This window comes from Bacillus sp. FMQ74 (assembly GCF_001875785.1).
GTDB lineage: Bacteria > Bacillota > Bacilli > Bacillales > Bacillaceae > Bacillus > Bacillus stercoris.
This window is the reverse complement of sequence record NZ_MOEO01000011.1, coordinates 1-57,671: the sequence shown is the minus strand read 5'-3', so window position 1 is coordinate 57,671 and position 57,671 is coordinate 1. Positions and strand designations below refer to the sequence as shown.

Genomic DNA, 57,671 nt, shown 5'->3' with positions numbered 1-57,671 from the left:
CGCGCTTTGGACGGGAAGAGCTCAGGCATGAGCACCCACACTACCGGACCCCATGTCGCCTGGTAAAAGACGATATAGACGCCGAGAAAGACTACTGTCATCCACGCTGTTGAAGCAGAAAGCCCCAGTGTCAGGAGCACGCCTGATAAAGCAGCAAGGCTCAGTGTGATGCCGACACTTCCCCAGATCAGAAGCTTTTTGCGTCCGACACGGTCAATTAAAATCATGGCAGTGATACACATGATGACGTTGAGGACGCCGATTCCCATTGTGCCGAGTGCGGAAGCTGACGTGCCAAGACCGGCCTTCGTAAAAATGGTCGGCGCGTAGTAGATGACCGTGTTAATGCCGACAGCCTGCTGGAAAATAGCTAGGCCGACGCCAATCAGAAGCATAGGGCGAATCCATTTGGCTTTTAGGACACTGAGTGTCGTTTCTTTTTTCTCTGCTTCTCCTTGCTTCATCTCTGCCAATTCCATTTCGATGTCTTTGGGATCATGAGTGATGTTCATGATTCGTCTCGCTTCTTCTTCACGGCCGCGCTTCACGAGCCATCTTGGCGATTCCGGCATGAACGCGATGCCGATTAACAAAAGCACGGCAGGCACTGCGGCAAGACCGACCATCCAGCGCCACGCTTCAAACGGTGTGAACAGGTAGTTCACGATATAAGCGAGCAAAATTCCTGTGACAATCATTAAGTTGTTCATTGTGCCGAGTGTACCGCGAATTTTTGTCGGTGCCATTTCGGAAAGATATACGGGCACAAGCGCCGTTGAACCGCCGACGGCCAACCCGAGTATCACCCTAGATGCAATCAGCATGCCGATTGTTTGAGAAAACGCGCAAGCGAGCGCACCGATAATGAAAATGATGGAAAGGACAAATACAACCTTTCTCCTGCCCCAGCGGTCTGAGCATGTGCCGCTCAAGGCCGAACCGAAAATCGCGCCAAGGAGCAGCATGCTGACAACCAATCCTTCTGTCAATGTCGTTAAAGGAATATCGTTATTGATAAACAGGAGTGCTCCGGAGATGACACCTGTATCGTAACCGTAAAGCAGTCCCCCTAAAGCGCCGAAAAAGTAGATCATATATTTCCTTGTGTCTTTCTTCACAAATGTCTCCTCCTCAGTTGTTGAGCCAATGAGTATCTAAAATGTGTAACAAAGTTAATAGATTAGTACCCATTTCCTATCTCATTTGAAACATTTGTTTTGAAAAAAAAGAAACAGTAAAGCCAAAAGAGATGATCACAGATCCGCTGGATTTAGGAAAAACGAAATAACTTCGAGATATGCTCAGAGAAACCATTAAAAAACCTTACTCACCCGGAGTAAGGTTTTGATTACGACACGTTTATTCTTCTCCCTCGTTAACGAAAACCAAGGCGGAGAAGCCTTTTTTCTTATCAAATTGCAATTCAACGACGGTTACGTCTGGATTGAAGTTGTGGTATTCCTCTAAGAACTGAATAATGCCTTCTGAAATGTCATCTGACATAAGCTGCTTGTGGTGCAGGCCAAATTTGGCTTCAGCGAAGAACCCTGTACGCTTATTGTAAGATAGCTCCCTTACTTCAACGTCTTCAGGGTAGATATCTTCTTCATTGGAAATATACACGCAAATTCCGTCTACAATTTCTTGCTCATTTAATATTAATCGCATTGCCTAAAATCTCCTTCTGTACGTCTTTGGTGCTTTAAATGCGCGAATCAATGCGATGACAATGATTAAAATAATGATCAAAGCGATGATATCAACGATCCAGGCAATGGGTGAAGCGCCATAAGAAACATAGCCTGGGCCTCCGACTGGATGATAGGTGTAACCCCATGGGTGCATCATGCTGATCATGAACATACCCATTGTAAATCCGCTATAATATCCAAACCATCCTGATGGCGCGAAACCTGCGTGATAGTAATGATTGACTGAAACATAACGTCCGCCAACATAAGCTTTAGACGTTTTTCCGCTGTATGTCTTTCCGCTTACTTTTGATGTAGCGCCGGAAAAGGTGCCTGACGATTTTTTAGAGCTTGATGAGCTTGCCTTTTCCGAAGGCTTCTTTTTAAGCGATATCGATGATGATGAATTGTCAGATGTCTTGGATTTTTTGCTAGAAGAGCTTGATCCTGAGCTGTAGCTTGATTTCGGGCTGGATTTATAGCTTCCGCTGTATGATGAGCTTGAGCTTCGGCTGCTGTAACTAGATGATGAGCGGCCGCTAAAGCTTTTTGCATGAGAAATCGTTGATGGCAGCAGTACACCTAAAGCAACGGTTACTGCAACTAAGGCTTTTACATATTTAAGTTTCATTCTGTTTCCTCCATAGACCGCCGAAACGGTCCGCTATTCTGAGCTGCGAATCAAAGAAGCTGGATCAGCTTTTTTGCTTGTTATGAGTCTATATTTCTAGGTGAGATTAACATTGCATGCTTTTACTTTTTCATCACTTTCTTTCTGAGATAAACTACCTTTATTTTATCGGATGTATGGCTCTTTTTGTAAGATTTTGCTTCTAGGAATTTATCGCACAAGAAAACAGCCTTCCCCAATGGAGAAGGCTGTTTTCTTCTTATGCGAACAGCTTATCAATAAACGAAATATCTTCTTGAGAAAGCGTCACGTCGGCTGTTTTGATGTTATCAATCAGCTGATCGGCACGTTTTGCTCCAGGGATTAAAATATCAATTTCCGGTCTTGCTAAATACCAAGCCAATACGACGTGAGGGATATCCACGTTGTGTTTCTCAGCAATCGGCGCAAGCTTGTTGACCTTTCTGATATTTTCTTTGAAACGCTCGCCCTTGAAGTGTTCCTGTTCGTTGCGCAGGTCGCCTTCAGGGAACGTTGTATCTTCTGTATACTTTCCTGCCAATAAACCAGATACGAGCGGGAAGTAAGGGATAAATGAAATGTTATGCTCCTTCGTATACGGGAAGAATGTGTTTTCCGCTTCACGGTTTAACAGGTTGTATTCACCTTGCAATACATCTACCAAACCGTCTCTGTTTGCTTCTTTCAATTGCTCTAAAGAGAAATTGGATACACCGATGGAGCGGATTTTTCCGGCTTTCTTCATCTCATTCAGCGCGTTAACGGCTTCATCCTTCGGAGTATGTTCGTCAGGGAAGTGAATGTAGAACAAATCGATATAATCGGTATTCAAGCGCTTCAGGCTTTCATCAACTGATTTTTTAAGAAATTCTGGTGAATTATCAAAGACAAAGTCATTGCCTTGTTTTCTGTGAGCGGCTTTTGTGGCGATGACAACATCTTCACGGTTGAATTCACGCAGCACTTCACCAATTAATTCTTCGGAACGGCCGATCCCGTAAATATAAGCGGTGTCTAACATTGTCACGCCATTACGAATCGCCTCGCGCACCAATTCTTTTCCGGTTTCTTCATTCAGGTTCGGGTAGAGGTTATGTCCTCCGACAGCATTTGTTCCTAATCCGATAGGGAATACCTGCAAGTCTGATTTTCCGAGCTTCGCTTTTTTCATGATCTGCCTCCTAGAATAAAATGGATGATAAACTCTCAACACTATTGTAAACGTTAGGCCAGATGAATGCCGATTTGATGCTCATTGCAGTACTGCGTGTACTCGTCGTCTAATGGCTGAGAGGTCACAATGCAATGCAGCCTGTCAAACGGCGCATATGTCAGAAGCGTTGATTTTCCAAATTTAGAATGGTCAGCTAATAGATACACTTCTTTTGCTTTTTCTGAAATCCTCTTTTTAATTTCATACTCCAGCAGATCCGAATTGGTCAATCCGTGTGTCAGCGTCGTTCCGGTAGCGGACATAAAGGCTTTGTTGATATTGTACTTATCAAGCATAGCCGGGTCGTCCATGCCGACAAAGGAGCGGGTTTTTCTCTTATAGTTGTTTCCGATAATGATTAAGTTGATATTCTTCAAAGCTGATGCCGCATTGATAATATCTAAACTGTTGGTTAAGATGGTGACATTTTTGGCAGGATCAAGCGTATCAAGAATAGACTTTGTCGTCGTTCCTGAATCAATAAAGACCAAATCATGATCTTCAATAAAACGGGAAGCATAATGAGCGATTTTTGTTTTTTCATCCTGGTGCTGAATGGTGCGATTTTCAAAAGGAACTAATGCGGTTTTTTCAATAGATGTTACGCCGCCGTATACTTTTTCAATCGCACCCTTTTCTGTTAGCTTGTTGATATCACGTCTGACTGTGTTTTTGGAGACATTGAACACCTGGCACAGCTCATCTAAGGAAACAGTGCCATGCGATAAAATGTACTCCTCCATTTCCTGAATCCGCATCAGTTTCATATAAAAAACTCCTTCTTGAATCTTTACGTAACATAAATATATAATAAAAACCAAAAGTTAATCAATAGTTGCTTAAAAAATGATAACATCGTTATATAACTTTCGCAAGATTCGACGGCCTTCTCTTACCTCTCTTAATTGATTGAAAGATTAATATAATAAAAATAATGAAAAAATTTAGTGTTTATGATTGACTTATGGGTATTATGCGATTAGAATATAACCAAGAAATGACCAAAAAGTAACCTGATGTGCATGAAATGGTTGCTTGTATGTAAATATGCATCCGCCATTTATTTTTTTGTTTTTTTTGAAAGCGTTTAATTCTTGGCTTGCTGAAAAGTGGATATTGATATGAATCTATCCTGAACCATCCATACAAGTGTATGTGTTTACTAATGAAGGAGGCAATAAGAATGGCAGAAATCAGAAAATTAAAAAACTACATCAACGGTGAATGGGTTGAAAGCAAAACAGATCAATATGAAGATGTCGTCAACCCGGCGACGAAAGAAGTACTGTGCCAAGTGCCGATTTCTACAAAAGAGGATATTGATTACGCAGCGCAAACGGCGGCTGAAGCATTTAAAACATGGTCAAAGGTGGCGGTTCCGCGCCGTGCCAGAATTCTATTTAACTTCCAGCAGCTGCTGTCCCAGCATAAAGAAGAACTTGCTCATCTGATTACCATTGAAAACGGAAAAAACACGAAAGAAGCTTTAGGTGAAGTGGGACGCGGGATTGAAAACGTAGAGTTCGCCGCTGGAGCACCTTCCCTGATGATGGGTGACTCGCTTGCTTCCATCGCAACGGACGTTGAAGCGGCGAACTACCGTTACCCAATCGGAGTTGTCGGCGGAATCGCGCCATTCAACTTCCCGATGATGGTTCCTTGCTGGATGTTCCCGATGGCGATCGCGCTCGGCAACACATTTATTTTAAAGCCATCTGAGCGGACTCCGCTGTTAACAGAGAAATTGGTTGAGCTTTTTGAAAAAGCGGGCCTTCCGAAAGGGGTATTCAACGTCGTATACGGTGCGCATGACGTTGTGAACGGCATCCTCGAGCATCCTGAAATTAAAGCGATTTCATTCGTAGGCTCCAAGCCGGTCGGCGAATACGTCTACAAAAAAGGAAGCGAACACTTAAAACGCGTTCAATCTCTGACCGGCGCGAAAAACCATACGATTGTCTTGAACGATGCGCATCTTGAAGACACGGTCACAAACATTGTCGGAGCTGCTTTCGGTTCTGCCGGTGAACGCTGCATGGCTTGTGCGGTTGTGACGGTTGAAGAAGGAATCGCCGATGAATTTATGGCGAATCTGCAGGAAAAAGTGGCGGACATTAAAATCGGTAACGGCCTTGATGACGGCGTGTTCTTAGGACCGGTGATTCGTGAAGACAACAAGAAGCGCACGCTCAGCTATATCGAAAAAGGCCTTGAAGAAGGTGCCAGACTCGTATGTGACGGACGTGAAAATGCGTCAGACGACGGCTACTTTGTCGGCCCGACGATCTTTGACAATGTCACAACAGAGATGACGATCTGGAAAGATGAAATTTTCGCTCCGGTCTTATCTGTCATCCGTGTGAAAAACCTGAAAGAAGCGATTGAAATCGCCAATAAGTCTGAGTTTGCGAACGGCGCCTGCTTGTTCACATCCAACTCAAACGCAATCCGCTACTTCCGTGAAAACATTGATGCGGGAATGCTAGGCATCAACCTTGGTGTCCCGGCTCCAATGGCGTTCTTCCCATTCTCAGGCTGGAAATCTTCATTCTTTGGAACGCTGCATGCGAACGGAAAAGACAGCGTCGACTTTTATACACGTAAAAAAGTAGTTACGGCAAGATATCCGGCACCTGATTTCAACTAAACGACGAAAAGCCGAACGGCGTCCATGTGCGCTGTTCGGACTCATTCTGCCAATAGAAAGAGGAGGGCTTCACTATGAGTTATTTGTTGCGTAAGCCGCAGTCGCATGAAGTGTCTAATGGGGTCAAACTCGTGCACGAAGTAACGAAATCCAACTCTGATCTCACTTATGTAGAGTTTAAAGTGTTAGATCTTGCTACAGGTTCAAGCTATACAGAAGAATTGAAAAAACAAGAAATCTGTATTGTGGCGGTAACGGGAAAAATTACAGTGACAGATCATGAGTCGACTTTTGAGAATATCGGCACGCGTGAAAGCGTATTTGAACGAAAACCGACAGACAGCGTTTATATATCAAATGACCGAGCATTTGAGATCACAGCGGTCAGCGACGCAAGAGTGGCGCTTTGCTATTCTCCATCGGAAAAGCAGCTTCCGACAAAGCTGATCAAAGCGGAAGACAACGGAATTGAGCATCGGGGGCAATTTTCAAACAAGCGTACTGTTCATAACATTCTTCCGGATTCAGACCCTTCAGCTAACAGCCTATTAGTAGTTGAAGTCTATACAGACAGCGGTAACTGGTCCAGCTACCCGCCTCATAAACATGATCAAGACAACTTGCCGGAAGAATCTTTCTTAGAAGAAACGTACTACCATGAGTTAGACCCGGGACAGGGCTTTGTGTTTCAGCGCGTATACACAGATGACCGTTCTATTGACGAGACAATGACTGTGGAAAATGAAAACGTTGTCATCGTTCCTGCGGGATACCACCCGGTAGGCGTTCCGGACGGATACACATCCTACTATTTAAATGTCATGGCAGGGCCGACGCGAAAATGGAAGTTTCATAATGATCCGGCGCATGAGTGGATTTTAGAACGTTAACAAGTGAGGAGTGGCTGTTTACGATGAAGTATACATTCAATGAAGAGAAGGCTTTTGATATTGTTGCCATCGGCCGGGCATGTATTGATCTGAACGCAGTCGAATACAACCGCCCAATGGAAGAAACGATGACATTTTCGAAATATGTCGGCGGTTCACCTGCGAATATCGCGATCGGCAGCGCGAAGCTTGGCTTAAAAGCGGGCTTCATCGGCAAAATTCCAGATGACCAGCATGGAAGATTCATAGAGTCCTATATGAGAAAGACCGGCGTTGATACAACACAGATGGTTGTTGATCAAGATGGACACAAAGCAGGCCTTGCATTTACAGAAATCCTCAGCCCTGAAGAATGCAGTATCTTAATGTATCGCGATGATGTGGCGGATCTTTATCTTGAGCCTTCAGAGGTAAGCGAGGACTATATCGCAAATGCGAAAATGCTGCTTGTTTCCGGGACAGCGCTCGCAAAAAGCCCGTCACGGGAAGCGGTATTAAAAGCTGTTCAATACGCGAAGAAGCATCAGGTTAAAGTGGTGTTCGAACTGGATTACCGCCCGTATACGTGGCAGTCATCAGATGAAACAGCCGTTTATTATTCTTTGGTTGCCGAGCAGTCTGATATCGTCATCGGCACACGCGATGAATTTGATGTGATGGAAAACCGCACAGGCGGAAGCAATGAAGAATCCGTCAATCATTTATTTGACCATTCAGCCGACCTCGTTGTCATCAAACACGGCGTCGAAGGCTCTTATGCATACAGCAAATCCGGCGAGGTATTCCGCGCCCAAGCGTACAAGACAAAAGTGCTGAAAACCTTTGGAGCCGGTGACTCCTATGCGTCAGCCTTTATCTATGGTCTTGTCACCGGAAAAGACATTGAAACGGCATTGAAATACGGCAGTGCTTCAGCTTCCATTGTGGTGAGCAAGCACAGTTCGTCAGAAGCGATGCCGACTGCGGATGAAATCGTACAGCTTATTGAAGCACAGTCATAATTGATTGAAAAAGATCGAGTAAAGGTGGGATCGTTTGTGGGAAAGAAAATTCGCTTAACAACAGCACAGGCGCTGATTAAATTCTTAAACCAGCAGTACATCCATGTTGATGGAAAGGAAGAGCCTTTTGTCGAAGGGATTTTCACAATTTTCGGTCATGGAAATGTATTAGGGATCGGGCAAGCGCTTGAGCAGGATGCAGGCCATTTGAAAGTCTATCAAGGGAAAAATGAACAAGGAATGGCGCATGCGGCCATGGCGTACAGCAAGCAAATGCTGAGAAGAAAAATATATGCGGTGTCTACATCCGTCGGACCTGGAGCGGCTAACTTGGTGGCGGCAGCCGGCACTGCATTGGCAAACAATATCCCAGTTCTCTTGATTCCGGCAGACACATTTGCGACAAGGCAGCCAGACCCTGTACTGCAGCAAATGGAGCAAGAATACAGTGCGGCGATTACGACAAACGATGCATTGAAGCCTGTATCGAGATACTGGGACCGCATTACGCGCCCTGAGCAGCTGATGAGCAGTTTGCTGCGCGCGTTTGAAGTCATGACTGATCCGGCAAAAGCAGGTCCGGCAACGATTTGTATTTCTCAGGATGTTGAAGGGGAAGCATACGATTTTGATGAAAGTTTCTTCGTCAAACGGGTTCACTATATTGATCGCATGCAGCCGAGCGAGCGCGAGCTTCAAGGAGCGGCGGAGCTGATTAAATCCAGCAAAAAACCTGTGATCCTCGTCGGCGGAGGCGCAAAATATTCCGGTGCGCGCGATGAATTGGTTGCCATTTCTGAAGCCTATAACATTCCGTTAGTTGAAACACAGGCAGGAAAGTCTACAGTTGAGGCTGATTTTGCGAACAACCTTGGCGGAATGGGCATCACAGGTACACTTGCGGCAAATAAAGCGGCCCGCCAAGCTGATTTGATTATCGGCATCGGCACAAGGTATACAGATTTTGCGACATCCTCTAAGACCGCTTTTGATTTTGATAAAGCGAAGTTTTTGAACATTAATGTCAGCAGAATGCAGGCGTATAAACTTGATGCATTCCAAGTGGTAGCGGATGCGAAAGTGACGCTTGGCAAACTGCACGGCTTGCTTGAAGGCTATGAGAGCGAGTTCGGCACAATGATCCGGGAGCTGAAGGACGAATGGCTCGCTGAACGCGAACGTCTCAGCAAAGTGACATTTAAGCGGGAAGCATTTGATCCAGAAATCAAACATCATTTCTCTCAAGAAGTTCTGAACGAATATGCTGACGCGTTGAATACTGAGCTTCCGCAAACAACGGCATTGCTGACAATCAACGAGACGATTCCTGAAGACAGCGTCATCATCTGTTCAGCAGGCTCACTCCCAGGAGATTTGCAGCGTCTGTGGCATTCTAATGTTCCGAATACGTATCACCTGGAGTATGGATATTCTTGCATGGGCTATGAAGTGTCAGGGACACTCGGTCTTAAACTGGCCCATCCTGACAGAGAAGTGTATTCAATCGTCGGGGACGGCAGCTTCCTGATGCTTCACTCTGAGCTGATTACGGCGATTCAGTACAACAAGAAAATCAATGTGCTGCTCTTTGACAACTCGGGATTCGGATGCATCAACAACCTGCAAATGGATCACGGCAGCGGCAGCTACTATTGCGAGTTCCGCACAGATGACAACCAAATCCTGAATGTCGATTATGCGAAAGTCGCTGAGGGATACGGCGCGAAAACCTACCGCGCAAACACAGTAGAAGAATTAAAAGCGGCGTTAGAGGATGCGAAGAAACAGGATGTATCAACATTAATTGAAATGAAGGTTCTGCCAAAAACAATGACGGACGGCTATGACAGCTGGTGGCATGTCGGGGTGGCAGAGGTATCTGAACAAGAAAGCGTACAGAAAGCATACGAAGCAAAAGAGAAAAAGCTGGAATCTGCGAAGCAGTATTAGAGGGGAGGCACCATAGATGGGCAAAAATGAAATCCTGTGGGGGATCGCTCCCATTGGGTGGCGGAATGATGACATGCCTGAAATTGGAGCGGGAAATACACTTCAGCATTTGTTAAGTGATATCGTTGTCGCGCGTTTTCAAGGCACGGAGGTCGGGGGCTTTTTCCCCGAACCTGCCATCCTGAACAAAGAGCTGAAGCTTCGGAACTTACGCATTGCAGGCAAATGGTTCAGCAGTTTTATTTTGCGTGACGGACTTGGTGAAGCGGCAAAGGCATTTACCCTGCATTGTGAGTATTTGCAGCAAGTAAACGCGGATGTCGCAGTTGTCTCTGAACAAACCTACAGCGTGCAAAGCTTGGAGAAAAACGTGTTCACAGAGAAGCCGCACTTCACGGATGATGAATGGGAACGGCTTTGCGAAGGGCTGAATCACCTTGGCGAAATTGCCGCTCAGCATGGCTTGAAGCTTGTCTATCATCATCATCTCGGCACTGGTGTCCAAACAGCGGAAGAAGTGGACCGCCTGATGGCAGGAACTGACCCTGCGCATGTACACCTCCTCTATGATACAGGCCATGCGTATATTTCTGACGGCGATTACATGGGGATGCTTGAGAAGCATATCGGCCGCATCAAGCATGTGCACTTTAAGGATGCCCGCCTGAATGTCATGGAACAATGCAGGCTCGAAGGACAATCGTTCCGGCAATCATTTTTAAAAGGCATGTTTACGGTTCCCGGTGACGGCTGCATTGACTTTAGAGAAGTATATCAGCTGCTGTTGAAGCACAGTTATTCCGGATGGATTGTCATTGAAGCTGAACAGGATCCCGATGTTGCCAACCCGCTTGAATATGCATTGATCGCGAGAAACTATATTGATCAGCAGTTGTTGGATTTGGCTTAATGGGGACTGAACATATGGGCAATACCAATGGAGATTCAGCCTTCAATAAACGGACAATCGCGGCAGCATTGGCCAACTATATTGATGCCGGTTCAATTGTGGCAGGCTCCGCCGGTTTATCGTTATGGGTCAGTTACCTTAAGCTGTCCGATACACAGATCGGGCTGCTCGGCGCGCTGAGCGCAAACGCGATTTCTGCTGCTGTCGGCGCGCTGCTCGGCGGGTTTCTGGCTGATAAAGTCGGACGGAAGGCTGTTTATACCAATAGTATGCTGGTTTATGCACTAGGGATTTGTTTGGTTTTATTTGGGGTTAATTTCCCCATGTTGTTAAGCGGTTACATGATTATCGGTTTATCGGTTGGAGCTGATATTACCGCATCATGGACCATTATTGCTGAAAATGCGCCAAAGAAGAATCGGGCCCGTCATTGTGGCGTGGCACAAGTCGCTTGGGCCGCGGGGGCAGTCGTTGTGCTGCTTCTCTCTGTACTGGTTGGTGATTTGGGCCTCTTGGGGAATAAAATCGTATTTGCCCATCTGCTTGTGATTGCGCTGATTACGTACATCCTGAGAATCAGGCTTCCGGAGTCAGATGCCTGGCAGTCAAAAAATCAGCCGGAGGATGGTCAAACAGAGAAGGCGGCTGTATTGAATAAGACATCGTATTTTGATTTGCTCAAGCCTATGTATCTCAAAAGCATCCTGTTTTTGATGGGTGTGTACTTGATTTGGAACTTAGCCGCCGGGGTCATGGGCTTCTTTATGCCATACATTTATCAGCAGGTCGGCGGTGTATCTGCCAGCACGGCAAACCTATTGCAAATGGGGCTGTTTATTTTCACAGGATTGGGGGTCGCCTTGATCTTCATGCCCTTTGCTGACAAACATAGAAAAACCGTATTTGGAATCGCCGCTTTTATGGCGGTGATCGGCTGGACACTGTTTCTGCTGCCGGTTGAAGGCCTGCCGATTCTGCTCTTGTTTATTGTCGTGATCGGCATTAATAACGGGGCCGGGCAGCAAGCGAACTATCAGTTATGGGCCAGCGAAATCTTTCCTACGCAATATCGTGCTTCCGCACAGGGACTGATGTTTTTCCTTGTCCGTATTTCAATAGGGATTTGGAGTCTGTTTGTCCCAATGATTATCACCAATTTTGGCATTGGAACGATGGCTGCAATTCTACTCGGATGTGTGACGGCCAGTATGATCATCGGGCTGCTCTTTGCGCCGAATACGTCTGGCAAGTCGCTTGAACAAATTCAAGAGGAACTCTACGGATCTCCTCGGAGCCAAGTAAAGCAAGAAACAGAAAGCAAAATCATGTAACCAATAGAAGGAGTGGCTGTCAATGAGTTTACGTATTGGCGTAATTGGAACTGGAGCAATCGGAAAAGAACATATTAACCGCATTACTAACAAGCTGTCCGGCGCGGAAATCGTAGCTGTAACGGATGTTAATCAAGAAGCTGCACAAAAGGTCGTTGAGCAATACCAATTAAACGCGACGGTGTATCCGAATGATGACAGCCTGCTTGCAGACGAAAATGTAGACGCTGTCTTAGTGACAAGCTGGGGGCCTGCGCATGAGTCAAGCGTGCTGAAAGCCATTAAAGCCCAGAAATATGTATTCTGTGAAAAACCGCTCGCGACAACGGCTGAAGGATGCATGCGCATCGTCGAAGAGGAAATCAAAGTGGGCAAACGCCTTGTTCAAGTCGGCTTCATGCGCCGTTATGACAGCGGTTACGTACAGCTGAAAGAAGCGCTCGATAACCATGTTATCGGCGAGCCGCTTATGATTCACTGCGCGCACCGCAACCCGACTGTAGGAGATAACTATACAACGGATATGGCTGTAGTCGACACGCTTGTTCATGAAATTGACGTGCTTCACTGGCTCGTCAATGATGACTACGAGTCCGTTCAAGTCATCTATCCAAAAAAATCGAAAAACGCGCTACCGCATTTAAAAGATCCGCAAATCGTCGTAATTGAAACGAAAGGCGGCATCGTCATCAACGCTGAAATCTATGTGAACTGTAAATACGGCTATGACATTCAATGCGAAATCGTCGGAGAAGACGGCATCATCAAGCTTCCCGAGCCATCAAGCATCAGCTTGAGGAAAGAAGGCAAATTCAGCACTGATATTTTGATGGATTGGCAGAGACGCTTTGTGGCTGCGTACGATGTGGAAATCCAAGACTTTATTGATTCAATTCAAAAGAAAGGCGAGGTCAGCGGACCGACGGCATGGGACGGCTACATTGCCGCTGTTACAACAGATGCTTGTGTGAAAGCCCAGGAATCCGGACAAAAAGAAAAGGTTGAATTGAAGGAAAAACCGGAATTCTATCAATCTTATACAACAGTTCAAAACTAAAAAACAGAGGAGTGAAAATATGAAGTTAGCATTAGATCCATCCATGTATCGTGATGATTTAACTTTGGAGGAAACGGTCTATAAAACGGCGGAGCTTGGCTATGAATATATCGAATTGTCTCCGCGTGAGGATTTTTGCCCGTTTTATAAATATCCGAAAGTCGATTCAGCAAAGATCAAACAATTAAAGCGCCTTTTAAGAGATACAGGTGTTAAGCTTTCATCACTCCTTCCGCTTTACCACTGGGCGGGTCCTGATGAAGACCGCCGGCAGGCAGCGGTGCGCAATTGGAAGCGGGCGATCGAAATTGCGGTTGAACTTGAAGTGGATTTGATGAACAGTGAATTCAGCGGATCAAAATATGATCCTTTAACAAGTGAAGAAAAATTTATCAAATCCATGGATGAGCTTCTCCCAGTCTTTGAAAAAGAAGGCATTAAACTCAATCTTCAAGCCCATCCATACGATTTTATCGAAACGCACAAAGGTGCGATGGATATGATCCGCGCGCTTGACAAGGATTGGCTCAATCTTGTCTACTCGACTGCGCATACGTTCTTCTATGATGACGGCAAAGGCGACATTGAGACCATGTTTGACGAAGCCGGGAACCGTCTCACACATGTTTTATTTGCAGATACCTATAATCATAAAGCGGCTCATGGCCTGCGCTACATCGTCAATCCGCCTGACGCGAAAGTAACGGTTCACCAGCATTTGGACATTGGCCAAGGCGAGGTTGATTTTGAGACGATTTTCAGAAAGCTGAGAGAGATGAAGTTCGACGGAATTGCGACGAATGCCGTTTTTGCTTGGGTCGGCGAAAGAGCGGATGAATCAAGCCGATTTATGCTTAAGAAAATGAAAGAAGAATTAGGGATGGCATAAGCTGAGCATGGAGTTCGGCGGGATATGGCGAACAGCCTTCCTGCCGAACTCCCTTCATATCTAACACGAAGATGGGGGAGTCTGACATGAAACTTTGTTTTAATGAAGCGACAACATTGGAAAACTCAAACCTTAAACAGGATTTAGAACTATGCGAAAAGCACGGCTATGATTATATTGAAATCCGCACAATGGATAAGCTGCCGGAGTACTTAGAAGACCATTCACTGGCTGAGCTTGCGGAGTACTTTCAAACTCATCACATCAAGCCGCTGGCCTTAAACGCGCTTGTTTTCTTCAACAACCGTGATGAAAAGGGCCACAACGAGATCATCACTGAATTTAAAGGCATGATGGAAACATGCAAAACCCTCGGTGTGAAGTATGTGGTGGCCGTTCCGCTTGTGACAGAACAGAAGATTGTAAAAGAAGAGATCAAAAAGAGCAGTGTAGAGGTGCTGACTGAGCTTTCAGATATCGCGGAGCCGTACGGCGTAAAAATCGCGCTTGAATTTGTCGGCCACCCGCAATGTACGGTCAATACGTTTGAACAAGCGTATGACATCATAAACACAGTCAACCGCGACAATGTCGGGCTTGTCCTTGACAGTTTTCACTTCCACGCCATGGGTTCAAACATTGAGAGCTTAAAGCAGGCGGACGGAAAGAAAATCTTCATCTATCACATTGATGATACCGAAGATTTCCCAATCGGCTTTTTAACGGATGAGGACCGTGTATGGCCGGGACAAGGGGCGATTGATTTAGATGCACACTTATCAGCACTGAAGGAAATCGGTTTTTCAGATGTTGTATCGGTTGAGCTCTTCCGCCCTGAATACTATAAGCTGAGTGCTGAGGAAGCCATTCAAACAGCGAAAAAAACAACAGTGGACGTCGTATCAAAATACTTCAATATCTAATGGAAAAAGGAGGGGTGGACATGGCTTTTGTATCGATGAAAGAGCTTCTTGAAGATGCAAAGCGGGAGCAGTATGCGATCGGCCAGTTTAATATCAACGGTTTGCAGTGGACGAAGGCGATTTTGCAGGCGGCGCAAAAGGAGCAATCACCGGTCATCGCCGCGGCTTCCGATCGCCTGGTCGACTATTTAGGCGGATTTAAAACGATTGCCGCCATGGTTGGCGCGTTAATGGAGGACATGGCGATTACCGTTCCCGTGGTGCTTCATCTTGATCACGGAAGCAGTGCGGCACGCTGCAGACAGGCCATTGACGCCGGATTCAGCTCAGTGATGATTGACGGCTCCCATCAGCCGATTGACGAGAATATCGCGATGACAAAAGAAGTCACCGATTATGCCGCAAAGCACGGCGTGTCAGTAGAAGCGGAAGTCGGCACGGTCGGCGGAATGGAAGACGGCCTGGTCGGCGGGGTCCGCTATGCCGATATCAAAGAATGTGAGCGGATCGTCAAAGAAACCAATATTGACGCGTTGGCCGCCGCCCTCGGCTCTGTACACGGCAAATATCAGGGTGAGCCAAATCTCGGATTTAAGGAAATGGAGGCTATCTCTCGCATGACTGATATTCCCCTCGTTCTTCACGGGGCATCCGGGATTCCGCAGAATCAGATCAAAAAAGCCATCACGCTTGGCCACGCGAAGATCAATATTAATACGGAATGTATGGTCGCCTGGACAGACGAAACACGCCGCATGTTCCGGGAAAACAGCGATTTGTACGAACCGCGCGGCTATATGACACCCGGCATTGAAGCCGTGGAAGAGACAGTGCGAAGCAAAATGAGAGAGTTCGGATCAGCCGGTAAAGCAGCTAAGCAGCAGGTCGGCTGAAGAGAACAGAAACCGCCGGGATGGCGGTTTTTTTGTGCGGTGTTGCGTCCGTACACCCGAAACGATTATGATGATGGCAGCAGCGTAAAAAAACGGGAGTGGTACAGTTTGAATAAAATCATGATTGTGGAAGACAGTGAAGACATTCGCGGACTATTGCAGAATTACCTTGAAAAATACGGATATCAAACAGTGGTCGCCGCGGATTTTACGGCTGTTCTTGATGTCTTTTTGCGGGAAAAGCCTGATCTGGTGCTGCTTGATATCAACCTGCCGTCCTATGACGGCTATTATTGGTGCCGCCAGATCCGCCAGCATTCCACAAGCCCAATCATTTTTATTTCAGCCAGAAGCGGGGAAATGGATCAGGTGATGGCGATTGAAAACGGGGGAGACGATTATATCGAAAAACCGTTTTCTTATGATATTGTGCTGGCGAAAATCAAAAGCCAGATCCGGAGGGCGTACGGGGAGTATGCCGCAAAGCAGGGGGAGAAAGTGGTTGAATATGCCGGCGTTCAGCTCTTTGTGGAACGGTTTGAACTGCGTTTTCAGGATGAAAAAAGTGAGCTTTCTAAAAAAGAAAGTAAGCTTTTGGAAGTGCTGCTTGAGCGGGGAGAAAAGGTGACGAGTCGGGACCGTCTCATGGAAAAGACGTGGGACACCGACATATTCGTCGATGATAATACACTTAACGTGTATATCACGCGGCTCAGAAAAAAACTGCGGGAGCTGAATGCGCCTGTTTCAATTGAATCGGTGCGGGGCGAAGGCTACCAGCTGAGGGCGCAGTCATGAAGCTGTTTCTCCGGTCTCATACAGTGCTGATCCTGCTTTTTCTCCTCCAAGGGCTGTTTGTCTTCTTTTATTACTGGTTTGCAGGTCTTCATTCTTTTTCTCATCTGTTTTACATATTGGGCGTCCAGCTTCTTATTTTGGCGGGTTATCTTGCCTATCGCTGGTACAAAGACCGCGGCGTGTATCATTGGCTCAGCTCGGAGCAGGAAGGGACAGACATCCCGTATCTCGGTTCTTCAGTGTTTTGTTCAGAGCTGTATGAAAAGCAGATGGAGCTGATCCGGCTGCAGCACCAGAAGCTCCATGAGACCGAAGCTAAGCTGGAAGCGCGGGTGACGTATATGAATCAATGGGTGCACCAAGTGAAGACGCCGCTGTCGGTCATTAATTTAATCATTCAGGAAGAGGATGAGCCCGTTTTTGAACAAATCAAAAAAGAGGTTCGGCAGATTGAATTCGGGCTGGAGACGCTTCTTTATTCATCAAGGCTCGACCTGTTTGAGCGGGATTTTAAAGTAGAAGCGGTTTCCTTATCAGAGCTTCTCCAATCAGTCATTCAAAGCTATAAACGATTTTTTATTCAATACCGTGTTTATCCGAAAATGGACATTCGCGATGACCATGAGATTTACACTGATGCAAAATGGCTCAAATTTGCGATTGGCCAAGTGGTTACAAATGCGGTCAAGTATTCGGCAGGCAAGAGTGACAGACTGGAGCTGAATGTCTTCCGCGATGAAGACAGGACGGTGCTTGAAGTCAAAGATTACGGTGTCGGAATTCCCTCGCAAGACATCAAGCGGGTATTTGATCCTTATTATACCGGCGAAAACGGGCGGCGTTACCAAGAATCTACGGGAATCGGCCTCCATCTCGTCAAAGAAATTACGGACAAGCTCAATCATACGGTGGACATCAGCTCGTCTCCCGGTGAAGGGACAACGGTTCGATTTTCATTTCTTACAAAAATGTAAGGCTGCGTTAAGAAAACAACATAGCTCGTTTTGTTTCCCCTTGATAACATGGATTTACGTCAAGGGGATTTTTATGTTAAATGCCCCGGCACTACATGAAAGCAGCCCAGACCAACAAGAATAAAACCATAAGGAGGATTTTCATGGCGAATATGCTTGAAGTCAAACATATAAATAAAACCTATAAAGGACAAGTATCTTATCAAGCCTTAAAGCAAATTTCATTTTCAATAGAAGAAGGCGGGTTCACGGCGGTGATGGGGCCATCCGGCTCCGGAAAAACAACGCTTTTGAATATCATTTCAACGATTGACCGTCCGGATTCAGGCGATATCCTGATTCACGGAGAAAACCCGCATCGCCTGAAGCGGACAAAGCTTGCTCATTTCCGCCGCAGGCAGCTCGGATTTGTGTTTCAGGATTTCAACCTCCTGGACACGCTGACGATCGGTGAAAATATCATGCTGCCGTTAACGCTTGAAAAAGAAGCGCCGTCTGTAATGGAAGAAAAACTGCACGGCATTGCGGCAAAGCTTGGAATCGAAGACCTGCTTAACAAGCGGACGTTTGAAGTATCCGGAGGCCAGCGCCAGCGGGCCGCCATCGCAAGAGCGGTCATTCATAAGCCGTCACTCATTCTGGCCGATGAACCGACGGGAAACCTTGATTCCAAAGCGTCAAAAGATGTCATGGAAACGATGCAGAGCCTGAATCAGGATGATCATGTCACGGCTTTGATGGTGACCCACGATCCGGTTGCGGCAAGCTACTGCCGCCGCGTCATCTTTATAAAAGACGGCGAATTGTTTAATGAGATTTACCGCGGGGAAAACCGCCAAGTTTTTTATGAACAAATTCTTGATGTGCTGTCTATGCTGGGGGGAAACGCAAATGACCTTTCTTCAGTTCGCTTATAAAAACGTCACGAGGAACAAAAGGGCCTATCTTGCATTCTTTTTAAGCAGCGCCTTTTCCGTTTTGATTTTCTTTACCTTTGCGATGTTCCTGTTTCATCCGGCATTAAAGGAAGGCTACCTGAATAACATTGCCAAAAAAGGCTTAACCGCCGCGGAATGGATGATCTTTGTTTTTTCTTTCTTATTTGTTCTGTATTCGGTTAATGCATTTTTGAAATCGAGAAATAAAGAATTCGGCATCCTGCTCATGCAGGGCATTACGCCGGTGCAGCTGAGAAAGCTCATTACGGCGGAAAACATGATCATTGGCGTCATGTCGATTGCAGCCGGGATTATCGGAGGATTCATTTTTTCAAAGACGTTCTTTACGGTCGGCGCTTATATTTTAGAAATGGACGCGCTGCCTCTGTATATGCCATGGAAAGCGCTCGGCATTACGGCTGGCGGGTTTCTGCTCTTATTTTTCCTTTTATCGCAGTTTACGATCCTTTTTGTCAGATCAAATACGGTTATCAAATTAATAAAGGGCACTGATAAGATTAAGCCGGAGCCTAAGCCGTCCGTGCTTCTGTCCTTATTCGGCATCGCCTGTCTGTGCGGCGGGTACGGCATGGTTCTGAAAGGCAATGTCCACGGGGCCGAGCCGTTTATCATTTTACTGCTCACCGTCATCGGTACGTATTTCTTTTTCAGCCAAAGCAGCATCTGGATTCTGCGCGCGCTGAAGAAGTGGAAAACCTTTTATCTGCGCGGGAAAAATGTCATTTGGGTTTCTGATCTTGTCTATCGTTTAAAAGACAACGCCCGCCTGTTCTTTATCGTCAGCATTATTTCCGCGGTTGCGTTTACAGCTACAGGCGTGCTCGCAATGTACAAATCGACCGTTGGGGCGGAAGAGTCCGCTTATGAGATGGAGTATATATCTTTCAGTAACAATCCAAAAGAACAGACTCATTTGAAAGATATTGACCATGAACTGAAAACACACGGCTTTACGTATAAGAAAGACAAAATAGATGTTTCTTATGTCCGCTATCAGGAAGGAGAAACTGTTCCCCCTGTTTACATGATCAGCGAGTCGGATGTGTCAAAATATTTCCATGTTAAGCTGAACGGCCTGAAAAATGATGAGGCTGTCTATTTCCCGGGCACGTATGACCGCAATTTCAAAAACGAAGCGCCGGATCAGCTGAAGCTGCTGAACCAAAAAGGCAAGCCGTCTGACCAAAAACTGTCGGTAAAAGAAGTCCAAAAACCGCTGATTTCATTGAATGCCATCATCGCGGTGAACGATCAAACCTTTGATCAGCTTAAATCACTCGGTGATAAAGCGTCATTATACGGCTATAGCTATGATCATTGGAAAGACAGTCTTGGGATCAGCCAATCTTTGAAAAATGAGATTTACGGCAACTATATCGACGTGCATTCTGATTTTATGGCAAAAGCCGGTACTTACTATGATACGGTGCAGCTGCCGAGCTTGAGTTTATTTATCGGGCTGTTTATCGCGATCGTCTTCTTTGTCGCGGCAGCAAGTTTCTTATATTTCAGGCTGTTCACCGATTTAGATGAAGATCGGGAGCGCTACCGTTCACTGGCCAAAATCGGCCTGAGTGAGCGTGAAATGTCACAAAGCGTGACGATACAATTGGCGATTCTCTTTTTCTTTCCATTTGTCATTGCCGTCATGCATACGCTGTTTGCCTTGAGAACATTGGCCGTCGAAGGCTATTCCGATGTAGCGGGGCCGCTCAGTCTCACTATCGGAGGGTTTTTCATTTTTCAGCTTTTGTTCTTCCTCGTGGTGCGATCAAACTATTTGAAAAAAATGAACAAGTAAGGGGAGTGCAAAGATGAAAAAAGCATTGGCGATCCTGGCCGTCTTGGCGGCTGCTGCCGTAATATGCGGTCTTCTCTTTTTTCATAATGATGTTACAGACAGATTTAATCCGTTTATTCACCAGCAAGATGTCTATGTGCAGATTGATCGAGATGGCAGACATCTTAGCCCGGGCGGTACTGAATATACATTAGACGGATACAATGCATCCGGAAAAAAAGAAGAAGTGACCTTTTTCGCCGGCAAAGAGCTTCGTAAGAACGCGTATTTGAAGGTGAAGGCGAAAGGAAAGTATGTCGAGACCTGGGAAGAAGTCAGGTTTGAAGATATGCCGGACTCCGTACAGTCAAAAATAAAGTGAATCAAAAAAACGGCACAGTGTCATGACTGTGCCGTTTTCTTTATTTTTTATTTTCTTCGGCCCGTTTGATCAGCATGTCGGTGATGATATCCACCTGTTTGCTGACAGAAATCGGATCGTACGGGTAGAACGTGTCAAAGTCATTGATAAACACGCGATTATGTTTAACAGCGTCAAGATTCTTCCAAATAGAGGAATTCTCCAGCTTGTCGAGTGTTTTGCTTTCGCCTTTCGGGTTGTAATCCGTAATGAACATATAATCTGCGGCATACTCAGGAATAACCTCTTGAGAGAGCTGTTTCATCTCTCCTTTTTTGATGACATCTTGCTCAATTTTTTCAGGCGCTTTTAATCCAAGTGCATTGTATACAGCTTGGCCGCCGCGTCCGCCATTGTCATTGAACACCCAGAATTCGCCCTTGTCTGTGTTTTCATAAATGCCGAAGGTCGCATCTTTGTCGACGACGCCGGCAATTTTCTTTTTAGCTGCTTCCGCTTTTTTGTTAAAGTCAGCCATAAATGAAGTAGCTTTGTCCTTTGCTCCTGCGATATCTCCGAACATGCTGACTGTGTCCTCTACGTTTTTCGCTGTGTTATAAGGTATGACAACAGTCGGAGCGATTTTCTTTAATTTATCAACATTCTCTTCATTCATGACAACAATTAAGTCAGGCTGAAGCTCCATCACTTTTTCAACGCTGATTGGATCACCGACATCCTTCACATTTTTTAGCTTTGTTTTTAAAAACGGATTATCAAATGACCACGAGCCTGAGCCGACTACATTGGCCCCGACAGACAGCAATTCACCAGCATAAAAATCAGTGACGATGCGTTTTGGATGTGCAGGAATGTTGACGTTCCCTTTTGGTGATTTGTATGTTCTCATTTCTGTTTTTTCGGAAGCAGAATCGCTTGAGCTCCCTTTAGAAGCCGTGCCGCTGCAAGCGCTGACAAACATGAGAAGCAGCACAAGCATGCCCACGAGCAATATGTTCTTTTTCATCAAAAACCCTCCCAATATGTATGTAAATATATTAGTAATGATTATCATTATCAATTAATAATATAGCAAGAAACCCGTTCTCCGTCTATCACTATTTTAAAGGGAGAACGTTTTTTCATTTATAGGTGACGCGGTATGCCTAATCGATTATTATAGGTAAATAGGAGGAGAAAAATATGGGAATTACAAAAAGAGGTGCCGCATGGGAATGGCTGCATAGCTGGTGGATGCTGTTTATTTTCATGCCTTTTGCCATTACCAGTTTTTTTGCCTTTTTATTTATTGGCATCAAGGTTAGAAATAGAAAGTGGATTATGTACGGAATCATTTATTTTTTCATTTTTGCGTTTGGTTTTGTTTTGCCCGATCTGCCCGGTGTTTTTATTGTAGTTCCGTTATGGGCGGTGACCATTATTCACGGCTTTAAAGTGCGCCCGCTGTATTTGATTCAGCTGGATGTCTACAAGGATCATGTGGAGGCACGCGCTTTTGCCGAGGCAAGAAGTGAAGCCGAAAGCAGATTTCATGCGCCGAAACAGTCTATTCAGGATATACATATTCGCAAAGAACAGTAAGAAAAAAGCTCAACACTCGCATTGTGTTGAGCTTTTTCTATCCTACTGCTGATAGGATTGCTGCTGGAATGGCGTATTTTGGCCGAATGGAAGTGTAGACACATTCGTATTCATCACGCTGGATTGTCCAGTAAGTTCCTGCTGCATTTGGTTGCACATGTTGACAACCTGCTGGCATTTTTGAATCGCCATGTCATGTCCGTGAAGCGCTTGTTGAATCGTATGTGCAGCTTGTTGTTCGTGGTTTAGAATCTGCTGCAGCATTTGGATGTTTTGCTGCTCCTGATGAAGCATTTGGCGGTATTGCTGGCTGCTTTGCTGTGTTTGCTGAATGAGCTGCTGTGCAGTTTGGCGGCATTGGTTCAGCTGCTGCAAGCCGTGTTGTGTATGATGCATAAATCATTCCTCCATGTGATCGATTGACGTGAGTCGGTATTATCATGCAACTGGTATGAAAAGAAATTCTGTAAATGAGGAACTACAATTATTTTCCTCGGACCCTCTGTCTTTGAATGAAAACGGTAAAGATTGTATACTGGGTACAAACCCTTTTTATGTAAATGTTCCGTTTTAAAAATATAAGAATGGCGGAAAACGAAACCCTGAAATGGGAGAATCGTATTCCGCTTTTTTTTCTTTGTTTGCTCAGAAACCGCCTTCTCCTGCAGTAAATGGGATATTCAGCCTGTTTTCTACTGTGCGGAGGCGCTGATTGAGCCGATTTAAGCGGCGTGTATGGCGTTCAACAGCCTGGCTTAGCTGATTGACCTGTTCGGCCATTCGTGCAATTTCGCGGTTTTGACGGCGGTCTTCGTTTGTCAGACGGGTTAGTTCTCTTGTCTGCTGTTCATTTTGCCGTTCAAGCGCGGCAATCCTTCTTTCCAGTGCAGGCTGTCTTTCCATTTGGTATGGCTCGTATACATCCTGCTGTGGATAAGGATTGTATTCATAGTGGCTATAGTAAGGTTCCTGCTGAGGCAGCTGTGGGCTGTAATATTGATAAGGGTTCATTATGATCAATCTCCTTGTGGGTGAATTCCTTATAACTTATGTAGTCATTGGCACAGTGCCACGGCATTCGCCTAAAAAGAGGAGGAAAGGATAGGGTTCTCCTTGAAAAACAAATATGGCATTTTGTTATTCATTGCTATATGCATTATGGTATCCGGCTGCCGGCAGCAAAAAGAAGAGACGCCGTTTTATTACGGAACGTGGGATGAGGGGCTTGCCCCCGGGCCAACGGACGGCGTGAAATCAGCAACAGTCACATTTACCAAAGACGAGGTTGTGGAAACGGAAGTGATGGAAGGAAAAGGAGAGGTACAGCTGCCTTTTATGGCATACAAGGTGATTTCCCAAAGCGCTGACGGGTCTATCGAGATTCAGTATCTCGGTCCTTATTATCCGCTCAAAAGCACGCTGAAAAGAGGCGAAAACGGGACATTGATATGGGAGCAAAATGGACAGACAAAAACGATGACAAGAATCGAATCAAAGACCGGCAGGGAGGAGAAAGATGAGAAATAAAAAAGCTGAAAGAATGGTGGCAGCGGGGCTTGTTTTACATATCATTCAGTGGATATTTATATTATGGGCTTTTCTCAAAGTCAAACATTTATTTAGTGACTATACGTTCTATAACCCTAATGTCATCAGCGGCTCCATGCAGTCTTTATCGTTTATACAAATGATGCGCGCTATGATGTACTCAGGGGCAATCGTGAATTATGTGTTGTTTTTTGCACTTGTATTGCTTATTTATGGCATCGTGCTTCATGCCATCCTGATCGTTCTGGAAATGGCGGCTTACGTTATGATCAGACGGAATCCTTCATCTTCCTGGGGGTTCTTTTTCATCGCGGCGGGTGTGAAGCTTGCCATCTTGAATATAACCGGCATTCCGTTTTTAGCTGCCGGCTTTATGCTGATGAAACAGAAAAAAGCAGAAAACGGCGTCAAGGCAGAAAGAAAGCGGAAACCGCGCTTACGTATCCGAAGACAAGAGCGGCGTCTAAATAGAATCCGGAGAAAACCATCTCTTCCGGTTGAATATCAAAAAGAAAAAACGATATGATGGGACTATAGCCTGAAAACGACATGAAGGAGATGCAGGATGTACAAACTAATTGCAATTGATATGGATGGAACACTTTTAAATGATCATCATGAAGTAACAGAGGAGGTCCGCGACGCCCTTCACGCGGCAAAAGCGGAAGGTGTCAAAATCGTGCTTTGCACCGGCCGGCCTATCGGGGGAGTGCGGAGATACTTAGATGAACTGAATTTAATTGAAGAAGGCGACTATGTCATCGCGTATAATGGGGCGCTTGTTCAAAATACGCATACAAATGAAGTGGTCTCAGAGCTGTCTCTCAGCTATGATGATTTGACTTCACTATATGACCTGAGCTTAGAGCTGAAGACGCCGATGCATTTCTTTGACTCATCTCATTTGTATACGCCTAACCGGGATATTAGCGAATTTACCGTATACGAATCCTATGTGACACAGGTGCCGCTTCATTTCCGCAAGATTGACGAGGTGCCAAAAGATATCCTCATCCCGAAAGTGATGTTTATTGATCAACCGGAGAACTTAAGCCGCGTCATTACATCGATTCCGAAAGACGTGAGAGAAAAATATACAATGGTCAGAAGCGCGCCTTTCTTTTATGAAATTCTGCACCCAGAAGCAAGCAAAGGAAATGCTGTACGCCAGCTGGCACAGCTGCTTGGAATTGAACAGGCGGAAGTCATGAGCATAGGCGACAACGGGAACGACCTGACAATGATCGAATGGGCGGGCTGCGGGGTGGCCATGGCAAACGCCATCCCAGAAGTATTAGAAGCCGCGAACTTTCAAACACGCTCCAATAATGAACATGGTGTTGCGCATGCGATTCACGAGCTTGTTTTGTCGAAATAATGAAATCCAGCCTCTTAGGCTGGATTTTTTGTTATTTTGTGCCCGGCCGGTCTGTAAGCGCCATGAGGCCTTTTTGCGGAATGGACGCTAAAACTTCTTTTCCTGCTGCCCCATCGATATTTAGAATATCAGCGATTGATCATGAAACTACAACATTTCTGATTGGCTCTGATACAGCAGGGGCTAGTAAATATAAAAACGAAGCTTTCACCATAAACATCAGCTTAGTACATTGAACGAATCTCCTCGCCTTAATGTTGGAAGGTGATGTCAATCTTTTGACGAATCTCTTTGTCTTTCGTTATGCTGATAAAACAAGTTGTTCACAAAATGTATGATTTTAGCCTGAATTGAAAGGGGACTGAATCAGATGTGCACAAGTCTTACATTGGAAACTGCTGACCGGAATCATTTATTAGCGAGAACAATGGATTTTGCATTTCAGCTGGGGACGGAGGTCATTCTCTATCCGCGCCGTTACAGCTGGAAGAGTGAGGCTGACGGAAAGGTGCATCAAACACAGTACGCGTTTATCGGTATGGGGAGAAAACTTGGAAATATATTATTTGCCGACGGTGTTAATGAAAGCGGTTTATCTTGTGCGGCGCTTTATTTTATGGGATATGCGGAGTACGAAAAAACGCTTCGGGAAGACGGCGTTCATATTGCCCCGCATGAATTTGTAACATGGGCGCTGTCAGTTTGTAAGTCTTTGGATGACGTAAAAGAAAAGATCCACTCTTTAACGATTGTGGAGAAGAAATTAGATCTATTGGATACAGTTTTACCGCTGCACTGGATATTGTCAGACCGGACGGGACGCAGCTTGACAATAGAACCGAGAGCAGACGGCATCAAAATCTATGACAATCAACCAGGTGTAATGACGAACAGCCCCGACTTTTTATGGCATGTGGCCAATCTTCGGCAATATATAGGAATAAGGCCGAAACAATTCGAGAGCAAGGAGATGGGCGGATTGATGCTGTCCGCTTTTGGCCAAGGCTCGGGTACAGTGGGTCTGCCGGGAGATTATACACCGCCTTCACGGTTTGTCAGAGCTTGTTATCTGAAAGAACATCTAGAGCCTGCGGCAGATGAAACGAAAGGTGTATCAGCAGCTTTTCAGCTTTTGGCAAACATGGCGATACCCAAGGGTGCTGTGATAACGGAAGAAGACGAAATTGATTATACGCAATATACTTCTGTGATGTGCAGCGACACGGGAAACTACTACTTTCATCACTACGACAATCGGCAAATCCAAAAAGTAAGTTTATTTCATGAAGACCTAGACCGCCTGGAGCCTAAAGTGTTTTCTGGTAAAGCAGAAGAAAGTATTCTAGAACTTAATTAAGATTCAATCAGCTGATTTCGGTATGAATCCGGGATCAGCTTATTTTTTTATGCAGCGTCCCAGCTTCTGAATGAGCGGCAAAATGGACTGTACTACGACGGCAATCACGCGCGTTTATTAGCAAAGAGTAAAAGCGGCGGCAAAATGCGTACGGTCGGAAGTGCAGATAAGATGCAAGCTGCATTTATATAAAACTTCGGCTCAAAGACTGTTTTGTGAGGATACAGGCTGCACAAATGCGTCCCATGATTCTGCGAGATTCTTTTCAGCTTAAAAAGAAAAATTTGATCTTAACTCATTGACAAACGTCCAAGACAAAGGTACATTTTGATTTATTCATATTAAACTACTAGGAATATAGGAGTTTATTTTTCGGATTATTCAGCCTAAAACATGATAAAAGGAGTATCGTCATGACAAGCAAAAAGAAACAAATCAAATTAGGGGTATTTTTAGCAGGTACAGGCCATCATGTTGCGTCTTGGCGGCACCCGAACGCGCCTTCAGATGCGAGCATGAATTTGGATTATTTTAAAGAGCTTGCGAAAACAGCGGAGCGAGGCAAGCTGGATATGCTGTTTTTAGCAGATAGCCTATCAATTGACAGCAAATCACATCCAAATGTATTAACAAGGTTTGAGCCATTCACCCTGCTCTCTGCCTTGGCGCAGGTCACATCAAAAATTGGACTGACAGCAACAGCCTCCACTACATACAGCGAGCCATTCCATATTGCCAGACAGTTTGCGTCATTGGATCATTTGTCTAACGGCCGTGCCGGATGGAACGTCGTCACTTCATCTATTGAATCAACAGCGCTGAATTTCAGCGGTGAAAAGCACCTTGAACACCATTTGCGCTATCAGCGGGCAGAGGAATTTGTCGAGGTTGTAAAGGGGCTTTGGGATTCATGGGAAGCGGACGCCTTTATCCGTAATAAAGAAACGGGTGAATTCTTTGACAAAGAAAAAATGCACGAGCTGAACCACAAAGGAGAATATTTCTCGGTTCGCGGACCTCTGAACGTTTCAAGAACGCCGCAGGGCCAGCCGGTCATTATCCAGGCAGGATCATCAGGAGACGGAAAAGCGCTGGCTGCCAGAACAGCAGAAGTGATCTTCACAGCGCAAAACCACCTGGAATCAGCCCAAGAATTTTATCAATCCATTAAAGAACAGGCTGCGGAATTCGGACGTGATCCAGAGAAAATCGCCATCATGCCGGGTATTTTCCCGATCATTGCTGATACCGAAGAAGCAGCGCAAGCAAAATACAAGGAGCTTCAAGATCTGATTATTCCATCCGTCGGTCTGCAAATTCTCCAAAATTACTTAGGCGGAATTGATTTGTCGGCATATCCGCTTGATGGGCCGCTGCCGAAGCTTGACGCGGATGCTTCCAATGCGGTGAAGAGCCGCTTCAAGCTTGTTCAGGAGATGGCTGAACGTGGCAATATGACGATACGCGAGCTTTACAAATACGTTGCAGGCTCCAGAGGCCACCATATCTTCGTCGGCACGCCGGAGCAGCTCGCCGACAAGATGCAGGAATGGGTGGATAAGAAAGCGTGTGACGGGTTTAACATCATGCCTCCGCTTCTTCCAGAAGGAATTGAAGTGTTTGTTGATCAAGTGGTTCCGATTTTACAGGAGCGCGGCGTGTTCAGAAAAGAATATGAAGGCACAACTTTAAGAGAGCACTTCGGTTTGGAAAAGCCGGTCAACCGTTATGCAAAGTAAGGAGGAACGCTAGATGAAGCCACAATATCGCCTTGCAGTTGAACGTGATGCCGAACAGCTTCTCGCGCTGACATTGCGGGCTTATGAACCGATTCGAAAGCTCGGCATTCGTTTTGCTGCCGCTCATGCGGACTTGGATTTGGTGCTGCAAAATATCCGGAAAAACGCCTGCTACGTCATGGAAGAAGACGGGCGGATTATCGCGACCATCTCCTTAAGAATGCCATGGGGACAGCAGCCGGGACCGTATGGCGTTCCGCATATCTGGTGGTTCGCTGTGGACCCTGACACCGGTAAAAAAGGAACCGGAACAAAGCTGCTTCAATGGCTGGAGGAAACAATCCTCCGCGATACGTTAAAGGTACCGTTTGTCTCACTCGGAACAGCGGATAAGCATCCGTGGCTGATTGAGATGTACGAACGAAAAGGGTATGTCCGCGCAGGTGAACAAGACCTTGGCAAAGGGCATATCACAGTTTATATGAAAAAACAATTGCGACATGATCTATAAAAAAGAAAAGGCGGGAAAATCAAATGAAAATGAGAAAATGGACTGTGCTGTTCGTTGCTGCATTATTAGCGGTGCTCTCAGCTTGCGGCAATGGAAACAGCAGCAGTAAAGAGGATGACAATGTGCTTCATGTCGGTGCGACAGGACAAAGTTACCCATTTGCATATAAAGAAAACGGAAAGCTGACAGGTTTTGATGTGGAAGTGATGGAAGCGGTCGCTAAGAAAATTGACATGAAGCTGGACTGGAAGCTGCTTGAATTCAGCGGGCTGATGGGAGAGCTTCAAACAGGCAAGCTTGACACCATTTCCAACCAGGTAGCTGTGACAGACGAACGCAAGGAAACGTATCACTTTACGAAACCATACGCTTATGCGGGAACACAGATTGTTGTTAAAAAAGACAATACTAATATCAAATCAGTAGACGATTTAAAAGGGAAGACAGTCGCGGCCGTTCTCGGTTCAAACCACGCGAAAAACCTTGAAAGCAAAGATCCTGATAAAAAAATCAATATCAAAACCTATGAAACACAAGAAGGCACGCTGAAGGATGTTGCGTACGGCCGTGTAGACGCTTATGTCAACAGCCGCACTGTGCTGATCGCGCAAATCAAGAAAACCGGTTTGCCGTTAAAGCTTGCCGGGGATCCGATTGTTTACGAACAGGTTGCATTCCCATTCGCCAAGGACGATGCGCACGACAAGCTCCGCAAAAAAGTCAATAAGGCGCTTGATGAATTGCGTAAAGACGGAACACTGAAAAAACTCTCTGAAAAATACTTTAATGAAGATATCACAGTAGAACAGAAGCATTAAGAAACGGCGGTGACTCACCAGAATGAACACGATTGATTGGGAATTCATGATATCAGCGTTCCCGACTTTAATTCAGGCCCTTCCGATCACGTTGTTTATGGCCATAGCGGCTATGATTTTTGCCATTATCGGAGGACTTATTCTCGCACTCATTACAAAGAACAAAATTCCAGTGCTTCATCAGCTGTCAAAGCTGTATATATCCTTTTTCCGGGGCGTGCCGACACTTGTGCAGCTGTTCTTAATCTATTACGGGCTGCCGCAGCTGTTTCCAGAGATGAGCAAAATGACAGCTCTCACAGCCGCTATCATCGGGTTAAGCTTAAAAAACGCAGCTTATTTGGCAGAAATCTTCCGGGCCGCCCTCAATTCTGTTGATGACGGGCAGCTGGAGGCGTGCCTGTCTGTCGGCATGACAAAACTTCAGGCTTACAGACGGATTATTCTGCCGCAGGCTGTCCGAAATGCAATTCCGGCAACGGGCAATACATTTATCGGACTACTCAAAGAAACGTCATTGGCCTTTACATTAGGGGTCATGGAGATGTTCGCCCAAGGGAAGATGTACGCTTCAGGAAACCTCAAATATTTTGAGACGTACTTGGCGGTTGCGATCGTCTATTGGGTTCTTACCATTATCTACAGCATGTTGCAGGACTTGTTTGAACGCGCCATGAGCAAGCCATACCGGACTTAGAGGTGAAATCAGTTGATAACAGTAAAAAATATTCGCAAAGCGTTTAAAGATCTCGTCGTGCTCGACGGAATCGATCTAGAAGTGAAGCGCGGAGAAGTGGTGGCAATCATCGGCCCGTCCGGTTCCGGAAAATCAACGCTTCTCCGGTGTTTAAATCTATTAGAGCGTCCGGATCAAGGCCTTATTGAAATCGGAGAAGCCAAACTGAATGCGGAAAAGTTTACACGCAAGGAAGCACATCGGCTTCGCCAGCAAACGGCAATGGTCTTTCAAAACTACAATCTGTTTAAAAATAAAACGGCTTTGCAAAACATTACAGAAGCTTTAATTGTGGCTCAACACAAATCACGCGATGAAGCGAAACGCATTGGAATGGAGATTCTGAAACAAGTCGGTCTGGAGCATAAGGCTGACAGCTATCCGATCACAATGTCCGGCGGCCAGCAGCAGCGAATCGGCATCGCCCGGGCGCTTGCGGTCAATCCGCATGCGATTTTGCTGGATGAACCAACGTCAGCGCTTGACCCTGAGCTCGTCACAGGGGTGCTTCAGGTTATCAAGTCCATTGCGGAAAAACAAACAACGATGATCATTGTTACACACGAAATGGCGTTTGCAAAAGAGGTTGCTGATCAAGTGATTTTTATGGCAGACGGCCATATTATCGAGCAGGGAACGCCAGAAGAACTGTTTGACGATCCGAAAAACGAACGGACGAAACGATTTATCAAGCAGGTGGGAGAGCCTGCAGAGCTTATATAAGAAGGGGAGAAGAACAATGGCCGACAAAACGTTTCATACCCGTTTAATCAATATGCGGCGTGATCTTCATGAACATCCTGAACTGTCATTTCAAGAGGTTGAAACGACGAAAAAAATCCGCCGCTGGCTTGAGGAGGAGCAAATCGAAATACTGGACGTTCCTCAATTGGAGACTGGTGTGATTGCAGAAATCAAAGGACGGGAAGACGGCCCCGTGATAGCAATACGGGCGGACATTGACGCGCTCCCGATCCAAGAACAGACGAACCTGCCGTTTGCTTCTAAGGTTGACGGTACGATGCATGCGTGCGGACACGATTTTCATACCGCTTCTATTATTGGTACAGCGATTTTGCTGAACCAAAGACGGGACGAGCTGAAAGGTACCGTCCGCTTTATCTTTCAGCCGGCCGAAGAAATTGCCGCGGGAGCAAGAAAGGTCATAGAAGCTGGCGTACTTGATGGCGTTTCCGCGATTTTCGGCATGCACAATAAGCCGGATCTGCCTGTCGGGACCATTGGTGTAAAGGAAGGTCCGCTCATGGCAAGTGTTGACCGGTTTGAGATCGTCGTTAAAGGGAAAGGCGGACACGCCGGCATTCCGAATAACAGTATTGATCCAATCGCTGCCGCAGGACAAATCATCAGTGGGCTGCAATCCGTGGTTAGCCGAAACATCAGCTCACTGCAAAACGCAGTCGTCAGTATCACAAAAGTACAGGCGGGCACGTCGTGGAACGTGATTCCAGATCAAGCTGAAATGGAGGGGACGGTTCGAACCTTTCAAAAAGAAGCGAGGCAGGCTGTTCCAGAGCATATGAAACGAGTGGCTGAAGGAATTGCAGCGGGCTATGGGGCTCAAGCAGAATTCAAGTGGTTTCCTTATTTGCCTTCTGTTCAGAATGACGGCACATTTTTGAATGCGGCATCCGAAGCTGCGGCACGGCTTGGCTATCAAACCGTTCACGCTGAGCAGTCTCCGGGCGGAGAAGACTTCGCTCTTTATCAAGAGAAGATCCCGGGATTTTTTGTCTGGATGGGAACGAACGGGACGGAGGAGTGGCATCATCCGGCCTTTACACTGGATGAAGAAGCCCTTACGGTTGCCTCTCACTACTTTGCGGAGCTGGCGGTTATTGTATTGGAGAGCATCAAATGAGCAAACAAGGGCTGACAGCAGGTCTTGCAGAGGCTGTGAGAACGTCACAACCTGAGCATTCAGTTGACGCGATTCGCGAAGCAAAAAAAGGATTACTTGATTTTACTGCCGCTTCATTCGCAGGAAGAGAAGATAAAGGGATTCAAAAGCTCCTCCGTCTGATAGAGGATGAAGGAGGCCTGCCCCTTGTCCCTCTTATCGGGCAAGGCAAAAAGGCCGCGCCATTACAATCCGCGATGCTCAATGGATTTATCGCCCATGCATTGGATTTTGATGATGTCCACTCCGATGTAAGAGGACATCCCAGTGCAGTCATCGTGCCTGCCCTTATGGCATCTGCCGCTCGCGGACATGACGAGCGGCTTCTTGGCGCTTATATTGTTGGTGTTGAAGTGATGGCACGGCTGGGCGAATCAATTGGGAGCCGCCACTATGAAAAGGGCTGGCATAATACGGGAACGCTTGGTGCGATCGCTGCTGCCTGCGCCGTAGGTTATGCTGAGGAGCTGACTCAGGAAGAGCTGGAAAAAGCGATTGGTTTTGCGGCTACGCAATCTGCTGGGATGAGAGTGCAATTTGGAACAGAAATGAAACCGCTGCACGCCGGTCTGGCGGCTCAGGCTGGCTTGCTGGCCGTTAAGCTGGCCCAATCAGAATTTGGCGGGTCCCGCATGGCACTTGATGGAGAAGCGGGTTTCTTCAGTCTGTACGGTAACGTTGAAAAAGCACAACACACTTTGCTAAACGATTGGGGTACACCGTGGAGAATCGTGCAGCCGGGCCTATGGTTTAAAATCTATCCATTTTGTTCCGCGGCACACCATGCTGCAGATGCGGTACGAAAGCTTATCTCTGAAGAAGCCATTTCTGCTGCCAATACTGAGCGGATTGAAGTGATTTTTCCGCCAGGCGGAGATGCTGCATTGACGGAAAGATCTCCAAAAACTGGAGAGGAAGGCCGTTTCAGCGTTGAATATGTGATTGCTCTTGCTTTGCACGGACACGAGCTGACCATTGAACATTTCAACAGCCAGCCGATCCCAAACGGCATTCAAACGACAATAGGGCATATTCAGCGCGTATATGACAATGCTATTCAGCCGGCTCCTCATGCCGTTCCGAAAGGCCGTTTCACGATTGTCCGGGCCTATTTATCAGACGGCCGGATTTGCGAAGCGCGTGTGGACTGCCCAAAAGGGGCGCCAGGAAATGAGCTGTCTGAAGAAGACATAAAAGAAAAGTTGATATTAACTGTTCCGCAAGAAAAAGCGCGACGCATTATAACAGCCGTTGAAAAAGCCGATATAAAAGAATTTTTAGCTCATATTGAATAAGATTCAGCTCTATTCAATGATTTCAGGTGATATGATAAAACCAATCATACGTTTGAAAAAGGAGTAAACCATGACGGTGAATGACGCGGTTGTATTCATTTTGGCTGCCTTTTTACTATGGGGAGCGGCGGATTATTGTTTGGGAAACAGATGGGGGCTAGGCGAGCGGTTTGCGGACGGCTTTAAAGCTATGGGGCCGCTGGCGCTGTCCATGATCGGCATTGTGTCACTGGCGCCCGTGCTGGCGGCAATCCTGATTCCCATTGTTTCTCCGGTTTACACAGCGATTGGCGCGGACCCTTCTTCCTTTGCGAACACCATTTTGGCGATTGATATGGGAGGATATGCGCTGGCCGGAGAAATGGCGAAAGATCCGCAGGCCGGGCTGTTTTCATGGGTGTTTTTAGGAACAATGATGGGACCGGCAATCGTCTTCACGATCCCCGTCGCTCTTGGCATCATCGAAAAAGAGGACCATCCGTATTTTGCGAAAGGCATATTAATCGGGCTGTGCACAGTGCCGATCGGTTGTTTCATCGGCGGATTATGCGCGGGTTTTAACATCGGCATGATCGGTAAAAACCTTCTGATCCCGAGTCTGTTATCTGCTGTAATCGCTTTTGGGTTATGGCGGTATACCGACAGTATGATTCGGTTGTTTCATCTCTTCGGGAAAGCGGTCAGTGTGGTTGCGATTATCGGGCTTGCGGCTGTCTCCGTTGAAACGCTGACTGGCATTGTGCTGATTCCGGGAATGGAGAATGTCGAGACAGGGATACAAACGACAGGGACTATCGCCATTGCTCTGGCAGGGGCGTTTCCGATGACAGCTTTTATCACAAAAACCTTTAAAAAACCGCTGCAGGCTCTGGGGAAATGCCTTCATTTAGATGAGACAGCAACAGCAGGCTTGGTGACCTCTTTGGCGCATCATATCCCGATGCTGGCTTCATTAAAGGATATGACGCCGAGAGGAAAGGTCATCACTGTCGCGTTTGCGGTCAGCGGCGCCTTTGTACTGGGCAGCCATCTCGGTTTTGTGGCCGGAATGAAAAAAGAAATGGCGGCGGCCATGATCATTGGGAAATTAGCAGGCGGAGTCACAGCTGCTGCGGCGGCTGCTTGGATGATGCCTGCACAGTCAGCTGATCAGCAAAAACGTATCTCAGCCGGCCATAGCTGAGGCAGAAGCTGTTTCAACTTTGTCCAATCGGGAATGTTACAGTAAAGATTTCTGTGAAAGAGGGTTGGACACATGGCGGGGAAAGACCAGTACGTGTCAAAAATAAAACAGGAAACCAAGCCTTGGATCAAACGATTCGGGAGGCTTGGTTATTTTGCATTCGGCGGCGTTTTTATTCTGCTTGGAATTTTGGCATTTATGACGGCTGCCGGGGCAGGCCGCGCGAAAGACTCGAGTGGAGCGCTCCAAACGCTATCGCACATGCCGTATGGATCGTTACTGCTTTTTTTAATAGGTGTCGGTCTTATCGGCTATGTGATCTGGATGGTATTAAGCGCGATCAAGGACACGGAGGGCCACGGAAACAGCAGGCGCGGCCTGTCACGGAGAATAGGAAACTTTTTCAGTGCCGCCGTTTACGCATCCATCGCTTGGAATGCCTTGCGATTTGTATGTGGCCAAGGGGACGGCGGCACTTCAGAACAGACGTGGTCAGCTTACGTATTGGCGCAGCCGTTTGGCCAATGGCTCACAGGGCTTACGGGTGCGGGTTTTATCGTATTTGCGATTGTTCAATTTATGAAAGGCGTTCGGGCTGCTTTTATGAAAGAATTCGATACGTCAAAAATGAATAAACAGATGATATGCATTACGAAAAACACCGGACGCGCAGGCAATATCGCCCGGGCCATTATTTTCTCAGCTATCGGCTATTTTCTCATCAAGACAGCCATGACCGCTGATCCCGACGACACAAGAGGCTTTGACGGCGCACTCGCTGAACTCGCGCAGCAGCCGCATGGCAAATTGATTCTGTCTATATTAGCGTTAGGCCTGATCTTATATGGAATGTATGCTATTATGAAAGGCATTTATCAGCATATGACATGGGAGGAGTGAGCTCTGGGCAGGTACGCGTCAAGAGCGTTTTTCAGTTTTGCAGAAATCAGGTGGATGAAAGCTGGCGCCAGCCTGTATAATAAAAGCAAATCAAAAGCAGTTTTCATCAGGACTGATCCACAGGGAGGTGCAGAATGGATCGGGAAAAACAACAATTAAGCATAGAAGCGGCAAGGCTTTACTATCAGTCTGACTACAGTCAGCGGCAAATTGCTGAGCAGCTCAACATTTCAAGGCCAACCGTTTCCCGGCTGCTGCAATATGCAAAGGAAAAAGGGTATGTCCAGATTCGCGTCATGGACCCTTTTGAGGATCTGGATGCGCTCGGTTCCATGCTTGAAGAGAAATATGGTCTCCTCGAGGCGCATGTTGTGTTTTCCCCGACACCCGATTATGCAGGAATTACACATGACCTAAGCCGCTATGGTGCAGAATATATGCATGAAACGGTAAAAGACGGCGACATTGTCGGCGTCAGCTGGGGAACCACCATGTATCAAATCGCGCAAAACATGCAGCCGAAGCAAGTAAAAGGCGTCGAGGTCGTCCAGCTGAAAGGCGGCATCAGCCATTCCCGGGTAAACACGTATTCGGCTGAAACGATTCAGCTGTTTGCGGAGGCTTTTCAAACGATGCCGCGCTATCTCCCGCTTCCCGTCGTGTTTGATAATGCGGATGTGAAGCGAATGGTGGAGAAAGATCGTCATATTGAGCGGATCATTGAGATGGGCAAGCAGGCGAATATCGCTCTCTTCACGGTCGGGACTGTCCGTGACGAAGCGTTGTTGTTTCGGCTCGGATATTTTAACGAAGAAGAGAAAGCCCTGCTGAAAAAACAGGCCGTTGGGGATATTTGCTCACGCTTTTTTGATGCGAAAGGGAATATTTGCAGCAGCGCCATCAATGACCGGACCATCGGTGTTGAGCTTGAAGACCTCAGACTGAAGGAACGCTCCATTTTAGTTGCCGGCGGAAGCAGAAAAGTATCTTCCATTCACGGAGCATTAACCGGAAAATATGCCAACGTTTTAATCATTGACCAGCATACCGCAAGGGTGCTTGTTAATGATTTGTGACACGTTCAAACCGTTCGCTGAACAAAATTTCAATTACCAATTTACATATGTTCAAAAGTCGGTTATGCTAAAAAATATCTTAACAAAAAAGGAAGTGTGCGAAGGATGTCATTAGCCAACATAATTGATCATACAGCTTTGAAACCGCATACACAAAAAGCGGAAATTCTAAAACTAATTGAAGAAGCGAAAACATACAAATTTGCTTCAGTATGTGTCAATCCGACATGGGTGGAGCTTGCTGCGAAAGAGCTTAAGGGAACTGGAGTCGATGTTTGTACGGTCATCGGCTTCCCGCTCGGTGCCAATACAACTGAAACAAAAGCGTTCGAAACAAAAGACGCGATTTCAAAAGGCGCCACTGAAGTGGATATGGTCATTAATATTGCCGCTTTAAAAGACAAGGAAGACGATGTGGTGGAAGCTGATATCCGCGGTGTAGTGGAAGCTGCAGCCGGAAAAGCGCTTGTCAAAGTCATTATCGAAACATGCCTTCTGACTGATGAAGAAAAAGAACGTGCATGCCGTTTAGCGGTGTCTGCGGGAGCGGATTTCGTAAAAACATCAACAGGTTTTTCTACAGGCGGCGCAACGAAGGAAGATATCGCCTTAATGCGCAAAACAGTAGGACCTGATATCGGCGTGAAAGCATCTGGCGGCGTCAGAACGAAAGAAGATGTAGACACAATGGTTGAGGCCGGAGCAAGCCGAATTGGCGCCAGCGCAGGCGTTTCCATCGTAAAAGGAGAAAATGCATCAGGCGGAGACAACTATTAAAAGCTGACGGAAGGCAGACTGCTTTCCGTTTTCTGGGGAAGCAGTAGTTGTAAGCGAATACAAATAAAGGAGAAACACATATGAAGTATTTGATTGGGATTATCGGTTTAATCGTGTTTTTAGGCCTCGCGTGGATCGCGAGCAGCGGCAAAAAAAGAATTAAGATCCGCCCAATTGTTGTTATGCTCATTTTGCAATTTATTCTTGGCTACATTCTCCTCAATACCGGGATAGGAAATTTCCTCGTAGGAGGATTTGCAAAAGGATTCGGTTACCTGCTTGAATACGCGGCAGAGGGAATCAACTTTGTGTTTGGCGGCTTGGTGAATGCGGACCAAACGACATTCTTTATGAATGTTCTCTTGCCGATCGTGTTTATTTCCGCTCTGATCGGGATTCTGCAAAAGTGGAAAGTCCTCCCGTTTATTATTAGATATATCGGCCTTGCCCTCAGCAAGGTAAACGGTATGGGAAGATTGGAATCGTATAACGCAGTGGCTTCTGCGATTTTAGGGCAGTCAGAAGTATTTATCTCCTTGAAGAAAGAACTCGGTCTTTTAAATCAGCAGCGCTTGTACACGCTTTGCGCATCTGCGATGTCAACTGTATCAATGTCGATTGTCGGCGCGTATATGACAATGCTGAAACCGGAATATGTTGTAACAGCGCTTGTTTTGAACTTATTTGGCGGTTTCATTATCGCTTCTATTATCAATCCGTACGAGGTTGCAAAAGAAGAGGATATGCTTCGTGTTGAGGAAGAAGAAAAACAATCCTTCTTCGAAGTGCTCGGAGAATACATCCTTGACGGTTTCAAAGTAGCGGTTGTCGTCGCTGCGATGCTGATTGGATTTGTCGCGATTATCGCCTTGATAAATGGCATTTTTAATGCAGTATTCGGTATTTCGTTCCAAGGCATTCTTGGATATGTGTTTGCTCCATTCGCTTTTCTTGTGGGTATTCCATGGAATGAAGCTGTTAATGCGGGAAGCATTATGGCAACAAAAATGGTATCGAATGAATTTGTCGCCATGACGTCGCTTACACAAAACGGTTTCCATTTCAGCGGCCGTACAACAGCGATCGTATCGGTATTCCTTGTGTCATTTGCGAACTTCTCCTCAATCGGAATCATTGCCGGTGCCGTAAAAGGACTGAATGAAAAGCAAGGAAATGTCGTCGCTCGTTTCGGTTTGAAATTATTATACGGTGCTACGCTTGTCAGCTTTTTATCAGCAGCAATTGTGGGCTTGATTTACTGAACTTAATCGAAAAGGATCGGTGACAAACATGAGAATGGTAGATATCATCATCAAAAAACAAAACGGAAAAGAACTCACCACTGAAGAAATTCAATTTTTCGTGAACGGCTATACAGACGGAAGCATTCCTGATTATCAGGCAAGCGCGCTTGCTATGGCGATTTTCTTCCAGGATATGAGTGACCGTGAACGCGCGGACTTGACGATGGCTATGGTGAACTCCGGTGAAACGATTGATCTTTCTGCCATTGAAGGAATTAAAGTGGATAAACACTCCACCGGCGGCGTCGGCGACACGACAACGCTCGTTCTCGCCCCGCTAGTTGCGGCTCTTGATGTGCCGGTTGCCAAAATGTCCGGCCGCGGTCTCGGCCATACGGGCGGGACGATTGATAAATTAGAGGCAATCGACGGCTTCCACGTGGAACTGACGAAGGATGAATTTATTAAGCTTGTGAACCGCGACAAGGTTGCCGTTATCGGCCAAAGCGGCAATTTAACGCCGGCTGATAAAAAACTGTACGCGCTTCGTGATGTAACGGGAACCGTCAATTCCATTCCGCTCATTGCAAGTTCGATTATGAGCAAAAAAATCGCTGCCGGGGCGGACGCCATCGTGCTTGACGTAAAAACGGGAGCGGGCGCCTTCATGAAAACAGAAGAAGATGCAGCTGAACTTGCCAAAGCGATGGTACGCATCGGAAATAACGTCGGCCGCCAAACAATGGCTGTCATTTCAGACATGTCCCAGCCGCTCGGCTTTGCGATCGGAAATGCGCTTGAAGTCAAAGAAGCGATCGACACGCTCAAAGGCGAGGGGCCTGAGGATCTTCATGAGCTTGTCTTAACGCTCGGCAGCCAGATGGTTGTGCTTGCAAAAAAAGCCGATACATTGGACGAAGCAAGAGCGAAGCTGGAAGAAGTCATGAAAAACGGCAAAGCGCTTGAGAAATTCAAGGATTTCCTGAAAAACCAAGGCGGCGACAGCTCGATTGTTGACGATCCGTCTAAGCTTCCGCAAGCGGCATATCAAATTGATGTGCCTGCGAAAGAGGCGGGTGTCGTCTCCGAAATCGTCGCGGACGAAATTGGCGTCGCAGCAATGCTGCTAGGTGCCGGACGCGCCACAAAAGAAGACAAAATTGATTTAGCCGTCGGCATCATGCTCCGCAAAAAGGTCGGCGACAAAGTAGAAAAAGGTGAACCGCTCGTGACGCTTTACGCCAACCGCGAAAACGTCGATGAAGTCATCGCAAAAGTCTATGACAACATCCGCATCGCCGCGAAAGCGAAGGCGCCGAAGCTGATTCATACGTTAATTACAGAATAAAAAATAAAGCACATCCCATGCTGAGCGGGGTGTGCTTTTTTGATTATAGGATGTGATCAGCCGGATATTCCTCTTGGTTGATTTTTTTCGCTTTTGAAACATTTCTTTTGAAATGGTAGATGAGATAGCAAAGGATGATACAAGGAATTCCGCAGAAAAGTGCGATTCTTTGATTGGGATCAAAAGCAAGACCGATACAAGAAGCTGAACATAATAAGAGAGCGGCTATAGGCATAAGAGGATAAAGCGGCGTGCGAAATGTCAGGTCTTTTACATTTCCCCCTTTTTTCAGAAATCTCTTTCGAAACAAGAGCTGGGACAAGGCAATGCTCATCCAGACCACGACTCCTGCAAATCCAGCAATTGCTACCATCACCACATAGACAGTTCCAGGGGCCACGATACTGGAAACGAGAGATAAACAAGATACAGCCATACTGATTATTAAGGCATTTAAAGGAATGCCTTTAGAGGTCACTTTCTTAAAGCGGGAGCTGATCATGTTTTCATTTGCTAACGACCACATCATACGGGTCGAAGCATATAAGCCTGAGTTGGCGACAGACAGCAAGGCTGTTAATATCACGAAATTCATAATGTCCGCGGCGTAAGGGATTCCGATCTCCGCAAATACGGCGACAAACGGGCTTTCAATCACGCCTGCTTCCTTCCACGAAATCAACCCGGATAAGACGAAGACAGCGCCAATGAAAAAAATGACTGTTCTCCATGCAACATTACGGATGGATCGCGGAATATCCTTTTGAGGATTTGCTGATTCTCCTGCTGTAACGCCGATTAACTCTGTACCAGAAAAAGCGAAGCTCACAGAAATCATCGCGATAAAAACGGCGAGAAAGCCATTCGGAAACAGCCCGCCATGGTCTGTGAAATTTGACAGCATAGGAGCATCCGCCATCCCGTTTAAAGAGATCAGGCCAAACATGGCTGCTCCTCCTAAAATGATAAATAAAATAATAGTGACAATCTTTACGCTGGAAAACCAGAATTCAGTTTCCGCAAATAACTTAACTGAAAATGCGTTGCATACGAAAAGAAGAGCCGCAAAAATCGCACTCCACATCCACACACTGCTGTCCGGGAACCAGCGCTGCATGAGAATACCGGATGCGGTAAACTCAGAACCTACCGTCACCACCCAATTGATCCAGTACATAATGCCGACCATAAAACCGGTTGATGGACCGATGAATGTTGTAGCATATTTTTGAAAAGAGCCGGTTACCGGCATAGCAACCGACAATTCGCCGAGACATTGCATGACGAGGTACATCATCAACCCGCCGATTACATAAGCGAGTATCGTACCGCCAGGCCCGGCTTGATGCAGCGTATAGCCTGTACTGAGAAAAAGTCCTGTGCCTATGACGCCTCCCAATGAGATCATAAATAGGTGCCTGCTTTTCATTGTGCGTTTTAGCTGTTGGCTGCTGTTCTCCTGAAGATTCACTGTCTCGCCCTCCTTTTAGCTGCCATTCATTAGGCAGATGAGTTTCTTATACCCAAAATACAACCTGCCAGAAGATCACTTGAATGGGGAGAGTTTCATTCCTTTTAATGCATGTAACAGAACATGAGCTGCAGCTCTGCTTGTCATATCTCGAAAATCGAGGGTAGGATCAACTTCAACGATTTCAATCCCGGCGACATTGGGCTGTTGTGCGATGAACTTGACGGCTTCAAGCAATTCGTCTGTATAGAGGCCGCCCGGGCCAATCGCTGGACAGCCCGGTGCATGGGACTGGTCTAAGACATCCATGTCAACAGATATAAATATGAAATCCGTTCTTTTTTGAACGGCAGGCAAAACCTCTTTTATCGTTGGGAGTAGTCCTTTTTCCCGGATCATGCCCATCGTGTGAATGTTCACGTTATGCTTTTTTGCATAAGCTTCATAGGCAAGACTGTTGCTGAATTCTCTGATACCCAGCTGGATCAAATGTTGGCCTTCAATCATCTCTTCATCCAAAAGGCGGCGGAAGGGGGTGCCGTTTGTCGGCCCCCCGTCCTCCGTATTGCGGACATCGTGATGGGCATCAAATTGAATCACTGCTGTCGTTCCTTTCGTTTGTGCTATCGCTTTTATGGTGGAGTAGCTGATCGAGTTATCTCCCCCGAGTATGAGCGGCACCCAATCCGGATGGTCCGAAAGCAGAGCGTGCATGGTTTGGAAAATGTGATGATGCGACTTTACGATATCGGTGACGTGAATATCGATATCCCCCAAATCATATAGAAGATCTGATACGACGTGCTCTCCAAGCTCAGCGGAATAGGCTGATGAATGTTTCAGAGCCTGGCGTATTGTTCCGGGTGCAAAGGAAGCGCCTGAATGACTGATGGAGGATTTTGATAAGGGGACACCTATCAATGCCGGTCCCTTAATGTCTTGGCCGTCCCATGTTGCGATTAGGTCGCTCATTTTTGTGACATCCCGGTCCTTAAACGAATACCCGGCTTCTCTAAGAAAAGGGTACTTATCCAAGAATGGCTCCCTCCCTGTTGACAACAATTGTTCCGTTTTTCATGACTTGATGTACATGGTTGACTCCGTAGTGATACGGAATATACATATAGTTCGGGGCTTGCCAAATGACAAGATCAGCTGAGCGGCCAGCTTTGAGCTGACCGGCTTCTTCTCCTTTTCCTATGGCATATGCGGCATTGACTGTGACCGCGTGCCATATTTCTTCTGCTGTCATCTTCAAATGAAGCGCGGCAATCGACATGATCAGCTGGATATTTTCAGTCGGCGAGCTGCCAGGGTTAAAATCCGTTGCCAAGCTGATACATACCCCTTCATCAATCATAGCTCTTGCCCTGGCGTATGTGCTTTTGCCAAGATAAAATGTTGTGCCCGGCAAGAGGACGGCGATCGTTCCTGCCTCGGCCAATTTCGTTATGCCTTCGTCCGATGCACCTACCAAATGGTCGGCTGAGACAGCCTTTAGCTCACCTGCTAATTCAGCACCTCCCAGCGGATCGATTTCATCTGCGTGTATTTTTAATCCGAAGCCTTCCTCAGCTGCTTTTTGTAAATAACGACGGGATTGGCTGACTGTAAAAACGCCTGTTTCTGTAAAAATATCAGCAAAGCTGGCGAGCTCTTGTTCTTTGATTTCCGGCAAAAGGGAAAGCATTTGATCCAGAAATTGATCTGGATCATTTTGATATTCGGGAGGAATTGCATGGGCTCCCATAAATGTGGAAACAAGATCAACAGGCTGGCTTTCATGCAGTTTTTTTGCGACACGCAATTGTTTAAGCTCTGTATCTTTTTCCAAGCCGTAGCCGCTTTTCACTTCTGCCGTGGTCGTGCCGTAGGACAGCATTCTTTGCAGATGAAAATGGGCTTTTTGCAGCAGCTCTTCTTCTGAAGCCGCCCTGGTGTCCTTGACTGTAGATAGAATCCCGCCGCCCTGCGCCAGAATATCCAAATATGAAATGCCCTGAAGCTTAAGGTTCATCTCCTTTTCACGAGATCCGCCAAATACAAGATGGGTGTGCGGATCAACGAGGCCAGGCGTTACAAGGCGTCCCGAACAGTCAATGATTTCGTCTGCGTCGTAACCGGCTTCAGCCCCTTTTTGTCCGGCGAACACAATTTTCTGTTCATGGATGCCGACAACAGCGTCTTCGATTACATGAAGATCCTGCATGCTTTTGCCTGCACGCGGACCGCTGCTTTCCATCGTCAAAAGCTGACCGATGTTGGTGAGAATCGTATCAATTTGCTTTGGCATATCATCACTCCTTTATTTTTGCATCGGCACGATAATGTCCTGTTCCTTCGCTACTTCAACGGCACGTTCATAACCGGCATCAGCGTGGCGGATAATGCCCATTCCCGGGTCGCTCGTTAAGACACGGGCGAGCCGCTCGTCAGCCAGCTCACTTCCATCGGCAACGGCAACCATACCGGCATGCAGGGAATAGCCCATTCCGACGCCGCCGCCATGGTGGAAGGAAACCCAGCTTGCACCCGCCGCCGTGTTGACAAGCGCATTTAGCACAGCCCAATCGCCGACAGCGTCACTTCCGTCCTTCATCGCTTCTGTCTCCCGGTTTGGAGAGGCGACAGACCCGCAGTCCAAATGATCTCTCCCAATAACGACAGGCGCTTTTAGCTCCCCGTTTCTAACCAGTTCGTTAATGGCGAGGCCCATCTTTTTTCGTTCTCCATATCCAAGCCAGCAAATACGGGACGGCAAGCCTTGGAACGTGACTTTTTCCTGTGCCATATCAATCCAGCGGTGAAGGGCTTTATTTGTCGGGAACAGTTCTTTTAATAACGCATCCGTACGGTAAATATCTGCCGGATCACCGGAAAGCGCCGCCCAGCGGAACGGTCCTTTTCCTTCACAGAATAGGGGGCGGATGTAGGCAGGGACAAACCCCGGAAAATCGAAGGCATTCTCCAGCCCTTCATCCTTTGCGACTTGCCGGATATTGTTGCCATAGTCAAATACAATAGAGCCCTTTTGTTGAAAGGCCAGCATGGCTTCGACATGTTTTTTCATGCTTTGCTTCGCAAGGCGCACGTAAAGCTCTGGATTGTCTTGACGCAAACGGTCAGCTTCATCAAGTGAATAGCCCTCGGGAACATAACCGATTAAAGGGTCATGGGCAGATGTCTGATCGGTCACAATATCAATGTTGACGCCTCGGTTCAAAAGTGTGTGATGCACCTCAGCTGCGTTTCCGAGAAGCGCAATGGACAAAGGTTTTCCTGCCAGCTTTGCCTCTTCAGCCCAAGCTAAGGCTTCCTCAATCGATGCGGTTTTTCGATCGCAGTATTTTGTTTCGATCCGCTTGTCGATGCGTTTCTCATCAACCTCGACGGCAATGACGACGCCTTCATTCATCGTGACAGACAGCGGCTGGGCGCCTCCCATTCCGCCGAGACCCGCTGTCAGCGTCAATGTTCCTTTTAAGCTGCCTCCGAAGTGCTGTCGCGCCAGCTCAGCGAAGGTTTCATAGGTTCCTTGCAATATGCCTTGTGAACCAATGTAAATCCAGCTGCCAGCTGTCATCTGTCCGTACATCATTAACCCTTTTTTCTCAAGCTCGTGGAAATGCTCCCAGTCTGCCCACTTCGGAACAAGAACAGAATTTGCTAAGAGCACGCGTGGGGCCTGCGGGTGTGTACGGAACATGCCAACGGGCTTTCCGGATTGCACGAGCAATGTTTCATCATTTTTTAGTGTTTTCAAGGAATGCTCAATGGCGTGAAAAGCGTTCCAATCCCGTGCCGCTTTGCCAATCCCGCCATATACGATGAGGTCCTCCGGCTTCTCGGCGACTTCCGGATCAAGATTGTTTCGAAGCATCCGAAGCACCGCCTCTTGCTCCCACCCTAAGCATTCAAGCTCTGTTCCTCTGTTGGCACGGATTGTTTTTTTTACATCAGTCATATGTTCATCCCCCTTAGTTCTTTATTCTGATGATCAGGTATTAAAGATTCTTTCTTCAGCCAGTCAGTCAAGCGTTCAATGTCATAGGAAAAAACACGATCCTGCTGAATGGACGGCACGACTTTTCTCATTTCCTGAAAAAGCTGTTTGGTATAGGACGCTGCATGTTCTATGCCTCTGTATTCAACCGCCTGCAATGCGCAAATGGCTTCGATTGCAATGACTCTCCTTGTATTTGCGATCACCTGATAAGCATGCCGAGCGGCGATGGTTCCCATGCTGACATGGTCTTCTTGGTTTGCGGATGACGGAATAGAATCCACACTTGCAGGATGGGCCAGTGTTTTATTTTCAGAAACGAGTGAGGCCGCGGCATACTGCATGATCATTGCGCCGGATTGCAGACCGGGATGAGGGCTTAGGAACGGCGGCAGGTCATTCAGCTGCGGATTCACAAGTCGTTCGATCCGCCGCTCTGCGATATTCGCAAGCTCTGAAATTGCGATTTTCAGAAAATCCATGGCAAAGGCGATCGGCTGTCCGTGAAAGTTTCCGCCGGAAATCACTTTGTCACCATCATTGAAAATAAGAGGATTGTCCGTAGCTGCGTTCATTTCAATCTCTAATTTTTCTTTGACATAGCCTAGCGTCTGCCAAGTCGCACCGTGTACCTGCGGAATACAGCGCAATGAATAGGCATCCTGTACCCGCAGTTCTCCCTGGGAGGTTATCAGGCCGCTGTCAGATAGATAAAAGCGAATTCGTTCTGCGACATCGATCTGCTCCTGATAGCCGCGGGCTAAGTGAATATCCTCGTCAAATGCATCTATAATTCCCCGCAAGCCTTCAATCGTTAAGCTGGCAATTCGCTCTGTTTGATAGGCTAGTTTCTCAGCTTCAATGTAGGCGACCACTCCCATTGCAGTCATGGCTTGAGTCCCGTTAATCAAAGCAAGCCCTTCCTTGGATGTCAGCGTTACCGGCTGAATACCGGCTTTTTTCAAGCCTGTCATTGCCGGCATTCTTTCTCCCTCAAAAAAAACTTCTCCTTGCCCGATCAGCGCAAGCGCCAGGTGGGAAAGCGGCGCCAAATCTCCGCTTGCGCCAAGTGATCCCTGCTGGGGAATGACAGGATGGACGCGTTTATTTAAAAAAGCAAGCAACTGTTCGATCAGCTCAGCGCGTACACCGGAAAAGCCTTTTAACAGCGCATTGGCGCGCAAAAGCAGCATTGCCCTGGAAACACACTCAGGAAAAGGGTCGCCGACTCCGCAGGCATGAGAGAGGATTAAATTCAGCTGCAGCGCCGCCGAATCTTCTTTCTGAATCAGGACATCGCTGAATTTGCCAAATCCGGTATTGATGCCGTAGATTGTCTTTTCGTCGCGTACAATCCGTTCCACTGCTGCTCTGCTTTTTTTCACGCGCTCCATACTTTCCTCGGAAGCTGATGCCTTCTCAAAATCAAACAGCACACGAGCGACGTCGGCTGTTGTCAATGAAGAACCGTCTAAAGTCACCATAAGTCCAACTCCTTTGTCTTTACTTTGGTAAAGCGCCCATACAAAAAGGAGCTATGCTGTGAACATCTGTTTTCACGCATAGCCCCCTATCGTCTAAGATCTATGGGCTGTTTCATATGTGATTAATTCCAACACCGAATGTCTCGTGCTCAAGACCTTTAATCGGCGCCCCGATTGTTCCGTAAAGCGAGACAGCAATCCAATCGCCTTCCGCCTCACTTTCATAAGGATTTCCCCTCAAAACGGCAAATCTTAAGCCCACCGTCCGAAGCAGCGATCCAAGCAGCATTTCACCTCTGGTCACGCCGTGCAAGGCCTCCATCGTCGCATGATATAGCGCGTGTGACTCCCGATAACCCTCAGATTGAATGACACCGCTCTTTTTGGAAGCGGTTTCAATTGCGGCTACTACTTTATGCGCGTCCATTGATCCAACCTTGCCGAGGCAGACCTTCCATCCATCTCGCTCCAGCTCCTCGACCTGTGTACTCTCTTCCGCCTCATTCAGCAACAGAAGAACAGACAGCCGTCCGATCCGACGCTCTTTGTGCAGTGTCATATGAATCACTCAATTCCTAAAAATTCTGATAACTATTAACTGAGTATTATATTAATTGGTTCAGCAGCAGAAGTCAAAAGGTTTTTTACAGTCTTTAACAAGTTAGATTGCTATTGTGATAGCGTGACGAAGACACGATAGCCAGACAGGAGGCAAGCGGCCGCTGTCTTACTCTCAATATGCGTTTACTAAGTCGCATTTTTCGCAAGGCACTTTCTCAAGAGCCAGCCGAATGATATCCTCAGCACCGCAAAGCCAACTGACTCCGGTGTTGACGAGCAATCAGGCATCATCTTAAAAAACGCCGACAACGAAATGGCTGTATCACAGTCGACGACTTTACAAAAACGGACAAAGCAGTTATTACATGTACGCGAATGAAAAACAGATGATGAAAGAAGGAGAAACAGCAAAAGAGTTGAACTATGAAGGAGAGGATATGCAAGCAGCAGTCCTGAGCAAAACAGACAGACATCAGTCTGACTATGTAAGAGAACAGTGAGAAATTCCTATCTGTTTGAATATGAAAACATTCGGCTGTTTTAATAGGCCGGGGTTTTTTCATAGAGAAATGTAAGCGTTTAAAATTCAATAAAAAAGTGAGGCGAATTGTTTAGATGTTCAACCGATTGTTCCGTGTATCTTTTCTTGCAGCTCTTATCATGGCCTTCACCCTCCCAAATTCCGTTTATGCACAAAAACCAGTATTTAAAGAAGTCAGCGTCCATGATCCTTCCATCATTGAAACAAATGGCACCTTTTATGTTTTTGGATCTCATCTCGCTTCGGCAAAAACAAATGACCTCATGCAATGGCAGCAGCTGACCACCAGTGTAAGCAACGACAATCCTCTGATCCCGAATGTCTACGAAGAATTAAAAGATACCTTCGAATGGGCGCAATCTGATACCCTGTGGGCGGCTGACGTCACACAGCTGGCGGACGGCAAATACTACATGTACTACAACGCCTGCCGCGGCGACTCGCCAAGATCCGCCATGGGTGTTGCCGTTGCTGACAACATCGAAGGCCCATACAAAAACAAAGGCATCTTTTTGAAATCAGGAATGGAAGGCACAAGCAACGATGGAACACCGTATGACGCAACCAAACACCCGAATGTTGTAGACCCGCATACCTTCTTTGATAAAGACGGCAAGCTATGGATGGTGTACGGATCATACTCAGGCGGCATTTTCATACTTGAAATGAATCCGAAAACGGGCTTCCCGCTTCCTGGACAGGGATACGGGAAAAAACTGCTCGGCGGCAACCACAGCAGAATCGAAGGCCCGTATGTTCTCTACAATCCAGACACCAAATACTACTACTTATACCTATCATATGGCGGTCTTGATGCAACAGGCGGCTATAACATCCGTGTGGCCCGCTCCAAGAAACCGGACGGCCCTTACTATGATGCAGAAGGCAATCCAATGCTCGACGTCCGCGGCAAAGAAGGCACATTCTTCGACGACCGTTCCATCGAACCATATGGTGTCAAACTCATGGGCAGCTACACTTTTGAAACAGAAAATGAAAAAGGCACCGGGTACGTCTCACCAGGCCACAACTCCGCATACTATGACGAAAAAACCGGGCGTTCCTATTTAATCTTCCACACCCGCTTCCCGGGCAGGGGTGAAGAACACGAAGTCAGAGTCCACCAATTGTTCATGAACAAAGACGGCTGGCCGGTAGCAGCGCCATATCGTTACGCAGGTGAAACACTGAAAGAAGTAAAACAAAAAGACATCACAGGAACATACAAACTCATCCAGCACGGAAAAGACATCTCAGCCGACATCAAAAAAACCATCAACATCAAGCTCAACAAAAACCACACCATTTCCGGGGAAATGACCGGAACATGGAAGAAAACCGGAAAGAATACAGCTGAACTTACGTTAGCTGGCAAGAAGTATAATGGCAAATTTTTACTCCAGTGGGATTCGGTGAGAGAGAAGAACGTGATGACGTTTAGTGTGTTAAATGGCAGCGGTGAGGCTGTATGGGGAGTGAACTGATTTTTTCAAATAAAGGTGTGAAATTCTAGACTCTACTAGTTTAAACAATATATAATAAGTGAAAAGCATATTTTGTTAAAAATCTATGATACTTAAGATTCTATTTTGTATAAAAATATTGATTGGAGGTCAGCGCTATTTCTGTATTTAATAGCAATTTATTTAATAACATAATACTTAATCCTTACAATGAAGGAAGGAGAAAGTTGAAAATTATTACTGCTTATGCTTCTCCTTCTTTTTTACATCATGTACTTTATACTCTTAATGAAGTAGAAATTGAGTTATTTATAGGCATGACAAAAGTCCAGCCAATAACTATTTGGGACCACAAAGAATATTTGAAGATGGCAGATGATACAAAGCGACTGACTGTGAATTATCATAATGGCAATAAACCTGTACACTCTAAGATAGTTTTGTGGGAACAGGAAGGTTTATTTATTTCTGAATCAGCTTTTGTAGGATCTGCTAATTTCACAAGAAATGGATACTCTAATTATAGTGAAACAATGGCTAGTGTTAATCCTTCGCAAGTGATAAACATATTTTCTAATTTAAAAGATTATGTACCGTTTGATCAACCAAGTCTTGAAAAAACTATGAAATTCACATATCAATCAAATTCTAACAATTCAAATATTGATGGTTCTGCACTGGGTAACTTAGTAAAAGAAAAAGGTTATTGCCATTTTAATTTTCCGTTAACCGTAAATAATAACAGAAGAAAAATTCATGAAAAGTCGGGTTTGAATTGGGGACAAAGACCAGGAAGAGAATTAAATCAAGCATACATACCTGTACCTAAAGAAGTGAGAAAAACAGACTTCTTTCCAGATAAGAAGATAGAATTTACAGTTATTACTGATGATGGAGAGAGTTTTATTTGTGTGGTAGCTCAAGATGATAATAAGGCTCTTGAGACATGTAGAGATAATAGTATTTTGGGTAAATATTTTAGAAATCGCCTTGGTGTCCCATTGGGAGGTTTTGTAAGTATTGAAGATTTAGATAGGTATGGTAGACACTATGTAACTATTTATAAAATAAATAATGAAACGTATTTTATGGATTTTAGCTGAGGAGACTGTAAATGATTCAATCAGGTATTAGTAAGGTGAAAAAATTCAATCGGGTCCTTAAAAGGGATTTGCCACAAGAAGAAATAGATAGAATAATGACAACTGCAGAGAAAATGAATATAAAAATAGGGAAACCTTATGATGAAACTCGACAAGGATTGCTTTTTGGCCAGGTTCAAAGCGGTAAAACTAACAATATGCTAATGACAATCGCAAAAGCAGCTGATAATGGGCACCGATTATTTATAGTATTAACTTCTGATAATCTTTGGTTATATGATCAGACACTTGAACGTATACAAGAAGCATTACCTGGATTGTTAACACTTGGTAAGGACTCCTGGGGAATTGAATCAATGACAACCAGAATCCGTACAGCTCTTCAGCATAGTGGGATAGTATTGGTCACAACCAAGAATAAATTGATCTTGCCCAAAATGCAAGAGTTTATTGATCAGTATATTTCGACTTCTACCAGAGCAATAATATTTGATGATGAAGCTGACCAAGCTAGTCTAAATACATTTGCAAACAGTGATATGCAAAGTAAGTTAAGTGAAGTAAGTGCTTCTATAGTTAAGTTAAGAGATTATTTTCCGAAACATGTGTACGTACAGGTTACGGCTACCCCTCAAGCTCTCTTTTTACAAGGTGCTAATAAAGCTTTTCGTCCAGATTTTATTGAAAAATTTGATCCGGGAGTAGGTTATGTAGGAGGAGAAGTTTTTTTTGAGGACGAATCATTTGCTATGAAGTCATTTGCAGATACAGAAATAGATGACATAATGAATGAAAATTCCAATCTGTCCTTTTACACAGGAGGTTTGGCAATTCCCACTGGCTTGAGACAGGCACTGTGCACCTTTTTTGTAGGGGCTGCTATGAAAATATGTAATGAAGAGGAAACAAATTATACATTCTTATGCCATGTCAGTCATAAACAGGATGATCATAAAAGACTTGAAGCTATAATTAATGGTTTTATTACGAGTTTATCTATAGCTTTACATGAGGAAAATCGTGAGGAAGAACGAGATATTGTTTATACATATTTGAATGAAGCTTACCGTGACTTATCTCAGACTAATAGTCGAGTACCTTCTTTTGAATCAGTTATAAGCGAAATTGCAGATAATATTACTAGTACACAATCACAATTAATTATATCTGGAAGTCATTTTAAAAGACCAAACTACAGTGCTCCATTTAATATATTGATAGGTGGAAATAAGCTAGGACGAGGAGTAACGATTAAAAGGTTGCTAGTAACCTATTATGGGCGTACAAGCCAAGCTCCCAAGGTTGACACTATTCTTCAACATGCAAGGATGTACGGTTATAGACAAAAAGATTTGGGCGCTTTGAGGTTTTATACATCTCATTCAATTTCAGACATTTTTAAGGAGGTTTATCTTTCAGAAAAAAGGCTTCGAGAAGTAATTGATAAATCTAATCCGAATGACTTGCAGGCATTAGTTTTATCAAGAACAAAACATTCTATAATTAAACCGACAAGATCAAACGTTGTTTATTTGGATTCAGTACTTTTTTATATGTCAGGAAAACGGTATTTTCCTAGAAATCCATTAGTGAGTAATGTTAGTTTATTAGATCAACTATTAGCAAGTTACAAGAGTGATCAGGGACTAACTATGGTGCCGATTCAGACTCTGATTGAGATTATAAATCTAACTAAATCAGAGAATTTTGAAGGAGGCAGCTGGGATGATGAGGCTGTATTAGCATGTTTGAAAAATATGAAAAATATGTATAATAATCGTGGTTATCTTGCTGTACGACGAAATAGAGATATACAAAAGTATGCAAGGTCAATGTTATCTTCAGATGATAATCAATTGTATAACCCAGATGGTCCTACGTTGATAATGTATAAATATACTGGTTCTTTAGATAAGGGCTGGACTGATAACAAGCCGTTATGGGTTCCAAATCTAAGATTTCCTGATGGAAATACATATTTTATGTTTTCCGCGAATGAAATGTTTAGTTAACTTTTAAAAGTTGTATAGGAGGAAGTTGCTAATCCTATCAAAAAAGCTTGTAGAAGTAAAACTTCTACAAGCTTTTAATAAGCTTAGACAGTGTAAGGTACTTTTCCTTCATGGACTAACTCATCAAATGTCCATTTAGGTTTGACAAAGGGATATTCAATACCTGCAAAGGTTTTTAAAACAGCTTCCGCAATAATTTTAGCTGCTTTAGGAGGGACAGCCATTCCAATTTGCTGTCTTACTTTTTCTTTTTTTCCTTCAAAAACAAAATGATCCGGAAAGGTTTGAAGGCGAGCACGTTCTCTATTAGTTAATGCTCTTGGTTCATCCCAGTGATAAACATGAGTTCCTCCACCTCCGCTGCCAGTTACGGTGTAAGAAGGTTCATCTGGATGGAGCCTTTTATAAATCTGACTCATTCGCGCCCCTTTGACCTTTAGCCGCAACTCTTCAGGAATTCCTTCATACCAAGCATTTTTGCCGGGAGGAATATAGTTTAACATTTCAATTGTTTTAGGATTATGTTTTGTTAGTTCATGATTCTCTGTAAAATCTAGAATTGGAGGGTTATTAAGAGCCTCATTTGCAGTTACGTATTTATCTGGTGTAATAGGTGCAGGCACTTTAAATACTAAGTCCTGATCTTTTCTAATACCAACTATTATGATTCGGTGTCTTTTTTGAGGAACACCATATTCTTCAAACTTATATAAATGAGGTGTTAAATGATAGCCAAGTCCTGCAGAGGCCAGTTCTTTTAATATTTGTATAAACGCTTTTCCCTCATTTGCACTTTGAAGTCCGCCTACATTTTCAGCAATAAAAAATTTAGGGTTATGATAATTAAGAACTTTAACACCATAAGAATAAAGCGGACCATAATCACCGCTCATCCCTTTGTGCTCACCTACTACACTGTAATCATTGCAAGGAAATCCAAACGCTAAAGCATCTATTGGCGGGAGGCTTTCAATGTCAAGTTCCTGAACAGGACCTTCAATTACACTCGAGTCATCTATGTTCTGGCAAATATTACGTCTGTATGTTTTACAAGCTGATTCATCATAATCATTAGACCATTCGTGTTTGATTTTATATTCATTACCAGAATCATCAACAATACACGCGCTTGTTAAACCTAAAGCAAGTCCTCCGGGTCCGCTAAAAAGCTCTCCTTTACGGAAGATCATATAAAAACCTCCATTAATTAATCTAAGTAATACATATTATAAACTATAACATATTTTTTTGCAGCAAGGGGAACGTTTGTTTTTACCTTTTTAAAAGATTTAAGTGAAATTAAACGGGGAAAAATGAATATTCAAAAGTTGAAAGGGATGATTTAATGGCTGATAAACATACAAAAGAACAAAGAAGAAAAAACATGCAGGCTATAAAATCACAATCTAAGTTAGAAGATATAGCAACTGCTGAATTATGGAGAAGAGGAATGCGTTTTAGAAGGAATGTAAAATCTCTCTTCGGAAAACCTGATATTGCAATAAAAAAATATAAAATAGTGGTCTTTATAGATTCTTGTTTTTGGCATGGTTGTGACATTCATGGAAATATGCCAAAGAGCAATAAAGAATATTGGGAGGCTAAACTAAAACGCAATAAAGTTAGGGACAGTGAAGTAACGTCTTATTACAAAGAGAAAGGATGGAATATCTTAAGGATATGGGAGCATGAATTTAAGAAAGATTTTAACATGGCAATAGATAAAATTGAAAAGTTTATAAAAGAAACAAAAGATGAATTCTCTAAAAGACACTAAGAGGATTAGTTATCCAGGTTTTAAATTGTTTCTCTTAAATTAATTCCCATTGAAATAACATTTTCCCCCTCGAAATTTAGATAGATCCTAATTTTATCGAATTGAATGAGGTTAATTAACCTAGATACATAGTCCTTTGTATGCTGGATTTTAATCAGGAGAAAATAAAACAAAGAGATAAGTAGATATTTAGGTTTATTCAAATCCTCTTCAAGACAAACCTTTTTACCTATTTATCCAATATGACCCATCATGTAATATGAAAATAGTCTGTATTGTCAAGAATTTACACAGTTTGATAGAAACACGAGGTGTTGCGGCATGCATAGTGAAATGTTGTTACATTCGGCAAAAGCCGACTTACATGAAAAGCAGGAACAGATCCATCAGTTAAAACGAGTGCTGCACGAAATCAGGCAAATCAAACACGAATTCTCCGGGGCCCAGCATCTTATCCACCGGCCTCATCTTAACCGGGAGGCATGGAGAGGAACACATGCTGAGCGGTTTGAAGATATTCGTGAAGGAATGAACAAAGCATATCAGCAAATCAAAAGCGATCAAGTCAGCGGAATCATCGAAAGCATACAAGGAAAAATCCATTCATTAGAGGGCGATGTGTATTCTATAAGACGCCAAATCACGAGGATAGAGCATGAAATAGAGAAGGAAAAACATAAAAAGTGAGGTGAGCACAAATGGCACAGGAAATCAAAATGGTCTATGGCACAGTGAAGCAAGGGCTTTCTCAGCTGAAGAATTCAGCTGAACTCAAATCCTCCTTGCCCGGTCATCTCTCAGGCAGAAACCATTTGAATGTTGTGAAGTCCATCGAGCAATTAAATGAGGACATCAAAGAGCTCACTGAAGCATATGCGTCCGTTCTGGCCAAGCATATTGCACAAACGGAAAGCGCGGTAAACGCCATGAAGGAAACGGACGAAAACATATCATCTTCCATGAAATAAAGCGCGGGAGGACAAGGGATTGAAAACATTAGATGTCCACGCTCTTCACGAGGGCATTCAGCATACGATTGAGAAACTGGACAAGCAAAAACAGCAGTTGGAGAAGCTGGAAAAAAGCGTTGAGCATCTGGCAGGCATGAAGGATGCGCTAAAAGGAAAAGGAGGAGATGCCATCCGGACCTTTTACGAGGAGTGCCACAAGCCTTTTCTCCTTTTCTTTGGCATGTTTATCGACGAATACAAAAAAGTGCTGAAACAAACACAGCATGCGATTTCCTCTGTAGAATCTGACTCCCACGGCATGATCGCAGAGGCTTTTCTCTCACACGATGCGAGACATGGGGTCAAGCATGCACGAGAAGTGATAGAGCAGCTCACAGACGCAGTCAATCGCCAGACATCAGCCATCGGCCACATCGTCAGCCTGCCCGCAGTCAATGATACCTTTTTCCGGATGGAAACAGAACAGGCTGAGCGACTGATTTCGGACACCCTGAATAAGCTCTTTCAATTTGACGGCCAGCAAACCCAAGCACTAGAAACAGCAAAATCAGATTTTCAAACGATGAAAAAATACATTGATCAGCTCGAAACCATGTACACCGGGCCGAAAATTGAAATCACAGGCTACAAAAGCGGCTCCATCCTGAAATCACAGGAAGAAGAAAACATCAACCAAACCTTCGGCGCCAATAACCCGCAAATGAAGCAGGCGGATGATTCTCCGATGGAGATGATGCTGAAGAAACTGGAGAAACATAAGCAATCAAACGTTGATTCTGTGATGATGGATGACAAACAACAGAAGATCGAGCGCGAGATTCATGCTGATGACAGTAATTTAACTGTATTACAGAAAGAAGCAGCAGCCCACCCGAAAGTCTATGGAGACATACGGGTGATAAATGATAAAATATATAATCATAAAGGATTAAAAAAGATAGATACGATAGAAGTGATTGACGAACTAACTCGTGATACTGCAAGCATCGACTACGTCGGCGGCAAATATTATGTATATGAAAACGGCCAAATTGTGAGAGAACTCTACGCTGGAGGGAAAAAGCGGCTAGAAGAAGTGTCTTACATTCCAGAGGATAAAGTAGGCGGAGCTAAGCCAATTGATTCGTTTCTTGCCGGAACTCAATATGAATTTATTGAGTGGGTAAGTCCTCAGGGCGCTATTAAAAAATTGGCGGTCCGAGGCGGGAAGCGTGTTGTCACAGATGTGGCTAAACATGTTGCGGAGAAGGAAAGTAAGGGTGAGGTTAATAAAGTTGCTTCTAAGGGTACGGGTGAAATTGGTTGGAACATGTCAAAAGGCGGAGGAGAAATAAATGGAAGAAAGTATTCTCAGCATGCTTTGGAAAGAATGGCACCTGATATTCCTGAAGTAAAAGCTACTTTAACAAGTAGAGCAATTAAAAAAGCTGAAGAATTAGGATATAAACCACAAACAAAAGAATTTAGTGATTTTATCAAAAAATATGTTGACCCAAGAAATATTTCACCTTCAGTTATTGAAGACGCTATAATGAATACGAAAAAGATACCTGGTAATAGAAGCGGAACGTTTGTTCATGAAACACTGGATGTCAAAGTAATAATAAATGAAGCAGGCGATGTTATCACAGTTATACCGAAATAATTAATAAAAGGATGAATACAAATGTTTATAAAGTATGATGAATATGATCTATTAGAACTTTTTCAAAGTGAGCCGGTGAGTATAACAGGCAATATAGATGATGGAGAATTAATTTATACTTACAAAGATGACCAAAATTTCAAGGTGATTTTAACTTTAGATGTATATAAGCAAACGAGTAGTCTAAGTATTACATTTAATGATTCTATAGTATTTACAGGTGATTTTAATAATGTAACAAGTATAAAAAAAGATGACAAAGTTATGGTAATGAATGTGGGTCAAGAA

56 protein-coding genes and 1 pseudogene (1 of these 57 running past the window's edge) are annotated in these 57,671 nt (G+C 45.2%); 42 read left to right on the top strand and 15 right to left on the bottom strand.

Annotation, left to right across the window (positions count from 1 at the left end; genetic code table 11):
* The 5 genes from BLL41_RS18200 to iolR all read right to left on the bottom strand — a co-directional run.
* Positions 1–1,118, bottom strand: partial view of a sugar porter family MFS transporter gene (locus tag BLL41_RS18200; protein WP_071578924.1) — the 5' portion only. Its footprint begins 268 nt before the window's first position; only the first 1,118 of its 1,386 coding nucleotides appear in the window; it begins with the start codon at positions 1,116–1,118; its stop codon lies beyond the left edge, outside the window.
* Positions 1,119–1,359: 241 nt separating this feature from the next.
* Positions 1,360–1,668 carry a DUF2653 family protein gene (locus tag BLL41_RS18195; RefSeq protein ID WP_071578923.1) on the bottom strand — a complete coding sequence of 103 codons (309 nt, stop codon included), beginning with the start codon at positions 1,666–1,668 and terminating at the stop codon, positions 1,360–1,362.
* A gap of 3 nt (positions 1,669–1,671) precedes the next feature.
* Positions 1,672–2,322, bottom strand: a complete 651-nt coding sequence (locus tag BLL41_RS18190) for a hypothetical protein (protein ID WP_071578922.1) — start codon at positions 2,320–2,322, stop codon at positions 1,672–1,674.
* Between the two features lie 259 nt (positions 2,323–2,581).
* Complete coding sequence (locus tag BLL41_RS18185) at positions 2,582–3,514, bottom strand: aldo/keto reductase (protein WP_071578921.1); 933 nt, start codon at positions 3,512–3,514, stop codon at positions 2,582–2,584.
* A 53-nt stretch (positions 3,515–3,567) separates the two neighbouring features.
* Entirely contained in the window at positions 3,568–4,323 is a 756-nt protein-coding gene (gene iolR, locus BLL41_RS18180) for a myo-inositol utilization transcriptional regulator IolR (protein WP_003227050.1), read from the bottom strand.
* 416 nt (positions 4,324–4,739) lie between these two features.
* Between iolR and iolA the strand changes: the two genes are divergently transcribed.
* The 15 genes from iolA to BLL41_RS18105 all read left to right on the top strand — a co-directional run bounded on the left by iolA (position 4,740) and on the right by BLL41_RS18105 (position 20,940).
* Positions 4,740–6,203, top strand: a complete 1,464-nt coding sequence (gene iolA, locus BLL41_RS18175; protein ID WP_071578920.1) for a methylmalonate-semialdehyde dehydrogenase — start codon at positions 4,740–4,742, stop codon at positions 6,201–6,203.
* A gap of 74 nt (positions 6,204–6,277) precedes the next feature.
* Positions 6,278–7,093, top strand: a complete 816-nt coding sequence (gene iolB / locus BLL41_RS18170; RefSeq protein ID WP_071578919.1) for a 5-deoxy-glucuronate isomerase — start codon at positions 6,278–6,280, stop codon at positions 7,091–7,093.
* 23 nt (positions 7,094–7,116) lie between these two features.
* On the top strand, positions 7,117–8,094 hold the full coding sequence (gene iolC / locus BLL41_RS18165) for a 5-dehydro-2-deoxygluconokinase (RefSeq protein ID WP_071578918.1): 978 nt from the start codon (positions 7,117–7,119) through the stop codon (positions 8,092–8,094).
* Between the two features lie 36 nt (positions 8,095–8,130).
* Complete coding sequence (gene iolD, locus BLL41_RS18160) at positions 8,131–10,044, top strand: 3D-(3,5/4)-trihydroxycyclohexane-1,2-dione acylhydrolase (decyclizing) (RefSeq protein WP_071578917.1); 1,914 nt, start codon at positions 8,131–8,133, stop codon at positions 10,042–10,044.
* A 16-nt stretch (positions 10,045–10,060) separates the two neighbouring features.
* The gene (iolE, locus tag BLL41_RS18155; RefSeq protein ID WP_041338079.1) at positions 10,061–10,954 is read left to right on the top strand and encodes a myo-inosose-2 dehydratase; all 894 of its coding nucleotides are present in this window, start codon (positions 10,061–10,063) and stop codon (positions 10,952–10,954) included.
* A gap of 14 nt (positions 10,955–10,968) precedes the next feature.
* On the top strand, positions 10,969–12,285 hold the full coding sequence (gene iolF / locus BLL41_RS18150) for a myo-inositol transporter IolF (RefSeq protein WP_071578916.1): 1,317 nt from the start codon (positions 10,969–10,971) through the stop codon (positions 12,283–12,285).
* Between the two features lie 22 nt (positions 12,286–12,307).
* A complete protein-coding gene (iolG, locus tag BLL41_RS18145) occupies positions 12,308–13,342 on the top strand; it encodes a bifunctional inositol 2-dehydrogenase/D-chiro-inositol 1-dehydrogenase (RefSeq protein ID WP_069150647.1) in 1,035 nt (344 codons plus the stop codon).
* Between the two features lie 19 nt (positions 13,343–13,361).
* Positions 13,362–14,231 (top strand): sugar phosphate isomerase/epimerase family protein, encoded by an 870-nt coding sequence (locus BLL41_RS18140; RefSeq protein WP_071578915.1) that lies wholly within the window; start codon positions 13,362–13,364, stop codon positions 14,229–14,231.
* Positions 14,232–14,317: 86 nt separating this feature from the next.
* Positions 14,318–15,154, top strand: coding sequence for a 2-keto-myo-inositol isomerase (gene iolI, locus BLL41_RS18135; RefSeq protein WP_071578914.1), 837 nt, complete (start codon positions 14,318–14,320; stop codon positions 15,152–15,154).
* Positions 15,155–15,174: 20 nt separating this feature from the next.
* Positions 15,175–16,047, top strand: a complete 873-nt coding sequence (gene iolJ, locus BLL41_RS18130; protein WP_071578913.1) for a 6-phospho-5-dehydro-2-deoxy-D-gluconate aldolase — start codon at positions 15,175–15,177, stop codon at positions 16,045–16,047.
* A gap of 108 nt (positions 16,048–16,155) precedes the next feature.
* Positions 16,156–16,845 carry a two-component system response regulator YxdJ gene (gene yxdJ, locus BLL41_RS18125; RefSeq protein WP_071578912.1) on the top strand — a complete coding sequence of 230 codons (690 nt, stop codon included), beginning with the start codon at positions 16,156–16,158 and terminating at the stop codon, positions 16,843–16,845.
* On the top strand, positions 16,842–17,819 hold the full coding sequence (gene yxdK / locus BLL41_RS18120) for a two-component system sensor histidine kinase YxdK (RefSeq protein WP_071578911.1): 978 nt from the start codon (positions 16,842–16,844) through the stop codon (positions 17,817–17,819). The genes yxdJ and yxdK overlap by 4 nt, the downstream gene beginning before the upstream one ends.
* A gap of 143 nt (positions 17,820–17,962) precedes the next feature.
* Positions 17,963–18,736 (top strand): ABC transporter ATP-binding protein YxdL, encoded by a 774-nt coding sequence (gene yxdL / locus BLL41_RS18115; protein ID WP_071578910.1) that lies wholly within the window; start codon positions 17,963–17,965, stop codon positions 18,734–18,736.
* A complete protein-coding gene (gene yxdM, locus BLL41_RS18110) occupies positions 18,711–20,579 on the top strand; it encodes an ABC transporter permease YxdM (protein WP_071578909.1) in 1,869 nt (622 codons plus the stop codon). Before yxdL ends, yxdM begins: the two co-directional genes overlap by 26 nt.
* A 13-nt stretch (positions 20,580–20,592) precedes the next feature.
* A complete protein-coding gene (locus tag BLL41_RS18105; protein WP_071578908.1) occupies positions 20,593–20,940 on the top strand; it encodes a YxeA family protein in 348 nt (115 codons plus the stop codon).
* A 40-nt stretch (positions 20,941–20,980) separates the two neighbouring features.
* Here BLL41_RS18105 and BLL41_RS18100 read toward each other — a convergent pair whose 3' ends face one another.
* On the bottom strand, positions 20,981–21,946 hold the full coding sequence (locus BLL41_RS18100) for an iron-hydroxamate ABC transporter substrate-binding protein (RefSeq protein WP_071578907.1): 966 nt from the start codon (positions 21,944–21,946) through the stop codon (positions 20,981–20,983).
* A 176-nt stretch (positions 21,947–22,122) separates the two neighbouring features.
* On the opposite strand from BLL41_RS18100, the gene BLL41_RS18095 reads away from it, so the two are divergent.
* Entirely contained in the window at positions 22,123–22,521 is a 399-nt protein-coding gene (locus BLL41_RS18095; protein WP_003243293.1) for a hypothetical protein, read from the top strand.
* Between the two features lie 42 nt (positions 22,522–22,563).
* Here the strand turns inward: BLL41_RS18095 and BLL41_RS18090 are convergent, their stop codons facing one another.
* Both BLL41_RS18090 and cotNE read right to left on the bottom strand, forming a co-directional pair.
* A complete protein-coding gene (locus tag BLL41_RS18090) occupies positions 22,564–22,917 on the bottom strand; it encodes a hypothetical protein (protein WP_014666007.1) in 354 nt (117 codons plus the stop codon).
* 249 nt (positions 22,918–23,166) lie between these two features.
* Complete coding sequence (cotNE, locus tag BLL41_RS18085) at positions 23,167–23,532, bottom strand: inner spore coat protein CotNE (RefSeq protein WP_071578906.1); 366 nt, start codon at positions 23,530–23,532, stop codon at positions 23,167–23,169.
* Positions 23,533–23,679: 147 nt separating this feature from the next.
* Here cotNE and BLL41_RS18080 point away from each other — a divergent pair, with 147 nt between their 5' ends.
* The 17 genes from BLL41_RS18080 (at position 23,680) to BLL41_RS18000 (ending at position 40,352) form a co-directional block, all read left to right on the top strand.
* Complete coding sequence (locus tag BLL41_RS18080; protein ID WP_071578951.1) at positions 23,680–24,048, top strand: DUF3255 family protein; 369 nt, start codon at positions 23,680–23,682, stop codon at positions 24,046–24,048.
* Positions 24,038–24,595, top strand: a complete 558-nt coding sequence (locus BLL41_RS18075) for a hypothetical protein (protein ID WP_071578905.1) — start codon at positions 24,038–24,040, stop codon at positions 24,593–24,595. Before BLL41_RS18080 ends, BLL41_RS18075 begins: the two co-directional genes overlap by 11 nt.
* A 39-nt stretch (positions 24,596–24,634) precedes the next feature.
* Positions 24,635–25,447 (top strand): sugar-phosphatase, encoded by an 813-nt coding sequence (yidA, locus tag BLL41_RS18070; RefSeq protein WP_071578904.1) that lies wholly within the window; start codon positions 24,635–24,637, stop codon positions 25,445–25,447.
* Between the two features lie 370 nt (positions 25,448–25,817).
* The gene (locus BLL41_RS18065; protein ID WP_071578903.1) at positions 25,818–26,804 is read left to right on the top strand and encodes a choloylglycine hydrolase family protein; all 987 of its coding nucleotides are present in this window, start codon (positions 25,818–25,820) and stop codon (positions 26,802–26,804) included.
* A 413-nt stretch (positions 26,805–27,217) separates the two neighbouring features.
* Entirely contained in the window at positions 27,218–28,543 is a 1,326-nt protein-coding gene (locus BLL41_RS18060) for an LLM class flavin-dependent oxidoreductase (RefSeq protein ID WP_071578902.1), read from the top strand.
* Between the two features lie 13 nt (positions 28,544–28,556).
* Positions 28,557–29,054 (top strand): sulfur-containing aminoacid acetyltransferase SnaB, encoded by a 498-nt coding sequence (gene snaB / locus BLL41_RS18055; RefSeq protein ID WP_071578901.1) that lies wholly within the window; start codon positions 28,557–28,559, stop codon positions 29,052–29,054.
* A gap of 23 nt (positions 29,055–29,077) precedes the next feature.
* Positions 29,078–29,872, top strand: coding sequence for an amino acid ABC transporter substrate-binding protein (locus BLL41_RS18050; RefSeq protein WP_071578900.1), 795 nt, complete (start codon positions 29,078–29,080; stop codon positions 29,870–29,872).
* Positions 29,873–29,894: 22 nt separating this feature from the next.
* Positions 29,895–30,569 (top strand): amino acid ABC transporter permease, encoded by a 675-nt coding sequence (locus tag BLL41_RS18045; protein ID WP_071578899.1) that lies wholly within the window; start codon positions 29,895–29,897, stop codon positions 30,567–30,569.
* A 12-nt stretch (positions 30,570–30,581) separates the two neighbouring features.
* Positions 30,582–31,331, top strand: coding sequence for an amino acid ABC transporter ATP-binding protein (locus BLL41_RS18040; RefSeq protein ID WP_071578898.1), 750 nt, complete (start codon positions 30,582–30,584; stop codon positions 31,329–31,331).
* Positions 31,332–31,347: 16 nt separating this feature from the next.
* Complete coding sequence (gene sndB / locus BLL41_RS18035; protein ID WP_071578897.1) at positions 31,348–32,490, top strand: N-acetyl-sulfur-metabolite deacetylase SndB; 1,143 nt, start codon at positions 31,348–31,350, stop codon at positions 32,488–32,490.
* Positions 32,487–33,824 (top strand): MmgE/PrpD family protein, encoded by a 1,338-nt coding sequence (locus tag BLL41_RS18030; protein ID WP_071578896.1) that lies wholly within the window; start codon positions 32,487–32,489, stop codon positions 33,822–33,824. The genes sndB and BLL41_RS18030 overlap by 4 nt, the downstream gene beginning before the upstream one ends.
* Before the next feature lie 70 nt (positions 33,825–33,894).
* Positions 33,895–35,007, top strand: a complete 1,113-nt coding sequence (gene eutH, locus BLL41_RS18025) for an ethanolamine utilization protein EutH (protein ID WP_071578895.1) — start codon at positions 33,895–33,897, stop codon at positions 35,005–35,007.
* 72 nt (positions 35,008–35,079) lie between these two features.
* Complete coding sequence (locus BLL41_RS18020) at positions 35,080–35,907, top strand: DUF1206 domain-containing protein (RefSeq protein ID WP_071578894.1); 828 nt, start codon at positions 35,080–35,082, stop codon at positions 35,905–35,907.
* A gap of 134 nt (positions 35,908–36,041) precedes the next feature.
* The gene (gene deoR, locus BLL41_RS18015) at positions 36,042–36,983 is read left to right on the top strand and encodes a DNA-binding transcriptional repressor DeoR (protein WP_071578893.1); all 942 of its coding nucleotides are present in this window, start codon (positions 36,042–36,044) and stop codon (positions 36,981–36,983) included.
* 105 nt (positions 36,984–37,088) lie between these two features.
* The gene (deoC, locus tag BLL41_RS18010) at positions 37,089–37,760 is read left to right on the top strand and encodes a deoxyribose-phosphate aldolase (RefSeq protein WP_015385091.1); all 672 of its coding nucleotides are present in this window, start codon (positions 37,089–37,091) and stop codon (positions 37,758–37,760) included.
* A gap of 80 nt (positions 37,761–37,840) precedes the next feature.
* The gene (gene nupC, locus BLL41_RS18005) at positions 37,841–39,022 is read left to right on the top strand and encodes a nucleoside permease NupC (protein WP_003244143.1); all 1,182 of its coding nucleotides are present in this window, start codon (positions 37,841–37,843) and stop codon (positions 39,020–39,022) included.
* 28 nt (positions 39,023–39,050) lie between these two features.
* The gene (locus BLL41_RS18000; RefSeq protein ID WP_071578892.1) at positions 39,051–40,352 is read left to right on the top strand and encodes a pyrimidine-nucleoside phosphorylase; all 1,302 of its coding nucleotides are present in this window, start codon (positions 39,051–39,053) and stop codon (positions 40,350–40,352) included.
* Between the two features lie 43 nt (positions 40,353–40,395).
* On the opposite strand, the gene BLL41_RS17995 is transcribed toward BLL41_RS18000, so the two are convergent.
* The 6 genes from BLL41_RS17995 to hutP all read right to left on the bottom strand — a co-directional run bounded on the left by BLL41_RS17995 (position 40,396) and on the right by hutP (position 47,869).
* The gene (locus tag BLL41_RS17995) at positions 40,396–41,823 is read right to left on the bottom strand and encodes an amino acid permease (protein WP_071578891.1); all 1,428 of its coding nucleotides are present in this window, start codon (positions 41,821–41,823) and stop codon (positions 40,396–40,398) included.
* A 75-nt stretch (positions 41,824–41,898) separates the two neighbouring features.
* A complete protein-coding gene (hutG, locus tag BLL41_RS17990; protein WP_071578890.1) occupies positions 41,899–42,858 on the bottom strand; it encodes a formimidoylglutamase in 960 nt (319 codons plus the stop codon).
* Positions 42,851–44,116, bottom strand: a complete 1,266-nt coding sequence (gene hutI, locus BLL41_RS17985; RefSeq protein WP_071578889.1) for an imidazolonepropionase — start codon at positions 44,114–44,116, stop codon at positions 42,851–42,853. Before hutI ends, hutG begins: the two co-directional genes overlap by 8 nt.
* Before the next feature lie 12 nt (positions 44,117–44,128).
* Positions 44,129–45,787, bottom strand: a complete 1,659-nt coding sequence (gene hutU / locus BLL41_RS17980) for a urocanate hydratase (protein ID WP_071578888.1) — start codon at positions 45,785–45,787, stop codon at positions 44,129–44,131.
* Positions 45,784–47,310, bottom strand: coding sequence for a histidine ammonia-lyase (gene hutH / locus BLL41_RS17975; protein WP_071578887.1), 1,527 nt, complete (start codon positions 47,308–47,310; stop codon positions 45,784–45,786). The genes hutU and hutH overlap by 4 nt, the downstream gene beginning before the upstream one ends.
* A gap of 112 nt (positions 47,311–47,422) precedes the next feature.
* Positions 47,423–47,869, bottom strand: a complete 447-nt coding sequence (hutP, locus tag BLL41_RS17970; RefSeq protein ID WP_003243875.1) for a histidine utilization transcription antiterminator HutP — start codon at positions 47,867–47,869, stop codon at positions 47,423–47,425.
* Between the two features lie 315 nt (positions 47,870–48,184).
* On the opposite strand from hutP, the pseudogene BLL41_RS17965 reads away from it, so the two are divergent.
* The 4 genes and pseudogenes from BLL41_RS17965 (at position 48,185) to BLL41_RS17950 (ending at position 52,990) form a co-directional block, all read left to right on the top strand.
* Positions 48,185–48,352: pseudogene (locus BLL41_RS17965) on the top strand (hypothetical protein).
* A 134-nt stretch (positions 48,353–48,486) separates the two neighbouring features.
* Positions 48,487–49,896: an arabinan endo-1,5-alpha-L-arabinosidase AbnB gene (abnB, locus tag BLL41_RS17960; protein WP_071578886.1), complete on the top strand. Its 1,410-nt coding sequence runs from the start codon at positions 48,487–48,489 to the stop codon at positions 49,894–49,896.
* 122 nt (positions 49,897–50,018) lie between these two features.
* Complete coding sequence (locus BLL41_RS17955; protein ID WP_083428068.1) at positions 50,019–50,978, top strand: restriction endonuclease PLD domain-containing protein; 960 nt, start codon at positions 50,019–50,021, stop codon at positions 50,976–50,978.
* 11 nt (positions 50,979–50,989) lie between these two features.
* On the top strand, positions 50,990–52,990 hold the full coding sequence (locus tag BLL41_RS17950) for a Z1 domain-containing protein (RefSeq protein WP_071578884.1): 2,001 nt from the start codon (positions 50,990–50,992) through the stop codon (positions 52,988–52,990).
* A gap of 83 nt (positions 52,991–53,073) precedes the next feature.
* Here the strand turns inward: BLL41_RS17950 and BLL41_RS17945 are convergent, their stop codons facing one another.
* A complete protein-coding gene (locus tag BLL41_RS17945; protein WP_041334046.1) occupies positions 53,074–54,180 on the bottom strand; it encodes a DNA cytosine methyltransferase in 1,107 nt (368 codons plus the stop codon).
* Between the two features lie 155 nt (positions 54,181–54,335).
* Between BLL41_RS17945 and BLL41_RS17940 the strand changes: the two genes are divergently transcribed.
* The 5 genes from BLL41_RS17940 to BLL41_RS17920 all read left to right on the top strand — a co-directional run.
* Complete coding sequence (locus BLL41_RS17940) at positions 54,336–54,767, top strand: very short patch repair endonuclease (protein WP_071578883.1); 432 nt, start codon at positions 54,336–54,338, stop codon at positions 54,765–54,767.
* A 321-nt stretch (positions 54,768–55,088) separates the two neighbouring features.
* Positions 55,089–55,454, top strand: coding sequence for a YwqH-like family protein (locus BLL41_RS17935; protein WP_071578882.1), 366 nt, complete (start codon positions 55,089–55,091; stop codon positions 55,452–55,454).
* A gap of 11 nt (positions 55,455–55,465) precedes the next feature.
* Positions 55,466–55,735 carry a YwqI/YxiC family protein gene (locus tag BLL41_RS17930; RefSeq protein ID WP_014481382.1) on the top strand — a complete coding sequence of 90 codons (270 nt, stop codon included), beginning with the start codon at positions 55,466–55,468 and terminating at the stop codon, positions 55,733–55,735.
* Positions 55,736–55,754: 19 nt separating this feature from the next.
* A complete protein-coding gene (locus BLL41_RS17925) occupies positions 55,755–57,383 on the top strand; it encodes a ribonuclease YeeF family protein (protein ID WP_071578881.1) in 1,629 nt (542 codons plus the stop codon).
* Between the two features lie 21 nt (positions 57,384–57,404).
* A partial coding sequence (locus BLL41_RS17920) for a hypothetical protein (RefSeq protein WP_071578880.1) occupies positions 57,405–57,671 on the top strand: 267 nt, incomplete at its 3' end.

Bases quoted from the DNA above. Each gene is read 5' to 3' on its own strand.
- BLL41_RS18195 (WP_071578923.1), bottom strand. From the start codon at position 1,668: ATGCGATTAATATTAAATGAGCAAGAAATTGTAGACGGAATTTGCGTG.
- BLL41_RS18190 (WP_071578922.1), bottom strand. From the start codon at position 2,322: ATGAAACTTAAATATGTAAAAGCCTTAGTTGCAGTAACCGTTGCTTTA.
- BLL41_RS18185 (WP_071578921.1), bottom strand. From the start codon at position 3,514: ATGAAAAAAGCGAAGCTCGGAAAATCAGACTTGCAGGTATTCCCTATC.
- iolR (WP_003227050.1), bottom strand. From the start codon at position 4,323: ATGAAACTGATGCGGATTCAGGAAATGGAGGAGTACATTTTATCGCAT.
- iolA (WP_071578920.1), top strand. From the start codon at position 4,740: ATGGCAGAAATCAGAAAATTAAAAAACTACATCAACGGTGAATGGGTT.
- iolB (WP_071578919.1), top strand. From the start codon at position 6,278: ATGAGTTATTTGTTGCGTAAGCCGCAGTCGCATGAAGTGTCTAATGGG.
- iolC (WP_071578918.1), top strand. From the start codon at position 7,117: ATGAAGTATACATTCAATGAAGAGAAGGCTTTTGATATTGTTGCCATC.
- iolE (WP_041338079.1), top strand. From the start codon at position 10,061: ATGGGCAAAAATGAAATCCTGTGGGGGATCGCTCCCATTGGGTGGCGG.
- iolF (WP_071578916.1), top strand. From the start codon at position 10,969: ATGGGCAATACCAATGGAGATTCAGCCTTCAATAAACGGACAATCGCG.
- iolG (WP_069150647.1), top strand. From the start codon at position 12,308: ATGAGTTTACGTATTGGCGTAATTGGAACTGGAGCAATCGGAAAAGAA.
- BLL41_RS18140 (WP_071578915.1), top strand. From the start codon at position 13,362: ATGAAGTTAGCATTAGATCCATCCATGTATCGTGATGATTTAACTTTG.
- iolI (WP_071578914.1), top strand. From the start codon at position 14,318: ATGAAACTTTGTTTTAATGAAGCGACAACATTGGAAAACTCAAACCTT.
- iolJ (WP_071578913.1), top strand. From the start codon at position 15,175: ATGGCTTTTGTATCGATGAAAGAGCTTCTTGAAGATGCAAAGCGGGAG.
- yxdK (WP_071578911.1), top strand. From the start codon at position 16,842: ATGAAGCTGTTTCTCCGGTCTCATACAGTGCTGATCCTGCTTTTTCTC.
- yxdL (WP_071578910.1), top strand. From the start codon at position 17,963: ATGGCGAATATGCTTGAAGTCAAACATATAAATAAAACCTATAAAGGA.
- yxdM (WP_071578909.1), top strand. From the start codon at position 18,711: ATGACCTTTCTTCAGTTCGCTTATAAAAACGTCACGAGGAACAAAAGG.
- BLL41_RS18105 (WP_071578908.1), top strand. From the start codon at position 20,593: ATGAAAAAAGCATTGGCGATCCTGGCCGTCTTGGCGGCTGCTGCCGTA.
- BLL41_RS18100 (WP_071578907.1), bottom strand. From the start codon at position 21,946: ATGAAAAAGAACATATTGCTCGTGGGCATGCTTGTGCTGCTTCTCATG.
- BLL41_RS18095 (WP_003243293.1), top strand. From the start codon at position 22,123: ATGGGAATTACAAAAAGAGGTGCCGCATGGGAATGGCTGCATAGCTGG.
- BLL41_RS18090 (WP_014666007.1), bottom strand. From the start codon at position 22,917: ATGCATCATACACAACACGGCTTGCAGCAGCTGAACCAATGCCGCCAA.
- cotNE (WP_071578906.1), bottom strand. From the start codon at position 23,532: ATGAACCCTTATCAATATTACAGCCCACAGCTGCCTCAGCAGGAACCT.
- BLL41_RS18080 (WP_071578951.1), top strand. From the start codon at position 23,680: ATGGTATCCGGCTGCCGGCAGCAAAAAGAAGAGACGCCGTTTTATTAC.
- BLL41_RS18075 (WP_071578905.1), top strand. From the start codon at position 24,038: ATGAGAAATAAAAAAGCTGAAAGAATGGTGGCAGCGGGGCTTGTTTTA.
- yidA (WP_071578904.1), top strand. From the start codon at position 24,635: ATGTACAAACTAATTGCAATTGATATGGATGGAACACTTTTAAATGAT.
- BLL41_RS18065 (WP_071578903.1), top strand. From the start codon at position 25,818: ATGTGCACAAGTCTTACATTGGAAACTGCTGACCGGAATCATTTATTA.
- BLL41_RS18060 (WP_071578902.1), top strand. From the start codon at position 27,218: ATGACAAGCAAAAAGAAACAAATCAAATTAGGGGTATTTTTAGCAGGT.
- snaB (WP_071578901.1), top strand. From the start codon at position 28,557: ATGAAGCCACAATATCGCCTTGCAGTTGAACGTGATGCCGAACAGCTT.
- BLL41_RS18050 (WP_071578900.1), top strand. From the start codon at position 29,078: ATGAAAATGAGAAAATGGACTGTGCTGTTCGTTGCTGCATTATTAGCG.
- BLL41_RS18045 (WP_071578899.1), top strand. From the start codon at position 29,895: ATGAACACGATTGATTGGGAATTCATGATATCAGCGTTCCCGACTTTA.
- sndB (WP_071578897.1), top strand. From the start codon at position 31,348: ATGGCCGACAAAACGTTTCATACCCGTTTAATCAATATGCGGCGTGAT.
- BLL41_RS18030 (WP_071578896.1), top strand. From the start codon at position 32,487: ATGAGCAAACAAGGGCTGACAGCAGGTCTTGCAGAGGCTGTGAGAACG.
- eutH (WP_071578895.1), top strand. From the start codon at position 33,895: ATGACGGTGAATGACGCGGTTGTATTCATTTTGGCTGCCTTTTTACTA.
- BLL41_RS18020 (WP_071578894.1), top strand. From the start codon at position 35,080: ATGGCGGGGAAAGACCAGTACGTGTCAAAAATAAAACAGGAAACCAAG.
- deoR (WP_071578893.1), top strand. From the start codon at position 36,042: ATGGATCGGGAAAAACAACAATTAAGCATAGAAGCGGCAAGGCTTTAC.
- deoC (WP_015385091.1), top strand. From the start codon at position 37,089: ATGTCATTAGCCAACATAATTGATCATACAGCTTTGAAACCGCATACA.
- nupC (WP_003244143.1), top strand. From the start codon at position 37,841: ATGAAGTATTTGATTGGGATTATCGGTTTAATCGTGTTTTTAGGCCTC.
- BLL41_RS18000 (WP_071578892.1), top strand. From the start codon at position 39,051: ATGAGAATGGTAGATATCATCATCAAAAAACAAAACGGAAAAGAACTC.
- hutI (WP_071578889.1), bottom strand. From the start codon at position 44,116: ATGCCAAAGCAAATTGATACGATTCTCACCAACATCGGTCAGCTTTTG.
- hutU (WP_071578888.1), bottom strand. From the start codon at position 45,787: ATGACTGATGTAAAAAAAACAATCCGTGCCAACAGAGGAACAGAGCTT.
- hutH (WP_071578887.1), bottom strand. From the start codon at position 47,310: ATGGTGACTTTAGACGGTTCTTCATTGACAACAGCCGACGTCGCTCGT.
- hutP (WP_003243875.1), bottom strand. From the start codon at position 47,869: ATGACACTGCACAAAGAGCGTCGGATCGGACGGCTGTCTGTTCTTCTG.
- abnB (WP_071578886.1), top strand. From the start codon at position 48,487: ATGTTCAACCGATTGTTCCGTGTATCTTTTCTTGCAGCTCTTATCATG.
- BLL41_RS17950 (WP_071578884.1), top strand. From the start codon at position 50,990: ATGATTCAATCAGGTATTAGTAAGGTGAAAAAATTCAATCGGGTCCTT.
- BLL41_RS17945 (WP_041334046.1), bottom strand. From the start codon at position 54,180: ATGATCTTCCGTAAAGGAGAGCTTTTTAGCGGACCCGGAGGACTTGCT.
- BLL41_RS17940 (WP_071578883.1), top strand. From the start codon at position 54,336: ATGGCTGATAAACATACAAAAGAACAAAGAAGAAAAAACATGCAGGCT.
- BLL41_RS17935 (WP_071578882.1), top strand. From the start codon at position 55,089: ATGCATAGTGAAATGTTGTTACATTCGGCAAAAGCCGACTTACATGAA.
- BLL41_RS17930 (WP_014481382.1), top strand. From the start codon at position 55,466: ATGGCACAGGAAATCAAAATGGTCTATGGCACAGTGAAGCAAGGGCTT.